The 57,671-nt window shown below is 28.3% G+C and carries 47 protein-coding genes and 3 tRNA genes (2 of these 50 cut by a window edge); 16 read left to right on the forward strand and 34 right to left on the reverse strand.

The window, feature by feature from the left end; genetic code table 11:
- A protein-coding gene (locus ACJJVK_RS10370) for a dihydrolipoamide acetyltransferase family protein (RefSeq protein WP_405565813.1) crosses the window boundary here: on the forward strand, positions 1–206 show its final stretch. It extends 1,162 nt beyond the left edge of the window; only the last 206 of its 1,368 coding nucleotides appear in the window; its start codon lies beyond the left edge, outside the window; the stop codon is at positions 204–206.
- Positions 207–286: 80 nt separating this feature from the next.
- Here the strand turns inward: ACJJVK_RS10370 and ACJJVK_RS10375 are convergent, their stop codons facing one another.
- The 4 genes from ACJJVK_RS10375 to ACJJVK_RS10390 form a co-directional block, all read right to left on the reverse strand.
- The gene (locus ACJJVK_RS10375) at positions 287–844 is read right to left on the reverse strand and encodes a carboxymuconolactone decarboxylase family protein (RefSeq protein WP_405565815.1); all 558 of its coding nucleotides are present in this window, start codon (positions 842–844) and stop codon (positions 287–289) included.
- Positions 845–917: 73 nt separating this feature from the next.
- The gene (locus tag ACJJVK_RS10380; RefSeq protein WP_405565816.1) at positions 918–1,481 is read right to left on the reverse strand and encodes a TetR/AcrR family transcriptional regulator; all 564 of its coding nucleotides are present in this window, start codon (positions 1,479–1,481) and stop codon (positions 918–920) included.
- Positions 1,482–1,631: 150 nt separating this feature from the next.
- On the reverse strand, positions 1,632–2,318 hold the full coding sequence (locus ACJJVK_RS10385) for a GNAT family N-acetyltransferase (RefSeq protein ID WP_405565818.1): 687 nt from the start codon (positions 2,316–2,318) through the stop codon (positions 1,632–1,634).
- A gap of 64 nt (positions 2,319–2,382) precedes the next feature.
- Positions 2,383–4,947, reverse strand: coding sequence for an ATP-dependent Clp protease ATP-binding subunit (locus ACJJVK_RS10390; RefSeq protein ID WP_405565819.1), 2,565 nt, complete (start codon positions 4,945–4,947; stop codon positions 2,383–2,385).
- A 271-nt stretch (positions 4,948–5,218) separates the two neighbouring features.
- On the opposite strand from ACJJVK_RS10390, the gene gyrA reads away from it, so the two are divergent.
- Positions 5,219–7,723, forward strand: coding sequence for a DNA gyrase subunit A (gene gyrA, locus ACJJVK_RS10395; protein ID WP_215993161.1), 2,505 nt, complete (start codon positions 5,219–5,221; stop codon positions 7,721–7,723).
- Between the two features lie 22 nt (positions 7,724–7,745).
- The gene (locus tag ACJJVK_RS10400) at positions 7,746–8,993 is read left to right on the forward strand and encodes a tetratricopeptide repeat protein (protein WP_405565820.1); all 1,248 of its coding nucleotides are present in this window, start codon (positions 7,746–7,748) and stop codon (positions 8,991–8,993) included.
- Between the two features lie 53 nt (positions 8,994–9,046).
- Here ACJJVK_RS10400 and ACJJVK_RS10405 read toward each other — a convergent pair whose 3' ends face one another.
- Entirely contained in the window at positions 9,047–9,814 is a 768-nt protein-coding gene (locus ACJJVK_RS10405; protein WP_405565821.1) for an NlpC/P60 family protein, read from the reverse strand.
- A gap of 14 nt (positions 9,815–9,828) precedes the next feature.
- Positions 9,829–11,004 (reverse strand): acetyl-CoA C-acyltransferase, encoded by a 1,176-nt coding sequence (locus tag ACJJVK_RS10410; protein ID WP_405565822.1) that lies wholly within the window; start codon positions 11,002–11,004, stop codon positions 9,829–9,831.
- Between the two features lie 135 nt (positions 11,005–11,139).
- On the opposite strand from ACJJVK_RS10410, the gene ACJJVK_RS10415 reads away from it, so the two are divergent.
- The 6 genes from ACJJVK_RS10415 (at position 11,140) to ACJJVK_RS10440 (ending at position 15,543) form a co-directional block, all read left to right on the forward strand.
- Entirely contained in the window at positions 11,140–13,203 is a 2,064-nt protein-coding gene (locus ACJJVK_RS10415; RefSeq protein ID WP_405565823.1) for an HD family phosphohydrolase, read from the forward strand.
- A 102-nt stretch (positions 13,204–13,305) separates the two neighbouring features.
- A tRNA-Ser gene (locus ACJJVK_RS10420) sits at positions 13,306–13,388 on the forward strand.
- Between the two features lie 12 nt (positions 13,389–13,400).
- Positions 13,401–13,475, forward strand: a tRNA-Pro gene (locus tag ACJJVK_RS10425).
- Positions 13,476–13,504: 29 nt separating this feature from the next.
- Positions 13,505–13,578: transfer RNA gene (locus ACJJVK_RS10430), tRNA-Arg, on the forward strand.
- A gap of 559 nt (positions 13,579–14,137) precedes the next feature.
- Positions 14,138–14,356, forward strand: a complete 219-nt coding sequence (locus tag ACJJVK_RS10435; RefSeq protein WP_215993156.1) for a hypothetical protein — start codon at positions 14,138–14,140, stop codon at positions 14,354–14,356.
- 701 nt (positions 14,357–15,057) lie between these two features.
- Positions 15,058–15,543 (forward strand): hypothetical protein, encoded by a 486-nt coding sequence (locus tag ACJJVK_RS10440; protein ID WP_405565825.1) that lies wholly within the window; start codon positions 15,058–15,060, stop codon positions 15,541–15,543.
- A gap of 471 nt (positions 15,544–16,014) precedes the next feature.
- Here ACJJVK_RS10440 and ACJJVK_RS10445 read toward each other — a convergent pair whose 3' ends face one another.
- Positions 16,015–16,890 (reverse strand): hypothetical protein, encoded by an 876-nt coding sequence (locus ACJJVK_RS10445; protein WP_215993154.1) that lies wholly within the window; start codon positions 16,888–16,890, stop codon positions 16,015–16,017.
- Positions 16,891–17,123: 233 nt separating this feature from the next.
- Here ACJJVK_RS10445 and ACJJVK_RS10450 point away from each other — a divergent pair, with 233 nt between their 5' ends.
- The 3 genes from ACJJVK_RS10450 to ACJJVK_RS10460 all read left to right on the forward strand — a co-directional run bounded on the left by ACJJVK_RS10450 (position 17,124) and on the right by ACJJVK_RS10460 (position 21,522).
- Positions 17,124–17,615: a DinB family protein gene (locus tag ACJJVK_RS10450; protein WP_215993153.1), complete on the forward strand. Its 492-nt coding sequence runs from the start codon at positions 17,124–17,126 to the stop codon at positions 17,613–17,615.
- 88 nt (positions 17,616–17,703) lie between these two features.
- A complete protein-coding gene (locus ACJJVK_RS10455) occupies positions 17,704–18,678 on the forward strand; it encodes a serine hydrolase (protein WP_405565828.1) in 975 nt (324 codons plus the stop codon).
- Positions 18,679–18,699: 21 nt separating this feature from the next.
- Entirely contained in the window at positions 18,700–21,522 is a 2,823-nt protein-coding gene (locus ACJJVK_RS10460) for an Npt1/Npt2 family nucleotide transporter (protein WP_405565829.1), read from the forward strand.
- A 3-nt stretch (positions 21,523–21,525) separates the two neighbouring features.
- Here ACJJVK_RS10460 and ACJJVK_RS10465 read toward each other — a convergent pair whose 3' ends face one another.
- The 16 genes from ACJJVK_RS10465 to rplS form a co-directional block, all read right to left on the reverse strand.
- Complete coding sequence (locus tag ACJJVK_RS10465; RefSeq protein ID WP_405565830.1) at positions 21,526–22,842, reverse strand: serine hydrolase; 1,317 nt, start codon at positions 22,840–22,842, stop codon at positions 21,526–21,528.
- A gap of 2 nt (positions 22,843–22,844) precedes the next feature.
- A complete protein-coding gene (locus ACJJVK_RS10470; RefSeq protein ID WP_405565832.1) occupies positions 22,845–25,751 on the reverse strand; it encodes a PEP/pyruvate-binding domain-containing protein in 2,907 nt (968 codons plus the stop codon).
- A 268-nt stretch (positions 25,752–26,019) separates the two neighbouring features.
- Positions 26,020–27,015: a DUF6695 family protein gene (locus tag ACJJVK_RS10475; protein ID WP_405565835.1), complete on the reverse strand. Its 996-nt coding sequence runs from the start codon at positions 27,013–27,015 to the stop codon at positions 26,020–26,022.
- 3 nt (positions 27,016–27,018) lie between these two features.
- A complete protein-coding gene (locus tag ACJJVK_RS10480) occupies positions 27,019–27,261 on the reverse strand; it encodes a DUF6095 family protein (protein ID WP_405565837.1) in 243 nt (80 codons plus the stop codon).
- A complete protein-coding gene (murQ, locus tag ACJJVK_RS10485; RefSeq protein ID WP_405565838.1) occupies positions 27,261–28,070 on the reverse strand; it encodes an N-acetylmuramic acid 6-phosphate etherase in 810 nt (269 codons plus the stop codon). Before murQ ends, ACJJVK_RS10480 begins: the two co-directional genes overlap by 1 nt.
- Positions 28,071–28,349: 279 nt before the next feature.
- The gene (locus ACJJVK_RS10490; protein WP_405565839.1) at positions 28,350–29,840 is read right to left on the reverse strand and encodes a serine hydrolase; all 1,491 of its coding nucleotides are present in this window, start codon (positions 29,838–29,840) and stop codon (positions 28,350–28,352) included.
- A gap of 95 nt (positions 29,841–29,935) precedes the next feature.
- A complete protein-coding gene (locus ACJJVK_RS10495) occupies positions 29,936–30,475 on the reverse strand; it encodes a helix-turn-helix domain-containing protein (RefSeq protein WP_405565841.1) in 540 nt (179 codons plus the stop codon).
- A 187-nt stretch (positions 30,476–30,662) separates the two neighbouring features.
- Positions 30,663–31,307, reverse strand: a complete 645-nt coding sequence (locus ACJJVK_RS10500) for a porin family protein (RefSeq protein WP_405565842.1) — start codon at positions 31,305–31,307, stop codon at positions 30,663–30,665.
- 170 nt (positions 31,308–31,477) lie between these two features.
- Positions 31,478–32,074, reverse strand: coding sequence for a hypothetical protein (locus ACJJVK_RS10505; protein WP_215993142.1), 597 nt, complete (start codon positions 32,072–32,074; stop codon positions 31,478–31,480).
- A gap of 145 nt (positions 32,075–32,219) precedes the next feature.
- Complete coding sequence (locus ACJJVK_RS10510; RefSeq protein WP_405565844.1) at positions 32,220–33,050, reverse strand: DUF4249 family protein; 831 nt, start codon at positions 33,048–33,050, stop codon at positions 32,220–32,222.
- Positions 33,051–33,055: 5 nt separating this feature from the next.
- The gene (locus ACJJVK_RS10515) at positions 33,056–35,425 is read right to left on the reverse strand and encodes a TonB-dependent receptor (protein ID WP_405565845.1); all 2,370 of its coding nucleotides are present in this window, start codon (positions 35,423–35,425) and stop codon (positions 33,056–33,058) included.
- Between the two features lie 117 nt (positions 35,426–35,542).
- Positions 35,543–36,997, reverse strand: a complete 1,455-nt coding sequence (locus ACJJVK_RS10520) for a TolC family protein (protein ID WP_405565846.1) — start codon at positions 36,995–36,997, stop codon at positions 35,543–35,545.
- A 2-nt stretch (positions 36,998–36,999) separates the two neighbouring features.
- The gene (locus ACJJVK_RS10525) at positions 37,000–38,367 is read right to left on the reverse strand and encodes an ABC transporter permease (protein WP_215993138.1); all 1,368 of its coding nucleotides are present in this window, start codon (positions 38,365–38,367) and stop codon (positions 37,000–37,002) included.
- A 6-nt stretch (positions 38,368–38,373) separates the two neighbouring features.
- Complete coding sequence (locus ACJJVK_RS10530; protein WP_215993137.1) at positions 38,374–39,621, reverse strand: efflux RND transporter periplasmic adaptor subunit; 1,248 nt, start codon at positions 39,619–39,621, stop codon at positions 38,374–38,376.
- Positions 39,622–39,715: 94 nt separating this feature from the next.
- Positions 39,716–41,935, reverse strand: a complete 2,220-nt coding sequence (locus tag ACJJVK_RS10535) for an NADP-dependent isocitrate dehydrogenase (protein ID WP_405565848.1) — start codon at positions 41,933–41,935, stop codon at positions 39,716–39,718.
- Positions 41,936–42,640: 705 nt separating this feature from the next.
- Positions 42,641–42,991, reverse strand: coding sequence for a 50S ribosomal protein L19 (gene rplS, locus ACJJVK_RS10540; RefSeq protein ID WP_215993135.1), 351 nt, complete (start codon positions 42,989–42,991; stop codon positions 42,641–42,643).
- 261 nt (positions 42,992–43,252) lie between these two features.
- Here rplS and ACJJVK_RS10545 point away from each other — a divergent pair, with 261 nt between their 5' ends.
- Positions 43,253–43,942: a phosphatase PAP2 family protein gene (locus tag ACJJVK_RS10545; RefSeq protein ID WP_405565850.1), complete on the forward strand. Its 690-nt coding sequence runs from the start codon at positions 43,253–43,255 to the stop codon at positions 43,940–43,942.
- Positions 43,942–45,438 (forward strand): ArnT family glycosyltransferase, encoded by a 1,497-nt coding sequence (locus tag ACJJVK_RS10550; RefSeq protein WP_405565851.1) that lies wholly within the window; start codon positions 43,942–43,944, stop codon positions 45,436–45,438. Before ACJJVK_RS10545 ends, ACJJVK_RS10550 begins: the two co-directional genes overlap by 1 nt.
- On the opposite strand, the gene ACJJVK_RS10555 is transcribed toward ACJJVK_RS10550, so the two are convergent.
- The 11 genes from ACJJVK_RS10555 to ACJJVK_RS10605 all read right to left on the reverse strand — a co-directional run bounded on the left by ACJJVK_RS10555 (position 45,413) and on the right by ACJJVK_RS10605 (position 55,348).
- On the reverse strand, positions 45,413–46,906 hold the full coding sequence (locus ACJJVK_RS10555; protein WP_405565852.1) for a glycosyltransferase family 39 protein: 1,494 nt from the start codon (positions 46,904–46,906) through the stop codon (positions 45,413–45,415). The genes ACJJVK_RS10550 and ACJJVK_RS10555 overlap by 26 nt on opposite strands.
- Positions 46,907–46,958: 52 nt before the next feature.
- Positions 46,959–47,633, reverse strand: coding sequence for a tRNA (guanosine(37)-N1)-methyltransferase TrmD (gene trmD / locus ACJJVK_RS10560; RefSeq protein ID WP_405565854.1), 675 nt, complete (start codon positions 47,631–47,633; stop codon positions 46,959–46,961).
- A 97-nt stretch (positions 47,634–47,730) separates the two neighbouring features.
- Positions 47,731–48,231 carry a hypothetical protein gene (locus ACJJVK_RS10565; protein ID WP_405565855.1) on the reverse strand — a complete coding sequence of 167 codons (501 nt, stop codon included), beginning with the start codon at positions 48,229–48,231 and terminating at the stop codon, positions 47,731–47,733.
- A gap of 19 nt (positions 48,232–48,250) precedes the next feature.
- On the reverse strand, positions 48,251–49,069 hold the full coding sequence (locus tag ACJJVK_RS10570; RefSeq protein ID WP_405565857.1) for an AraC family transcriptional regulator: 819 nt from the start codon (positions 49,067–49,069) through the stop codon (positions 48,251–48,253).
- A 19-nt stretch (positions 49,070–49,088) separates the two neighbouring features.
- On the reverse strand, positions 49,089–49,706 hold the full coding sequence (locus tag ACJJVK_RS10575) for a hypothetical protein (protein WP_405565859.1): 618 nt from the start codon (positions 49,704–49,706) through the stop codon (positions 49,089–49,091).
- Positions 49,707–49,817: 111 nt separating this feature from the next.
- A complete protein-coding gene (locus ACJJVK_RS10580) occupies positions 49,818–50,762 on the reverse strand; it encodes an SDR family oxidoreductase (protein ID WP_405565861.1) in 945 nt (314 codons plus the stop codon).
- Positions 50,763–50,955: 193 nt separating this feature from the next.
- Positions 50,956–51,603 carry a DUF2459 domain-containing protein gene (locus tag ACJJVK_RS10585; protein ID WP_405565863.1) on the reverse strand — a complete coding sequence of 216 codons (648 nt, stop codon included), beginning with the start codon at positions 51,601–51,603 and terminating at the stop codon, positions 50,956–50,958.
- 16 nt (positions 51,604–51,619) lie between these two features.
- Positions 51,620–53,068 (reverse strand): energy transducer TonB, encoded by a 1,449-nt coding sequence (locus tag ACJJVK_RS10590; RefSeq protein ID WP_405565864.1) that lies wholly within the window; start codon positions 53,066–53,068, stop codon positions 51,620–51,622.
- Positions 53,069–53,095: 27 nt separating this feature from the next.
- Positions 53,096–54,046 (reverse strand): succinylglutamate desuccinylase/aspartoacylase family protein, encoded by a 951-nt coding sequence (locus ACJJVK_RS10595; RefSeq protein ID WP_405565865.1) that lies wholly within the window; start codon positions 54,044–54,046, stop codon positions 53,096–53,098.
- Positions 54,036–54,911, reverse strand: a complete 876-nt coding sequence (gene rimK / locus ACJJVK_RS10600) for a 30S ribosomal protein S6--L-glutamate ligase (RefSeq protein WP_405565866.1) — start codon at positions 54,909–54,911, stop codon at positions 54,036–54,038. The genes ACJJVK_RS10595 and rimK overlap by 11 nt, the downstream gene beginning before the upstream one ends.
- Positions 54,908–55,348, reverse strand: a complete 441-nt coding sequence (locus ACJJVK_RS10605; protein WP_215993126.1) for a RimK/LysX family protein — start codon at positions 55,346–55,348, stop codon at positions 54,908–54,910. Before ACJJVK_RS10605 ends, rimK begins: the two co-directional genes overlap by 4 nt.
- Positions 55,349–55,524: 176 nt before the next feature.
- On the opposite strand from ACJJVK_RS10605, the gene ACJJVK_RS10610 reads away from it, so the two are divergent.
- Positions 55,525–56,001 (forward strand): hypothetical protein, encoded by a 477-nt coding sequence (locus ACJJVK_RS10610; RefSeq protein ID WP_405565868.1) that lies wholly within the window; start codon positions 55,525–55,527, stop codon positions 55,999–56,001.
- Positions 56,002–56,019: 18 nt separating this feature from the next.
- Positions 56,020–57,671, forward strand: partial view of an adenylate/guanylate cyclase domain-containing protein gene (locus ACJJVK_RS10615; protein WP_405565870.1) — the 5' portion only. 199 nt of this gene lie beyond the right edge of the window; 1,652 of the gene's 1,851 nt are visible here — the first part of the coding sequence; its start codon is at positions 56,020–56,022; the stop codon falls past the right edge of the window.

A 57,671-nucleotide genomic window follows, 5' to 3' on the forward strand; every position in this document is an offset into this window, starting at 1 on the left:
CACAAGTTGCAATTTTAGCTTTAGGAGCAATTAGAAAAGTACCAGCTGTTATAGAAACTTCAGAAGGAGATTACGTAGGTATTAGACAAAAAATGTTTGTATCACATTCTTACGATCATAGAGTTGTAAATGGTGCTTTAGGAGGAATGTTTATTAAAACACTAAAAGAAACTCTTGAAGCTTGGGATGTAAATAAAGAATTCTAAATATAGTTATTTAATAAAAAAAAGCGCTTAGTATACTAAGCGCTTTTTTTTTTATTCTTTTGATAAATAAGTTTTATCAATTAAACTGTTTTTGGTTCCCAAGCAAATTTTTGAAATGGAGCATCTACAGGCGTATTTGCAATATGGTTTGTGTAATTGCTAATTACTTTTTGAGATAAACCTAAAATAATTTCTAATACTTGTTTTTCACCATAACCAGTAGCATAAAAAGTGTTTAAATCTTCTTGATTAACGTGCCCACGATTACGAACAATTTTTAATGTGAAATTGCGTAATGCTTGTAATTTTTCTGTAGGTAATTCAGTCTTGTTTCTTAAAGCGTCACTAATTGCGCTATCAACTTTCATCATATTTGCAATTGCAGTATGTGCAGGTACACAATAATGGCATTCGTGTTCTACGTTAATTGTTTGCCAAACCACAGTTAATTCATCATTATTAAATGAAGTGTTTGTAAATAATTTATGAATCGTTTGGTATGCTTCTAATATTTCTGGAGATTCTGCTAATACACCATGTAAACCAGGAATCATTCCATTAGATTTTAAGGATTGTTCTAATAAATTTTGGCTTCCTTCTGGAGCTGTTTCTAAATTGTGAATTTTTAATGTTGTCATAATTTTTATTTTTACTTGTTTTAATTCGTGTTATATCTAAACAATCGTTTAGTTTTAGTTTAAAAAAAATGTTTTATAAATTTTGAAAAATCATTTCTATATAATCTTCTATTTCTTTGTCGCTGTTTACTCTAGATGCTGCAGATAAACCGTGTTTTGCTAAAAGTAAATAATTAGCTTGTTTTAATATAGTTTCTCTGTCTTTAATAGAATTTAAACTTAACTTTTCAATAAAAATATCTTTTAAATTATTCATAAAAGAATTCATTTGTTCGTTAATAATTTCATCTTCTTTGTTAGAAAATTCATTATAAGTATTGGTTACTAAACAGCCTTTTTGGTATCCTTTTAGTTTGCAAATGTTAACTGAATTGTAAAAAAAATGTTTAATACCGTCAATACCTGCTTTAGAATTCTTTAAATCTTCAAAAACTGAATTCAGTTTTTTATTGTAGCCTTTTAAACTTTCAAGAAAAAGACCACGTTTGTTGCCAAAACTAGAGTAAATAGAAAACTTATTAATGCCCATTTCTTTTTCGAGCATTTGCATAGATGTAGATTCGTATCCATTTTTCCAAAATAGATTCATCGCTTTTTCAAGGACTACGTCTTCATTATATGCTTTTTTTCTTGCCATTATTTCTAATTACGCTACAAAACTAAACAATTGGTTAGAAATAAAAAAATATTAAGCTTTGTTATAATAAAACTTAACAAAATTTTGTGTTTTTATACTTTGTATAAATTTATAACATTAGTTTATTTTGATGAGATACTTTAATAAAAATTACTTCTTAGTATACAACCACCAATTCATATCTCTAGTAAGTTTATAACCTAGTTTTTCATAAATTCCGATTGCAGGATTTCCTTTATTGGTATGTAAAATAGGTAGTTTATTTTCTTTTAAAATTTCTTTTGATGTATGATAGATAAGTTGTTTTGCAAAACCTCTTTTGGTATAGTCTGGATGTGTAACAACAGAACTTATTTCTATAAAATGGTCAGTTTGCATTCTTTGACCAGAAATAGCAACTAATTTATTATCTTTATAAATACCATAAAAATTGCCCATTTTAAATCCTTTTTTTTGATAGAATCCTGGCATTACTAACCAAATTAAATTATAAACTTCTTCTATATTTTTATCAGTTAATAAAACAATTTCTTCTGTAATATTAACATCAATCAAATTGTCTAAAACCATTTGACAACCATTAATTTTTTTAGATAAAGTAATTTTTTCTGAATCTATTATTGGAGTTTGATTTTCTGATACAAAAAAGAAGTTTTCAGTTTTGTCTGCATATTTTTTTGATGCATCAGCAGTTTTAGTTTCATCAAAAAAAGCACCAAAATTATTTATTTCAGGTTTGTAGAAATAAGCACCATCAAATTCTATTCGAAATTTTTTATGTGTTTCTTGTAAAGAATACCAAACCGGATTTTTTAATTTCTCTTCTAAAGTTACCATTGTTTACAAAATTAAAAAACTCGCAGTATCTGCGAGTTTTTTATGCTTTTAAATATAAATTATATTAAGACTCTGTTTTAGTTCTTGTTTCAGGTTTCTTTTCGCCTTTTACAATATTAATTGTAAGTTCATCTTTTACATCATCAAAATCCATAGAAATAGTATCGCCTTCAGAAAGTTTAGAATTTACTATTTCTTCAGCTAAAGCATCTTCGATATATTTTTGAATTGCTCTCTTTAAAGGTCTGGCTCCATATTTTTTATCAAAACCTTTATCAGCAATATAATCTTTAGCTTTATCACTTAAATTTAAAGTGTAACCTAAATCAGAAATTCTGTGTAATAGTTTATCTAATTCAATGTCGATAATAGAATGAATATCTTCTCTTTCTAAAGCATTAAATACAATTACATCATCTATTCTATTTAAGAATTCTGGTGCAAAAGATTTCTTTAATGCACCTTCAATAACAGATTTTGCATGTGCATCTGCTTGTTCTTTTTTAGAAGATGTTCCAAAACCAACACCACCACCAAAGTCTTTTAATTGACGAGCACCAATGTTAGATGTCATAATAATTATGGTATTTCTAAAATCGATTTTACGACCTAAACTATCAGTAATATGGCCATCATCTAAAATTTGCAACAGCATATTAAACACATCTGGATGCGCTTTTTCTATCTCATCTAATAAAATTACAGAATATGGTTTTCTACGTACTTTTTCTGTTAATTGACCACCTTCTTCATAACCCACATAACCTGGAGGTGCACCAATTAAACGTGAAATCGCAAATTTTTCCATGTATTCACTCATGTCAATTCTAATTAAAGAATCATCAGAATCAAATAATTCACGAGCTAAAACTTTTGCTAATTGAGTTTTACCAACACCAGTTTGTCCTAAGAAAATAAAAGAACCAATTGGTTTGTTTGGGTCTTTTAAGCCCACTCTATTACGTTGAATTGCTTTTACAACTTTAGTTACTGCTTCATCTTGCCCAATTACTTTACCTTTAATCATTCCTGGTAATTCATGTAGTCTATGGCTTTCTGCTTCTGCAACTCTGTTTACAGGAATTCCTGTCATCATAGAAACTACTTCTGCAACATTATCTTCTGTAACAATCTCTCTGTTTAATTTAGAGTCATCTTCCCATTGTTTCTGAGCAGAATTTAAAGCAGCCTCCATATTCTTTTCATCATCTCTTAACTTGGCAGCTTCCTCGTATTTTTGTCCATTAACGGCTTTAGTTTTACGATCTCTAATAATCTCTAATTGAGATTCTAGTTCCAAAACTTGTTTAGGAACAACAATATTGGTAATATGAATTCGAGAACCAGCTTCATCTAAAGCATCAATTGCTTTGTCTGGTAAGTATCTATCTGTCATATACCTATTTGTTAATTTTACACAAGCTTCAATTGCATCGTCTGTAAAATCAACATTATGATGTTCTTCGTATTTACCTTTTATATTCTGTAAAATTTGAATAGTTTCTTCAACAGTAGTTGGATCTACAATTACCTTTTGAAAACGACGTTCTAAAGCCCCATCTTTTTCGATATTTGTTCTAAACTCATCTAAAGTTGTAGCACCAATACATTGTATTTCTCCTCTAGCTAAAGCTGGTTTTAACATGTTAGATGCGTCTAAAGAACCAGTTGCACCACCTGCACCAACTATGGTATGAATTTCGTCAATAAAAAGAATAATATCATCATTCTTTTCTAATTCGTTCATTAAAGCTTTCATTCTTTCTTCGAACTGACCTCTGTATTTTGTACCTGCAACTAAGCTAGCCAAATCTAAAGAAACCAACCTTTTATCAAATAAAATTCTTGATACTTTTCGCTCAACAATTCTAATAGCTAAACCTTCTGCAATAGCAGATTTACCAACACCTGGCTCACCAATTAACATTGGGTTATTTTTCTTTCTACGACTTAAGATTTGAGAAACTCTTTCTATTTCTTTTTGACGCCCCACAACAGGATCTAATTTGCCTTTTTCAGCCAAATCTGTTAAGTCTCTACCAAAATTATCTAAAACAGGAGTTTTAGATTTTTTTGCTGTTTTGCTTTTTTGAGATTGCTCAAAAGGGTTTGGTTTTTCTGATGCATATTCATCATCAGAAGGAGTTTCTGCTATTGGGTTTGTAGGTAAATCTAAATCAGAATTATCTACATGTAACTGTTTATATAATGCTTTTGCTTCATCATAATTTACGTGATATTTTTGAATCAACTTTGTTGTTGGGTCATTTTCATTACGCAAAATACAAAGTAGTAAGTGAGCTGTATCAATAGCATCACTTTGATATAATTTAGCTTCTAAAAAAGTTGTTTTTAATGCCTTTTCTGCTTGCCTCGTTAAACGTAAACTGGGTTTATCTGTTACTTCTGTAAATGTTGGGTTTGATGGATTAAGTTGCTCCAATTTTTTACGCAATAGCATTAAATCAACATCAAATGTTGTTAATATTTCTATTGCTTTTCCTTCGCCTTTTCTTATCAAACCAAGTATTAAATGTTCTGTTCCAATAAATTCATGCCCTAATCTTAAAGCCTCTTCTTTACTGAAAGTGATTACATCTCTAACTTTTGGTGAAAAATTATCGTCCATATTTCTTTCTATCTAAAATTGATGTGTTGTAAATTTAGTCCTTTTTTTGTCAAAATAATTACAAAAAAGATGCCATTGTATAAAACTGACAGTTTGACCTGCAATACAAGATAGAAAACTATTGTAAATCAGGCAAATAAAATAACGTTAAAAATTATTAAAAAATGTTGATAACTCTGCTGTTTCTAAGTGTTAAAACCTTTGAAAAAACTACAAGAAATAGTATCTTGCCTTGTTTTAAAAATTAGATAATTATTAATAAGAATTATATATGGCAGAAGGCGAAAAGTTAATTCCAATTAACATTGAAGAGCAGATGAAAGCTGCATACATTGATTACTCAATGTCAGTAATAGTTTCAAGAGCATTACCAGATGTAAGAGATGGTTTAAAACCAGTGCACAGAAGGGTTTTGTATGGGATGCATGAATTAGGAATTAAAGCTACTGGAGCTTATAAAAAATCAGCAAGAATTGTTGGGGAAGTATTAGGTAAGTATCATCCACATGGAGATACTTCTGTATACGATTCTATGGTAAGAATGGCACAAGATTGGAGTGTGCGTTATATGATGGTAGATGGCCAAGGAAACTTTGGTTCTGTAGATGGTGATTCTCCTGCAGCAATGCGTTATACTGAGGTAAGAATGCAAAAAATATCAGAAGAAATGTTAGCTGATATTGAAAAAGATACTGTAGACCATTCTTTAAATTTTGATGATACTTTACAAGAACCAACTGTTTTACCAACTCGTATTCCTAATTTATTAGTAAATGGAGCTTCTGGTATTGCTGTTGGTATGGCTACAAACATGGCGCCTCATAACTTAACAGAAGTTATAAATGGTACTGTTGCTTATATAGAAAATAGAGATATTGAGATAGATGAATTAATGCAACACGTAACTGCTCCAGATTTTCCTACAGGAGGAATTATCTATGGTTATGATGGCGTAAGAGATGCTTTTCATACTGGTCGTGGGCGAATTGTAATGCGTGCCAAAGCTAATATCGAAGAAGTTAAAGGACGTGAGTGTATTGTTGTAACTGAAATTCCTTACCAAGTGAATAAAGCAGATATGATTAAGAAAACTGCTGACTTGGTAAATGATAAAAAAATTGAAGGTATTTCTAACATTAGAGATGAGTCTGATAGAAATGGAATGCGTATTGTTTACATTTTAAAACGTGATGCAATACCAAATATCGTTCTAAATAAACTGTTTAAATACACGCAATTACAGACTTCTTTTAGTGTAAATAATATTGCATTGGTTAATGGTAGACCAGAGCAATTAAATTTAAAACAATTAATTCATTATTTTGTTGAACACAGACATGAGGTTGTTGTTCGTAGAACAGAATATGAATTAAAGAAAGCAGAAGCTAGAGCACATATTTTAGAAGGATTAATTATAGCTTCTGATAATATTGATGAAGTAATTAAAATTATTAGAGCATCTTCTAATGCTGATGAAGCAAGAGCAAGTTTAATTGAACGTTTTGAGTTAACAGAAATTCAAGCAAAAGCAATTGTAGAAATGCGTTTGCGTCAATTAACAGGTTTAGAGCAAGATAAATTACGTGCTGAGTATGATGAGATTATGATAACTATTGCAGACTTAAAAGATATTTTATCTAATGAGCCAAGACGTTATCAAATAATTACTGATGAGTTATTACACATCAAAAGTAAATATGGTGATGAACGTAGATCTATTATAGAATATGCAGGTGGTGATATGCGTATAGAGGATATGATTCCTGATACTAAAGTTGTAGTTACCATTTCTAACGCTGGTTATTTAAAGCGTACAAACCTTGAAGAGTATAAAGTTCAGAATAGAGGAGGAAGAGGTCAAAAAGGTGCAACAACAAGAAATGAAGATTTCTTAGAGCATTTATTCGTTGGTACAAATCATCAATATATGATGTTCTTTACTCAAAAAGGTAAAGTTTTCTGGATGCGTGTTTATGAAATTCCTGAAGGTGGTAAAAACACCAAAGGTAGAGCAATGCAAAACTTGATTAATATTGAGCAAGATGATAGCGTTAAAGCATTTTTGGTAACTCAAGATTTAAAAGATGAAGATTATGTAAATAGTCATTACGTAATTATGGCTACCAAAAAAGGACAGGTTAAAAAGACATCTTTAGAGCAATACTCAAGACCAAGAACTAATGGTATTAATGCAATTACCATTAAAGAAGGTGATGAGTTGTTAGAAGCAAAATTAACTACAGGAGATAGCCAAGTAATGTTAGCTTTAAAATCGGGTAAATCTATTCGTTTTGAAGAAGCAAAAACAAGACCTATGGGTAGAACAGCTTCTGGTGTAAGAGGTATTACTTTACAACATGAAAATGATGAAGTAATTGGTATGGTTGCTGTAAATGATATGGATAGCAACATTCTTGTAGTTTCTGAAAAAGGATATGGAAAACGTTCTAGTTTAGAAGATTATAGACTTACAAATAGAGGAGGTAAAGGTGTTAAAACCTTAAATATATCTGAAAAAACAGGTAATTTAGTAGCCATTAAAAATGTAGACGATTCTAACGATTTAATGATTATTAATAAATCTGGAATTATTATTAGAATGGCTGTTGAAGACTTACGTGTTATGGGACGTGCAACACAAGGCGTGCGTTTAATTAATATTAAAGAAGACGATAGTATTGCAGCTGTTGCCAAAGTTGTAAATGAAGAAGATGCAGATGAAGAAATAGAAAATGGCACGGATATTGAAAATAGTACAAACGAAAATCAAGAGTAACAATAAATTTAAATACAGTAAAATGAAAAAACAAATATTAGCACTTTCATTAGGATTGATGTCAATTGGAATGTTCGCGCAAAAAAATGAACTAAAAGCTGCAGAGAAAGCCATTAAAAAGAATGACTTTAAGACAGCGAAAGCAGCTATTCTTCCTTTAGAAAGTATGGAAGGTTCTATGGATGCAAAGTACGAAGCTAAATATTATTATTTAAAAGGTGCTACGTATGGAAAAACTAATGTTGAAAAAGCAGCAGAGGCTTACAACAAATTATTTGAAGTAGAAAAAGCTAGTGGTAGTTCTAAATACACTAAAATTGCTACACCAAAATTAAATGAATTAATTCTGTTTGTTTCAGAAAAAGCAATTAAAGCCTATAGTACAGATAAAGATTATAAATCTGCAACTAAAGATTTTTACTTGACTTATAAATTAAGTCCTAATGATACCACTTTTTTATACAATGCAGCTGTAAGTGCTTCTTTAGAAAAAGATTATGATACTTCTTTAAAATATTATAATGAGTTGCAAAAAATAGGTTACACAGGTATTACTACGCAATATTTAGCCGTAAATAAAGCAAGTGGGGCTACAGAAAATTTAGGCACAAAAGAGAATAGAAACACAATGGTTAAGTTTGGTACATACACAAACCCAACTGATAAAGTTTCTGAATCTAAGCAGCCAGAAATTATTAAAAACATTGGTTATATTTTAATAAACCAAGGTAAAAATGATGAAGCAATTGTAGTTATTCAAGAGGCTAGAAAGTCTAATCCAAAAGATTTAAATCTTTTATTAAACGAAGCTCAACTTTACATTAAATTAAAACAAATGGATAAGTTTGGTGAATTAATGCAAGAAGCAATTGAGTTAGACCCTACAAACCCTTCACTTTTCTTTAATTTAGGTGTTGTAAATCAAAATGAAAAAAAGACTGAAGAAGCTATTAAATATTACAAAAAAGCAATTGAATTAAAGCCAGATTATGGAGATGCTTACATGAATTTAGCTGTAGCAATTCTTGCTGGAGAAGAAGCTATTGTTGAGGAAATGAACAAAAATTTATCTAACTTTAAAAAGTATGATGAGTTAGAAGGTAAGCAAAAAGAATTATACAGAGAGGCTTTACCTTATTTGGAAAAAGCAGATGAATTAGGTAGAACAGAAGATACTGTTAAGTCTATTTTAAATATTTATGATCTATTAGAAATGACTGAAAAAGCAGATGCTTTAAGAGTTGTTTATAAAGAAATGAGAGGTCAATAAAAAAGACTTTTTATAAAACAAAAAAAACCGAAACTGTTAAGTTTCGGTTTTTTTTATATTAATTTTTTGATGACTCTTAATTTATGAGTATGTGTTTGTAAATCGCTATTAAAAATTCCACTATGATCTAAAGTATCAATTCTAACTTTACCATAAGCATGAATAATATGGTAATCTTTTAAGATGATACCAACGTGAATAATTTCTCCTTCCTCATTATCAAAAAAGGCTAAATCACCAGGTTCACTTTCTTCTATAAAACTTAAAACTTCTCCTTGTTTTGCTTGTTCTTTCGCGTCTCTAAATAATTTATGGCCACATAATTTATACACCATTTGTGTAAAACCAGAGCAATCAATACCAAAAGGAGTTTTACCCCCCCATAAATAAGGTGTATTTAAAAATATAAAAGCGGTTTGTATAATTTCGTTTTTAGATTGTACTCCAGAAAAAATATTTCCTTCAAATTGAAACTTTTTTTCGTTTATAGAAAAACGCTGGTTTTCGTAAAAAGGTAACTGAGCACCTAATGGAATCGTTAATAAATTATTAGAAGTATCTGTAATATAATCAATAACTTCACCAGAATAAATATAGGTTTGCTCACTTATTTTATGAAATAATTCTTCGGATATTTCTTCGAATTGTTTATTGTCTATAAAACCTTCGTATTCATCAAAAGACAATTTAATTTTACTCCAATTCTTATCTTTTTCAAGAATGGTAAAACATTCACCAAACAAAACCTGACTAACCATTTCTGATTGGTCTGAAGATTCTGCTCGTAAAGGAACAATACTTAAATTACAAATTCCGTACAAATTATTGAATAAAATTAGATGCGTTCTATAATTAATGCACTTGCACCACCACCACCATTACAAATAGTAGCTGCACCTATTTTGGCATTATTTTGTTTTAAAATAGAGGTTAAAGCAATTACAATTCTTGCACCTGAAACTCCTAAAGGATGCCCTAAAGAAACAGCACCACCATTTATATTGGTGTTTTTATCACTAATACCTAATATTTTCATATTTGCTAAACCTACTACAGAAAAAGCTTCATTAAATTCAAAATAATCTACATCATCAATATTTAAATTTGCTTTTGCTAATGCTTTTGGTAAAGCTTTAGAAGGTGCAGTTGTAAACCATTTTGGTTCTTGAGCAGCATCTGCATAACTCACTATTTTTGCAAGTGGAGTTAGGTTTAACTCAGCAGCCTTTTTAGCAGACATTAAAACCAAAGCAGCTCCACCATCATTTATAGTAGAGGCATTTGCAGCTGTTACAGTTCCGTCTTTTGTAAAAGCGGGTCTTAAAGCCGGAATTTTTTCCATTTTTACATTCTTATACTCTTCATCCGAAGAAAAAATATTTGGCTCACCTCTTCTTTGTGGAATTGAAACTGGTACAATTTCATCATCAAATTTACCTTCACTCCAAGCTTTTGCAGATCTTTCGTAAGATTGAATTGCAAATGCATCTTGGTCTTCTCTAGTAAAATTATATTCAGTAGCACATTCATCAGCACAAACACCCATAGCAATTTTGCTATAAGCATCTACTAAACCGTCTTTTTGCATACCATCTTCCATAGTAATTGCTCCAAATTTAGAACCAGTTCTTGCATATTGATAATGAGGAATCATACTCATATTTTCCATACCACCAGCAATAACAATGTCAGCATCACCTAAAGCAATTGTTTGTGAAGCTAACATAATCGATTTCATGCCAGAAGCACAAACTTTATTCACGGTTGTACAAGGTACAGTATCTGGTATGCCAGCATGAATTGCAGCTTGTCTTGCAGGTGCTTGTCCTAAACCAGCAGAAACCACATTACCCATAAATACTTCTTCTATAAGGTTGGCATCTAAATTAATTTTTTCTAAAGCACCTTTTATGGCTTTTGCTCCTAAGATTGTTGCTGGTATTGTAGATAAACTCCCCATAAAACTACCAATAGGCGTTCTTGCTACAGATACAATTACTACATCATTCATAAAATAAATTTAAGGTAATTTTTAAAAAACAATATGCTAAAATAACCATTTTAAATCAAAAAGAAATCTTAATAGAATTGTAATTTTTTGGCTTCGTATATTTACTGTAAGTTTGTTTAATAAATAGTATTGTTTATGAGTGATTTAGTAAATAAAATTTATAGGAATAATACCATCATCTATAAGGTTATTTTGTTTTTAATAACCACAATTGCTATCGTTTATTTATTTCCTAAAGGAGGGCAATTTAAATATGATTTTAATAATGGGCAATTATGGAAATACGATAATTTATATGCAAATTTCGATTTTGCTATTCAAAAAACAGAAGAAGAAATTGCCATAGAAAAAAGGCAAATAAATACAGAAGCTAAATTATATTTTCTTTATGATACCCAAGTTTTAACCTCAGTAAATGAAAACTTTAAAAGTAAAATTAAGCTTATTAAAACAAATGATTCTTTATCTATAGATGATGTAAATAAACTTAAAAAATTAGGGGAAAATATAATTGATAAGGTATATCAGTTTGGTTTTTTAGAAGTAGTAACTGAAAATAGAGTAACAAATTATGATGAAATTATTGCATTAAAAAAAGACAATGAGGTGCAAGATATTGTCTTTAAAAATTTATTAAAATCTAAAGATGTTTTATCGATAATAAAAAGTGATTTAAGTGACGAACTTGGTTTGTATAAAAAAAATATCTTGATAGATATTTTAGCAAAGATTATAAAACCTAATGTTTCTTTTGATAAAATTTATACTGATAAAGTAATTGAGAAAGAAATAGGTAATATCTCTTATACCAAAGGTAAGGTAGAAGAAGGAGAACTAATTATCTCTAAAGGAGATTTTGTTGAAGGAAAAAAACTAGCGATCTTAAATTCTTTAAAAAGTGAATCAGAATCTAAAGTTTGGACAGATTCAAATTATAATTGGATTGTTTTCGGATATACAATATTAGTTTCTTTAGCCTTACTAATGTTGCTACTTTTTTTGTTTAAATATAGAATAGAAATATTTGAAAATAACAATAAAGTAACCTTTATCTTTTTTAACGTATTTGCTATTATATTTATTCAGACTTTAGTTATTAAGTACAATTCAGAATATTTATATGTTGTGCCTTTAAGTATCTTACCAATTATTATTAAAGCCTTTTTTGATGCACGTTTGGGACTTTTTACTCATGTTTTAACAGTCCTGCTATTAGGTTATATTGTACCTGATAGTTTTGAGTTTATTTATTTACATATTATTGCAGGTATCGTAACAATTCTTACAGTTTCAGAATTGTATAAAAGAGCAAACTTGTTTATTTCTGTAGCTCAGATTACCTTAATTTATATGTTAACTTATTTTGCTTTCTCTATTATAAAAGAAGGTAATGCATCACAAATAAACTTCACCTATTTTATGCTGTTTGCAGCAAATGGTTTGTTATCGTTTTTGTCTATTATCATTATTTACATTTATGAAAAACTATTTGGTTTAGTTTCTGATGTAACTTTGTTAGAATTATCGAACACAAATACCAAATTATTAAGAGAGCTAAATGAAAAAGCACCTGGAACGTTTCAGCATTCAATGCAAGTTGCCAATTTAGCAGAAGCAGCCGCTAATGAAATTGGCGCAAATTCTATGTTGGTCAGAACTGGTGCTTTATATCATGATATAGGTAAAATGTTAAACCCTAAGTATTTTATAGAAAATCAATCTACAGGAGTAAATCCACATAATGATTTGTCTCCAAGAGATAGTTCTACTATAATTACAAATCACGTTATAAAAGGAGTAGAAGTAGCTAAAAAATACAATTTACCAGATAGAATTATTGATTTTATTAGAACACATCATGGTACAAGTGCTACTTATTATTTTTATAAGAAAGAACAAGAATTAAATCCAGATATTAAGGTTGATATTAAAAAATTTCAATACCAAGGGCCAATTCCTTTTTCTAAAGAAACAGCTATTTTAATGATGTGCGATGCAGCAGAAGCTGCTTCTAAAAGTTTAAAAAAACCTACAGCTGTATCTATCAGTGATTTAATCGATAAGATTATTGATAAACAGATGGGAGATAATCAGTTTTTAAATTCAGATATTACATTTAGAGAAATTGAAGTAATTAAAAAAGTAATTAAGAAAAAGTTGATGAACATTTATCATTTAAGGATAGAATATCCTGAATAAAAAAAAGTATGATAAAAAACGAAAAAAGTTTTGGTAAATTGTAATTCTAATATTACATTTGCACTCGCAATTTATTTCAAGCAATCGATGTTTGAAATTTTTGGAGAGGTGGCAGAGTGGTAATGCAGCAGATTGCTAATCTGTCGACCTTTTTGGTCGCCAGGGTTCGAGTCCCTGTCTCTCCGCAAAATTGCACTCGGGGTGTAGCGTAGCCCGGTCATCGCGCCTCGTTTGGGACGAGGAGGTCGCAGGTTCGAATCCTGCCACCCCGACATTGTTTTCGTAGAAACATAAAAACTACGGGCTCTTAGCTCAGCTGGATAGAGCACCTCCCTTCTAAGGAGGCGGTCGAAGGTTCGAATCCTTCAGGGCTCACTTAAACCACACTATTTTTAGTGTGGTTTTTTGTTTTCATCAACTTTTATTTTTTTTAATTGATGGAAAACTCGGATCAAGTCTAAAAGTTGTGGGGTTTTAAAATTATACATAAATATTTGTTAGTCTAAAAAAGAAGAATTCTATATTTCTAACCTCTCTAAATTGAGTTCTAAAAGTTTTTACTTAAGCATTTAAAGATTCTGCTGAAGCGTTTGTACTTCAATTAACAAAATAATTTAGAAATTCTTATTATGAATAGTCATTGTTCTAGCAATACTATTAAAACTTTTAAACTGTGTTTGATTCACTTTATTATCTAATTTAGCAAGTCTAATTAAAGCAGAAGTTTTGTTCTTTGTTTGATTATAAATCCATAATAAATTTTACAGAGTTTGTAAGCCTGTGCAAATTTTATTTTAAAAGAGATTTTTTTTTGAAATATAAGTAATTTGCTTATTGGGTAATTTTTAATTTGTTTTTATATTTACAGTGTAGTTAAGAAATATATTCTTTTTACAAAAAACAAAAAAGTTATTAATTTCTAATTCCCCCAATTATGAAAAGAGATTATAAAAAACAGTTCTTTATTTTACTTATTTGCACATTAGGTATGTGTATTTCAGGTAAAAACTTAATAGCTATAGAAAGCATTAGAACCTTATTGGATGCTTTAAATGCAATGACCTTTTTTACATGTTTTTTTCCTTTTATGATTAATGCTTTGGTTTTAATTCGTAAAGGCTTAAGATACCTTATCAAATTAGCAGCTCATTAAATAATATTATTAAATTTCAGTAAAAACCCCCATATACAGTTGTTCTGAATTTTATTTGATTACGTTGTTATCCTTAAATATTATAGAAAACAGAAACTAAAGATTAATTTTAAATCTTTAGTTTCTGTTTTTTTAATTTTAAAATATAAGTAATATGCTTATTTTAAGTTTCCTTAATCTACTATAATTTTGAAATGCAGTAGATATTAACTTATAATCCTCCAAATATGAAGCAAAATAATATAAAACAAGTCGTTGTAATTCTAATTTGTTTAATAGGTTTATATTTTTCTGGTCAAAACTTAATAAAAATTTCAGGTATTAAATCTTTATTAGATGCTTTAAATGCCATGGTCTTTTTTACATGTCTTTTTCCTTTTTTAATCCTTACTTTATCTTTAATTAGTAAGAGTTTAAAATTTTTAATTAGATTTTCTACTGATTAATTTTTTAAGAATATAATAAGGAAAGAGTTAATAAAGCTTTAAATGTAAACATAAAATTAATTCAAATCAATACATAATTCAACTTTAAACTTCACAGAAATGTGAAGTTTTTTTTTGAGGAGAGTTTAAAATTAATTGAGCGAAAGAGTTTATTTATTCGTCTAAACTTTATTTACATTAATCGAATTTTTAATTATAAACTTAGTTAAATAGCTATTTTTGAGGTGTCAATAAGATTAATTAATACCCTTTTCTATGAAATCAATAAAAAAAATAACGGTTATTACACTTATTTTAGTTGGTGTTTTATCTTTTTCTAAGTTTGAAAACCAACCAAGAAAGTCTAGTCTAAATTTAACAGAAGTTAATGTAGAAGATTTACTATCAAAAGAAGAGTTAGGTTGGAGGCCATCATCTAAAGTTATGTTTTATGTAGATACTGAGATTGTTAAAAAATCTAGAGGATTTTCAGAAATTAAAGCAAATGTATATGTTTTAGATAGAATATCTGGAGCAACCAATTTGTTAACTAGTAATAATATTTTATTACCATATTATAAAGGATCAGTTATAAGACATCAAGTAAATAATGCAAATCTATTAGAATTAAAAAACGGAGATAAAATTATAGCAAATAATATAAACTCTACATATAGTTTAAATGATTTAATGAAATATAGAACTATCTATGAGAGTTATATTAGATCTACAAATAAACTATTAAATATAAATAGAGTATAAAAATAAGGTTAGTGGTTTAGGTTAAATTAAACAGCCCCAAAAGTTTTACTTTTGAGGCTGTTTTTTATTTAGTTCTATTTTTCAATATGGGTTTTAGTAATAATAATAGAATAAAACAATTACCTTACTAAAGATTCTTGTTAAGTAATTAATAAAAAGCACAAAAGAAATAAAGAATGATAGTACAATACTAAAATCAGTAAAAGAATTAATATCTTTAAGTTTAAAAATATATTCTTCTGTTTTTAAGATGATGGTAGAGGCTATTATAAAAGAATAATCTGCTGAACTGTACTATTATATTTGGTTTACTTTTTTTTTATTAATATTTTATTTGATCTTAAACTGAGTTATTTTCTATTTATTTTGAAACAAAGTTTTTACAAAAGTCATTAAACTAAAAACCTTTCGTTTATTTAATTAGAAAATTAAACAGACGAAAGGCAGAATTTAAGCACCCTTAAAATTAACTTAACTTCTTCTTTTTCTTTGATTATTTGTGCTAGATTTTTTACTTGTTGTATTTGTTTTTCTTTTCGATTCTACTTTTTTAGTAGATGTGTTAGAAGTTTTTTTACCTGAATCTACTTTTCTACTTACAGTGTTCGTATTTCTTTTAACATTCGTATTTCTGTCATTTCTATTGCTAGAATAAGTATTATTTCTATTTGTAGATTCTCTTTTGTTTATATTACTTTTTCTATAAGTATTGTTGCTGTTTCTTTTAATTGTATTAGATTTTCTAACAGTTACAGCAGGTTTTCTTCTTTTAAGAATAGTACTTCTTTTACCGATTTTAGCATTTGGTTTTGCTCTGTAGTAATAAAAGTTTCTATCTTCTCTTATCTGAGTATAATTTCTTCTAAAATCGTTATGATTAAAAAAAGTATGATTATAATTAAATACATCACCAAAACTAACATTAAATCGAATACCATTATTATAGTAATAATCCCTAACACTACCATTAAATATTGGATTTCCCCATCTATCATAATCAACTCTAAGATTACCAACATCTGTTAATCGATCTCTGTAGTACCTTATAGAAATATTACCAATTCTAGTTACATTTCCTCTAAAATCATAACTCAAGGTTACGTTATTAATTCTTCTAATTCTTCCTCTAAAATCTCTATCAATTCTAGCTTGTCTGCTATTATAGTTTGTATCAAAATCAAAATCACCATTGGTAAAAATATAGAATTCAATTCCGTTTTCAAAGAAATTTACAGCGTTATTGTAAGAGTAATTTACCCTAAAATTTAAATTCTCTTCACCATTTTTGGCTTCAATAGTTGAAACCATCATGAACATTCCTAATAATATAAGTACACCTTTTTTCATAATATGTGGTTTAAAGGGTTTTGCCTACTCTTGTTGCTTTTCGGCTTTCGCATTTGTTGATGTATTTTCAAAAGGCGTGCCAAAAATTATTTTTAGATTTTATGTATGATGTTTTTAGGTTGTTATGTATTTGATATTAAGGTTTTTATGATTATGTAAAAAAGTTTTTATATAAATCGAATACTGCAAGTAATTTTTTTTATAATTTACGACTTAAAATAAAAATATACTTAATGATAGCAGCTATTGAGGAAAATTTACAAAGAGGGATTAAATTATTATCGACTATTTCAGATGATGAATATTCTAATAATACAATTCCGCCTTATTTTTCTAGTATTGGTTGCCACATGCGTCATATTTTAGATGTATTTACTTGTGTTTTTAATGGGTTTTCTGATAGAATTATAGATCTTACTTTACGAGAAAGAAACGAAAGTATAGAGTTGTATACTACAAGTGGAATAGCTTATTTTAATTCTATTTTAAAGAAAATTAAGAATATTTCTGAAAAAGATTTAATTACAGAAGTTACGGTTATTGATGATTTAGGTAAAGGAAAAGTTTCTTCAAGATCTACTTTAGGAGCTGTTTTAATGCAAACCCAGAGTCATGCAATTCATCATTTTGCAAGCGTTGGTTATATTATTAATCAACTAGAAATCGAATTACCAGATTCAGATTTTGGCTATAACCCTTCTACACCTAAAAAGGTAGAAAACTAAGATGTTTTAGAAAACATTAACACTTTTAATTTATTTGTTGGCATTTGTTTTGTACTTTATATAGATACATAAATTTTAAATTTAAAATATGATTTACTCAAAATATAAAGATACCTTATTAACTATATTTATTATGCTGTTTAGTTTGCCATTCTTGGCTCAAAATAGTACTGATATTTTAGATAAGACCTATATTTATACAAATAATTCTTATAACAAAACAAAAGTTGATTTACCTATAGAATTAAATAGAGCAATTAAGCCTATAAAAGAAATAGAAGATGCAAAACTACAAGTTGCATTAGAAAAAGAAATTTACAAAAATAAAACTTGGAGTCGTTTAATTAGATCTAATCAAATGTCTGTGGCTATTGTAGATTTAAATGATAGTACCTCATTTAAATATGCTGGGATTAATGATAATTTTATGATGTATGCAGCCAGTTTGCCTAAAATTGCCATTCTTCTAGCGGTAATGGATGCCATTGATAAAGGAGAATTAGAATATACAACAGAGCTGAAAAATGATTTACGTTTAATGATTAGTAAATCGAACAACAGAGCTTCAACAAGAAATATAGATAGAGTTGGTTATAAAAAAATTGAAGAAGTTTTAAGAGCGCCAAAACATAAATTATATGATGAAGAAGTTGGTGGAGGTTTATGGGTTGGTAAACGTTATGCCTCTGCAGGTAAAAGGTATCCAGATCCTATAAAAGGGTTAAGTCATGCAGCAACAACAAGACAAGTATGTAGCTTTTATTATCAGTTAGCTTTGGGTAATTTAATTAGTACAGAACGTTCTAAAGAAATGTTAGAAATTATGAAAACACCAGAGTTGCACCATAAATTTGTAAATACTTTAGATAGAATTGCACCAAAGGCAGATGTTTATAGAAAATCGGGTTCTTGGCGAAATTATCATTCAGATTCTGCTTTAGTTTGGGGGCCAAACAGAAAATATATTATTGTGGCTTTAATTCATGATACTTATGGTGAACAAACAATAAGAGATTTGGTTATACCATTAGAAAAAGTATTAAAAAATTCACGTTCTTTATAGTCTTAAAAGAACTATAGAAAATTGAAAAAAATAATATATAAAACATTCGGATTAAGAGATGGAGAAATTTTCATCTCTTTTTTAATGCAGTTGTATATTTTTTTAATCATTACTGTACTGCTTATTGTAAAACCCACAGTAAATGCAATGTTTGTTTCTAAGTTAGGAGCAGAAAATTTACCTTATGGTTATTTACTAGTAGCTATTACTGCAGTTTTTACTACCTATTTTTATAGCAAAGCTATAAGAAAACACTCGTTGGTTAAAATTACAGTGTTGTCGCTAATTGTATTTAGTGCTGTCTTTATTGTTTTAGGCGTGCTTTTTAATTTAGAGATTATCAATCAGTTTATTCTCTATTTTTATTACGTATTTGTATCGCTTTTTGCAGTAGTTGCTACATCACAATTTTGGATTTTTGCTAATATGGTTTTTAATGCCAGAGAAGCAAAAAGAATCTTTGGTTTTATAGGAGCAGGAGCCATTGCAGGTGGTATTTTTGGAGGCTATTTAACCAGTATTATTGCTGCTAGTTTTGGTAAAGAATACACTATTTTTTTAGCATCAATTTTATTATTGCTTTGTATTCCTATTCTTAATAAGGTGTATTATTTAAGAATTAAATACTTAAATACCTTTAAAAGAAAACAAGTAATTGAAAATCAAGATCGTTTAGAAAGTTCTTCTTTAAAATTAATATCAAAATCTAAGCACCTAAGTTATTTAGCAATTATTACAGGTATAAGTGTTGTAGTAGCTAAATTGATAGATTTTCAGTTTAGCGATTTTGCTAACAAAGCCATTTCTAATTCAGATGATTTAGCCGCTTTTTTTGGTTTTTGGTTTTCTACTTTTAATGTGGTTGCGCTTACAATACAATTATTATTAACCAATAAAATTTTAAATAAAATAGGCGTTTCCTCATCACTTTTAGTACTTCCTTTAACTATTGGTCTAGGTAGTTTACTGTTTTTAACGTTTCCAGAATTGTGGGTATTGATTATTATAAAAGGTATAGATGGTAGTTTTAAACAAAGTTTAAATAAAGCAGCTGTAGAGCTATCTATAATGCCAATTCCTTTGCATATTAAAAATCAGGCAAAATCTTATATTGATGTTGCTGTAGATAGTATTGCTACCGGATTTTCTGGGTTTTTATTGATTTTTTTCATTAAAGAATTAAATTTAAGTTCGTCATACATTACAGTAATTGTATTACTCTTTGTTTTTATTTGGATACTACTCATCTACAAATTACGAGAAGCTTATTTCGATTCTTTTAAAAAAAATATTCAGAAGAATTTATCTTTTATTGATGATAAAAAAGAAAAATCAAAAAAAGAAAATAACCTTTTAGACATAAAAAATGTTTTTGAAAACGGTAATGAAGAAGAAATTTTAGCAATGTTCGATCGTTTAAAAGACTATAAATTTAAGATTTTCCAAAAACCAGTTATTCAACTTTTAAAACACCCATCATCTAAAATAAAAGTAGCAGCTATCGATTTTTTAGATGCTTTTGATGATAATAATATTTTAGATGATGTTGTTGCTTTTATTTATGATAAAGATGAGACTTTAGTATACGTTGCCTTAGATTATGTTTTAGAACATTCAAACCAAAGAGATACTACTTTTTTTAATAGGTATTTAGATCACCAAGAAGAGTATATAGCAAATGGTGCTTTATTAGCCTTGGCAAAACAGAGTAAAAATAATTATAATTTAGGCAAATATTATCACCTAAAAAATAGGTTAGAGCTTAAGATTGATAAGTATATAGTAAATAGAGATGCTGTAAGAAAAGAAATCGTAGCTGGTCTTTTATTAAGTATTGCCTATTCTGGTTTGGAAAATCATTATGGCTTTATTGCAGAACATTTAAAAAATCAGAAACCTTATATTATAAAATTTGCAACAATAGCTGCAGGTATAACTTCTCAAGAGATTTTTATAAAAGATTTACTGAATTTATTGGATAAAAGAAGACATCGAAAAAGGGCAATTAGAGCTTTAAAGAGTTATGGGCCTAAAATTATTAATGTTCTCTTATCATTAGAAAAAGAAGACGATTTAAATTCTAACATAAGAAAACAGGTTCCAAAAATTGTTGGAGCTTTTCAAAATGAAAAATCTGTTCATATTTTAGAGAAAATTTTAAAAAGCGTAAACTCAACCAGTAGGCTAGAAGCTACTAAAGCTTTACGAAAAATTCATAAAAAGGATTTAGATTTAGTTCCATCAAAACGTATCATCAGAAAACAAATTACAAAAGAAAGTGGTTATTACAAGCATATTTTAGAGTCTATTATATCCATTCAATACCTTATTAATAAAGATTTAGTTGATGAAATTAATAACGAAAACCAAACCATTTATGAAGGCAGAAAAATATTAAGTGATGCTTTAGAGCAAGAACTTAAAAAATCGTTTTCAATTATTTTTAATTTACTGAGTTTGTTATATTCAGAAGAAGATATTCAAATTACATTTAATGCTATAAAAAGCAATCATAAAGAAGCAAAAATTAACTCTTTAGAATTGTTAGAAAATCTTTTAGACAGTTCTATAAAAGCATTAGTAGTGCCTATTTTAGAGCACGAAGTTTTAGATGATGATCATTATAATACAGCTACAATACCATTTATAATTCTTACAGAATTAGAATTGCTAAAAAAGCTAATGAAAGTAAGTGGAAGTGGAGTAAGACAATCAGCAGTGAATTATATTAGAATTTCTAAAAACAAGACCTTAATACCTGCTTTATTACCAATAAAAAAGTATCGCAACAAAATTGTAAAACAACTTGCTTACGATACTTTAAAAATGCTAAGAAATTTATAATTTTTAATGGTCTGAAGATTCTTCTTTATCTTCTATGTACTTTTCTTCTTTAATTTCTGGTTTGTTAATATTGGCAGTTTCATTTATAACATCATCTATTTTACTAGCCAAGTACATATGTGCGCCTGCAGAGTTTTTATTTAAAACATTGGTCATTAAACAGACAATATATTTTACTCCATTTTCGTGTTCTACAATTATTACAGAGTTCATATAATTAAAAACATTACCTGCATAACTGGCACAATCTGGATCTTTTTCTCTATCGCATTTGTAGTAACTACCAGATTTAAAATAAACAGCAGCATCATCTAATCTTGGCGATTTTGCATAACGAATTCTACGATCTGTTAAATACAATAATCGCTTCATTTCTAAACTAGATGCTTTGTCAATAACTTTACCTTGCTCTAGTTTTACTAAAAATTTCATTAGTCCTTTTGGTGTACCAATACTTCCTCCTTTTCTACCTACATATTTTCCTGGAGGTCTTGTAAATAGGCCTCCTAATCTCCATTCATCTTCTCCAATTCCTAAATCTCTTAAAGGTCGATTTACAACTGTATTTGCTAAGTTAGTTAAAGAATCTCTAGGGGTTTCTTCAAAATATTTTTCGGCTTTTTCTTCATCTAAAAAGAAATAATCTTGTTTAAAAGCAGCCATTAACATTGCTTCTCTGTACATAATACTGGCAGCACCATTGTTACTTACAGAAACCATATGATCTAACCATTCAAATAAAGAAAATTCATCGCTTGCAATAACTTGTCTTTTGGTTAATTTATCATTTTCGATATCATAAATTGGTATGGTGTGATGATCGCCTAAACCCCAATACCTACTTTTAACTTTAATGTTTTTTAGGTAAGCAACTCTTTCTTCATAAGAATCTGGACACAACTTTTCAAGCTGATCAAAAACAGCTAATAAAACAGCAATTTTACCAACACTTCCTGGTTGATATCCTACATTTTCTCTATGTTCTGCATATCTTAAATTATCAGGATTACTCATATCCATAATGGCTAAAGAGTAAGCTCCTTGAGGTGTAATTCGTTTTATTTTTCGGTCAAAATCGCTATCAATAGTAAATAATTCATCAACACTATCTGTGGTTTTGTTGGTTAGATTTAATTTAATATCTGCCCATTTTTTATAAGCTCCTTTTGGTATTCTTGTGTAATTTACACTGTCTTTTTGAAACTGTCTTATTTGATACAATCTTTTAATACCTGTATACTCATAACCATCAATAGGATAGAAGCTTATGAAACCAAATGAGAATACAATACAAATAAGAATTATGATATATTTTTTCATAGTTATATTTTTTCGTTGATGTTAATTTCTTTTGAATTTGATATTTTTGGTGTAATTGAATTTAAATAGTCAGAACTTTTAGCTTGTTTGTTTTCTACAAAAGGTCTTATTTGAAACAACCATAACTTGTTATCTTTAAAACCAAATTCTACATCATAAGCCTGATTTTTATCTTCCGATTTTTCTCCTATTTTCTTTCTTACTTTTGAGGCTATTTTTCTGATTTCATCAATATTATCATCATTTAAAATTTCTTTGTCAAAAGAGGTATAGTATTTTTTTGTGCCACCATAATTTGGCAAACGAATGTAATCTGCTTGTCTTGCAGGTGCTAAAAGGTAATTTTCTGTTTTGGTGATTAATCTTGTTTCTGCAGATTGGCCATCTACAGCACCACCTGCACCTCTAGAAAAAGCCACAGTTAAATCATTATCTGTACCAGCGTTAATTCCTTTGGTAATCATAACCCCAGAATAATCTACGTCTACACTTGGTATAATTAAAATGGATGGATAGACGTTTTCTGGATTCAATAAGTATTTTTGTCTCCATTTAAAACTTCTTTCTGTATAAGCAGATGCCCAAACACGTTTAATACCTTGTAAAATTTTAGCTTCTTCTTTAATATTAAATAAAGTTAAATTTAAACCAGCTCCTGTAAATTCTTTCAAATCTTCCATATTGGTATCACTTCTTAAAAATACAGGTACATTACCCATATCATTTTTAAAAGCAGACTGAAAATTAGATTTTAAATCTTTTACAAAACTTTTATCTAAGTCAATATTTAAAATTGATTTATGCAGTTTTTCTAAAGAAGTTAATAGGTATTGTTCAACTATTTCATCAGAAGAACCGTTTTTCTTTTTTGTAGCTGCCTCTTTAAAAGTAGCATTTAAATATTCCCAATAGGTTTTGTTTTCATTGGGCATTTGCAAATTCATATGAGATTTAAAAACGCCAAAAGGTATAATTAAACCTTCTACAACTTGATCTGGAAAAAGTTGTTTTAGCTCACCTAAATTTGCAGCTTTTGGCCCACATAGTTTTCCAGAATCAGTAGCGTCAACATCTCTCATATTTATCACTTTAGAAACATCTAAACGTATATCATCAACAGGTACTTCAATCATATTTTTGCTACGTTCCACTTTTTCGAAAAGTTTTTCTTCTTCATTGCTCATTTCATCTTCCTCTTTAAGAATCACATTTCCTTTATGAGAAACTGCATAAAAAACTTTTTTACCATTATATTTTTTTAATGCGGATAAATTTTCGTTAGATAAAGCAGCATTGGGAATTCCTAAATTTCTTGCTAATAATTGAACGTGAGAAACTAGATTTCCTTCAGAAACTGTCATAATTCCTGCAACTGGTTTTAAATCTGAAGGTGGATTTTGAAAAATGTAAATCTTGTTGGTATTCACTTCTATTGCATCAGGATTACCATCAACTACAACCAATTCACCAAAAGCATAACCAGGATTTAATCCACGAATTGCACTTTGATTGTCTATAGACATTACCTTGTTATTAATGTTAGAAACTTGGGCAACAAACGTACCTAATTTGCTCACAGTTTCTCCTAAACTAAGGGCGATGCTATTTCTAACTCTATCATCTATAAACCCATAAGCCAAAGGCTCAAACTCGTTGTATTTTAAAACATCTTCATTGTAATTTGCTTTTATTAAAGAGGCACTCCATTCAACAATACTTCTAGATGTATTTAGCACATTGTTCAATTCTTCTATAGTGATGTTTTCTTGATTTGTACCACTTTTTAAATTGTTTTCTACTTGATCATATTCCCAAAATTCTAATAACCCAGCACCTAAAGAAGCACAAGTTAGCACCTCAATTTTATGAATAGTTTCTTCTAAATTTACGGTTTTCCAATTCTGAGTTTCTATCAACAAAATATTTTCTAATTGATTACTAATGTCTAGTAATTTTAAACGGTCTTTGGCAGATTTAAACTCTAAAATAGTACCTCTAATATTGGCTAAAATACTCGCTGAATTCTCAACAATTTTTTTAGATGAATTGTTATCATTAAAATAAGTAGAGAAGTTTTTAATTTCTTCTACAACCATTGCATTTCCATTTAAACTAGCAAGTTCTTTATCAATTTTATTAAAATCTAATGGAGCGTAAAATTGCTCCATAGTAACTATTAAATTTTTTAAATCTTTTTTTTCTTTAAGCGATAATTTACTGTCGTTTTTTTGAATAAAATGCTCAACTAAATTAATGTCTGTTTTCTGCGGATTTCCGTGGATTTTAATTCTGATGTCCATAAAACTCGGAATTTCCTCAGCCAAAATTTTAGATTCACTTCTCATTAATTGCCCAATATTGGTATCTCCATTATGAGGAATATCTTTTAAGGCTTGACGAATTAAATAGTAATTGGTTTTTAAGAAATTATCATCTTTTAAAACAGTTTCAAAAAAATATTTTCCCCAAGTTTCTTCGTCTTCAGATTGTATTGCTCCTCTGTAATATTGCCCTTTTCTTAAAATCCAACCATTATTTATGCTCGCTAAATATTTACCAATTTGATATTGTTTTAATCTGCTGTAATTATGGTTGGCATCTAAAAACTCGTTGGTTTTTGTTGCTGCTAAGATTTCACCAAAATATAAGTGATTTGTTTTTCTTAAATCTAAAGCAGATTGTTTAAAACTTGCGTGTTGAATACCTTCAATATCATCAGGACAAGGATCTTTTGCATCTCTAATGCTACCATCTTTGCAAAACCATTTTATTCTGTAATAAGGTCCTCTTATATCATTTTTATAAGTTTCTACAAGTTCTTTAATTTGTAAAGTTGACTTCTCTTGTGCAAACGAATTCGAACCGAATACAAGGTAAATTATAAGTACTTTAAGTATGTTTTTTGCCATTTCTTTTAGTTGATTTACTCAAAGTTAGTTCTAATTATTGAATAAAGTAAGAAATGAAATCTATAGCGTTCAGATAATTTTTATATGAGTTAAAACTTTTTGTTTAATCCCTATTTTGCGCTATAAAGAAGGGTTTTTAATCACTTTGAGGAGTTCGAAACAATTTAAATTTAGAGTATATAATTTAAGTTTTAAAAACTCTAGATGTTTTTAATAGTAGAAATCTAAAGTTTAAAGCATTTTAAAAAGTAATGGAAATACAAAGAAATTACTTTTTAATTGTAAAAATAAATCTTTCCTCATTTTGAGCAACAAACATTTCTTGGCAGTTTGTAGGATGTAGAAACTTATACTTTTCATCCGTAGAAAAAGAATTATTATTGATTGTAAACTCACCCTCAAAATCTTTTATTCCAGTAGAATTATATCTTGCAATTTTATAGTTGTTTTCATCAATTTGTTTTTCGATATTAAACCAAGCACCACTTCCAATTCCACCTAACCAAGTACCAGTTTCTAATTCAAAAAAGGCTTTGTTCGGTTTTTCAGTTCCTATTAAATTGGGTTCAATATCAAATTTATTTAAAAAAGAATCTTTGTATTCTTTTAAAATAGACCTGTTTTTGTACAGTTTAATTTCTTGTTGATAAATATCGTAAATTGTTTGGTTTGATGTAGCTTTTATAACATTTCCAATTGGGCTTGGCGTTACCAAATTAGAAGTTCTTAACTGTAATTTAATTTTTTTATTAGTTAAAGATGCAATTAAAGTATCCGTTACAAAACGAGAGCAGTTACTGCCATTTTTTACAAAAACTCCATAAGGAATTTCTTTTCTTTCAATGAATGAGTTTATAAATTGATATGCTAAATTATAATCAATATCTGTATTTAAAGAGGCAATTAAACGTCCATCTCCATGTGTTTTTTCTGGGTGCTTTTCTAACCAAAGTAAAATTTCTTTTAAGTTGATTAATTCTTCATTTTTAAACTCAGCTTTTATTGGTATTTCTAATTCAGGATCAGTTTCTTTACATCTAACTCTACCATTTCCATAACTCGTAATATATCTACCAAAATCATAATAATTTATTTTAGTTTTTCCTTTTTCTATCAATACTAAAGCTGCATGACCAGCTTGTACAGCGTGTTTGCTTCCAATACCAAGTTTAGGCCAAATTTTACTAGAAGGTTCCCAATAAGCAGGCCTTACAACAGTATCTGGATAAGAAAGAATTATAATTATGCCATTAGATTTTGACATGTTTTATTTGTTAAATAATGCACTTTGAATTGTTTTAAACGTCTTAAAAGCAAAGTAAATTGCAAAAAAGGTTAAAACAATTCCTAGCAATAAAATTAGGTAAGACAGATATGCATTTGGTGTGTTTTCAAACTTTTTTAACGCTTTAAATCCCATTGTTAAAGAAATAGGAGCAGCAATAAATAGAAATATTAAAATTCCTAAATACTTTAAACCTTTGCCTAATAAATTTACATCTGTACCCATTATTTATAGTTTTTTATTGCATTTCTAACATTACCAAATTCAGCTAATAATTTACCTGCCTTTTCTTGGTCGATGTTTAATTCTTTGGATAACATTTTTTGTCCTCTTTCTACTAGTTTATTGTTAGAGAGTTGCATATCAACCATTTTATTACCTTTAATTTTTCCTAACTGAATCATTGTAGCTGTAGAAAGCATATTTAAAACCAATTTTTGTGCAGTTCCAGCTTTCATTCTAGAGCTTCCAGTTACAAATTCTGGTCCAACAATTACTTCTATAGGAAACTGTGCTGTTAAAGATAAAGGACTTTTTTTGTTACAAGAAATTGCACCAGTTATAATGTTATTTTCATTACATTTTTCTAAGGCTGCAATTACATAAGGCGTAGTTCCAGATGCTGCTATACCAACTACAACATCTTTATTAGAAATATTATGTGCTTGCAAATCTAACCAACCTTGGTTTGTAGAATCTTCTGCAAATTCAACCGCTTTTCTAATGGCAATATCTCCACCAGCAATTAAACCTACTACCAATTCGTGAGGAACACCAAAAGTTGGTGGACATTCAGAAGCATCTACAATACCTAATCTGCCAGAAGTTCCTGCACCTATGTAAAAAAGTCTTCCACCTTTTTTTAACTTCTTAACAATTTGTGTTGTTAAAGCTTCAATTTGTGGTAGGGCTTTTTCTACTGTCAAAGGCACAGTTTTATCTTCATTATTAATGTTGCTTAATAATTCTGAAATAGACATTTTTTCTAAATGATTGTATTTAGAATCTTGTTCTGTAGTTTTTGTAAAATTCATCAATCAAAAATACAGATTTCTATATAAAATTGAGTATTATTTTTTGGGCGTTTTAACAGGCTTTACACTATATCTTTTTTTATGAAAAATAAAAAAAGGATGTCGTTTCAATCCCTAACGCAAAGCGAAGTTTATAAAAGGAAATTAATTGCTGTAATGTGATTGTATATGAAAAATTAGCAGATTTATGTGTGATACTTTTCGGATTAAAACAAAGATAGCAGTTAAGAACCAAACTTAAAGTTTAGCTCTTAACTGCTATTTTTTATATAATAGTTTTTATCTTTTCATTTCTACTTCCATTATTCCTTGTCCGTTTTTTCCTAAATATTTTAATAAGACTTCTTGAAAAGCACCAGTTCCATTGTCGCTATTAGTGAATATTATAAGACCTTGTTTTGTCTTTGGTATAATAAAAGCGATTGTATGTACTCCTATATCATCTCCTCCGTGAACCATTGCGAAATCTTTATTTGAATTAATGTTTTCGTCAATCCACCAACCTAAACCAAAATGCTTAAAATCATTTATTCTAACCTGTTCAGATAAAATTTCTTTAAATAAATTTATAGATAGACCAGCTCCATTTACTAGATAATTTACGAATATTGTATAGTCTTCAATAGTTGTTAATAAATCGTCTGCTCCAGATGCTGTATTGTGTTTTTTTGTAGGATATATTTTCCCTCCTTTTTCTGTATGCCATTTTGCAAACCTAGATTCATACTGTTCATTCCAAACAAAATTAGTATTGTGCATTTTAAGTGGCTTAAAGATTAATTCGTCTGCCAATTGCTGAATACTTTTATTAAATTTATTTTCCAACACTTTTTTCAAATACTCAAAACCTTCTCCTGAATATTGATATTTTGTTCCTGGCTCAAAATCGAAACTTAATTTACCATTTTCATTATTTCCTCTCCAATTAGAAAACCCTGTTTGATGGCTTAAAATTATTCTTAGTGTTAGTTTTTTTGCTCTTGGGTCATTAATTATGTCTTGATCGATATAATATTTATATAAAGCTTCATCTAAACTTAATTTACCTGAATCAATTAGTTTTAAGGATACTAAAGCAGTAATTGGTTTAGTTAATGAAGCAACATTCCAAATCGTGTTTTTAGGTGCTGTTTTTCCTTTTTCTAATTCGCCAAAAACACTAACTTGTTTAATTTTTCCATCTTCAATGTATCCAATTCCTAATGCAGGAATGCTCTTTTGCTCCAGCCATCTTTCTGTTTCTTCTTTGTCACTAAATAATAATTTGTTGTCAGTTGGTTTGTCAACATCTTTGTGGTTATAGCTTAAACCTTTGCTTAATTTCCATTTTTCATTTTCAAGAATCCATAAATGAGTAAAGTTTGCTACACTTGTTAAGTATTCTTCTTTGTTTTTTTCGATAGCATAGAAACTATGTGTTCCAGTTTGAATTGCTCCATATAAAACGCCATTATTATTTAAAGGAAAAATGTCTAATGATTTTTCATCTATAACTCTTTTTGGTTTATAGTCTAACTTACAAAGTCCATTTTCTATACTTTGAATAAATTCAGACTTTGATTTTGCAATTCCTCCTTGGTCGTGATAAAACTCGAAATTATCACTTACTAGTTTTTTAAATTGTATGATGTCACAATTATTAAAACCAATATTAAAAAGAAGGCTATCTTTTTCTTTTATTGTTTTGTATAGTTCAGATGATTTTTCAACTTGAGCGTTTGCTAAAATTGTAAGAAATAATAGATGAATTAGTATGAAATATTTTTTCATTTTTTAGAATTTTATATTTGATACAAAATTCATTTTATTTCGCTAAATAAAGCTAAAAAGTTACCCGCCAAATTCCCGACAATAAATTGTCGTGTTTATAAAATACTGAAATTCAATCGTATATGTAATTTGTTGTTTTTTTCTATTTCAGCCGTGTTTCTAATAATAATATAGAGGTTAATTATTATTAAAGTTAGCATAACAAGCGGAATAATTTCTTTACTAAATGAAAACCACTTTGATAAAAAAGCGACTAATAGTGTGACAATGAGGAATGATAATGTCCATAATATTTGAATAGAAACGATTTGTTTTGTAACAGTATTGATTTCCTTTTTCCATCGCATAAAAATTAGTGGCATAATTATACTACCAAAAGGAACTATCAGCAATATTATAGAAGATAAATTGATGTATTTAATAAGTTGTTTGTTAATTTTCTCGGATTCTTTATTTTCTTTTAATAAATCTTCTTTGCTTATTCCTAATGCTTTAGATAAACTTTCTAATGTATACCCTTTTGGTTTTACACCAGACTCAATTCTTTGTATAGTTCTTACAGAAATACCTGATTTTGTAGCCAACTCTTCTTGGGTTAAGTTTAGTTTTTCTCTATGTTCTAAAAGTGTTGACATTTCTCAAATTTTGTTTAAAAGCAATAAGTGTGTTCAAATTACTACCAAAGTTGTTGTATAAGATTAGTTACGTGTTTTAAGCAACTAATTTACTAGATTATTCACGAACGGTGAAATTCTGAAGGAATTTCCCAAGTGAGCTAAAACTAGCAATAAAGTTTATACGATGTTACAAACCGTTTTTCTATCAGAGTTTGTAGGATAGTCCAAAATATAAAATAGAACTATTCAAATGTTGTCTTTCTGTAAATCCATAAGAATATCGAATATCAATCTGATATAATTCAGATAATCTATATCCAAAACCAATTGCTCCAGCAAATTCAAAATTTTCAGAGTTAGAGTTTTTCAAAATTAGTTGAGAATTAATTGGTCCATCTTTATAAGAAATATTTCTACTAAAAGCATATCCAAATTGAGGTCCAATTTCAAAAAAATATTTATTCAGATCAAGGTTTAATAGAATTGGAATTAACACATTATATTCATCTATTACCGCTTTTGTTTCTTGATATACTAATATGTCTTGACTAGTATAAATATTACGTAAATCTTTAAATTCAATAATTGCTTTACTACCAGTTTTAGAAATTAACAATTCAGGTTTTATTGAGATTAATTCATTGATTCCAATATTAGTGTATGCCCCAATATAGAAACCTATTTTTCCATTATAATCAGCAGGGATATGAGTAAATAAATTTAAATCAATATTATCAATGTAATTCGAGTAGTTAATTCCACCTTTTATTCCAAAATCGATTTTTTTATTTTGAGAAAATAATAATAATGGAAAAATAGTTAATATTCCAATAAGTAAGGTTTTTTTCAAATCGATTTTTTTTTTTAGTTGTTTGTAACTTGTTGTGTAAGGAAAGTTGCGTGGTTTAAGCATTAAAGTTACTAAATATAACTAGAACCAATAACATCCGAGAGGATTTTTGTAAGTAGGCTTTTGCTATCAATTTTTTTACACAGTGTTAGCAAACGTTTTTATTCATATTACTGACAATTTTCATTATAATATTTTACAATTTCAATCAATTTTGACGTTAGTTTGCTTTTCTCTTTAAATTTTGGACTTCTTTCTACATATTTTTCGAAAGTCCTTGATTTTATATATTCAGCTAATTTAGGACAATCGCTGAAATATTTCCTCATTTTCTTATCTGATGAATTTCCCAATCCTCTATAAATGAGTTTTAAGTCTTCATTTCCATTCTGAAAATAATAGGTTGGACTTTTCTGTCCGTTAAAACTTTCTTCTGGATAGTAATAGAGGCTTAAAGGAGAGCCTTCATAAGTTAAATTAGTGATTAATATATCTCCTTTTTCATTCTTTTTCATAAAATAGGTTCCTCTTTTTTCCAGTACTACTTTATTTATTTCATTCAAAGAGTACTTTATTTTTTCTTTACTTTCTTTATTTTTTTTGTAAACCACTATATTTTCTGAAGCAAAACCAAAAGTACTGAACAAACCAAGTCTTATGTATCCAGTTTTAACTTCTCCGTTTTTAAGAAATATTTTTCCATTATCTTTTTGTGAAAATATTAAAGTAGAGAGGAATATTGAAAATAAAAGTATTGTTTTCTTCATTTTTTGTTAATGTTTGCCAACTATGCTATAAGCATATGTTCCAAAAATATAAAACATATTTAAGTAAAACATCATTATTAATAAATTAAGATATTTCTGGACTAAAACATACCTACAAGGTTTTTGAAACCTTGCAGGAAAAATTTTACTCGTTTTCTACTAAATCTATGGTATAAGTATCTGTTTCAGAAATATGAAAATAGCCTAAAGGGTAATTATTATCATTGGTAGTATTTATAATATTACCTAATAAAGAAGCAGGTACAGATTCAAAAGGACCTCCAGAATTTTGCCCACTTTGACTCATTAAAACTTCGAAATAAGTGTAATAATCTTTTGTAATTCCGTGCATTTTAATGGTTACAGTGGTTGGAACTTCAATTTCGTCTTCTTGGTAAAAGGAAGAAAAATTATACAAAGAACCATTAAAAAAACGATCATCTAAAGCTAAAAATATGTTATTTGTATAATCTAATAAATAATAATTTTCTACAGTTTCATCATCTTGAAATTCTATTTTCAACTGAATTTCATCACCAGTAAATAAAGTTTCATCACCTTGAGCAACAGAAACAAAAGGTGTCGATTTTACTTTGGTAGCTTCTGCTTTGTAAGTTTCGTTTTCATAAATTACAGTTAACTCATATGCTGTGTCATCTGCAGGAATAAAAGCGATGGAAGATGTGTAAGTACCATCTTCATTAGCATCAGTAAAATTAATAATTGTATTATTTGATAAATTGGTTACAAAGACGGTTGCATTTGTAACTGACGGAATTTCTTCATCAAAATAATTTGCAGATAGACTAAGTTTTACGTTAGTTTTTGCAGTAACAGGGTTTTCATCAAACAAAACCTCAAAGGTTGCATCTATCACTAATTTTGGAGCTATTGATGGTACATCAACCTCAATAACTTTTTCACAATTTGCAAAAAAGAAGCATATTAATATTGGTAGTATATATATTTTTTTCATCGTTCTTAAAATTTAAAATTATAGGTAACAGAAGGCACCATTCCAAAAATGGAAGTTTGTACAGCTTCATTTCTTAAGGTTTCTCTATTCTGACTAAAGTTAATGGAAGCTGCATTTTGACGCCCATAAACATTGTAGATTCCAAAAACCCATTCACCTTGCCATTTTCTATTTTTATTTTTTTCTGGTGTTAATGTTGCAGAAAGATCTAATCTATGATATGCAGGAAGCCTGTCTGCATTTCTTCTATTATCATCATAAATAGGTACGTTTAAACCTTGAAATTCATATTGACCTACAGGATAATTTGTTGGTTGCCCAGTTTGGAAAACAAAATTAGTGTTGAATTTCCATTTTTCATTTAATTCGTAACTTCCATTTATAGAGAAATCGTGGGTTTTATCATAAGGTGTGCTGTACCATTTTCCATTATTAATACCTGGTTCAATTGCAGTTCTACCTAATGTTTGTTGCTCAGATCTAGACAAAGTGTATGCAAACCAACCTTTAAATTTGCCTTCATTTTTTTTGATTAATAATTCTAAACCATAAGCTCTTGCTCTTCCGTTTAAAATAACAGTTTCAATTTCGTTGTTTGCAATTAAGTTTGCACCATTTATATAATCGATTCTGTTGTCTATATCTTTATAAAAAGCTTCTGTTTCTATAGAATAATCTCCATCTTTTAAAGATTTAAAATAACCAACTGCATATTGATCTAATAATTGAGGTTTAATATATTTTCCACTTGGCGTCCAAACATCTAATGGAGTAGGAGAGGATGTATTAGACAATAAATGTAAATATTGCACCATTCTATTATAACTAGCTTTTATAGAAGTGCTTTTATTTAAAATGTAAGACATAGAAACACGAGGTTCAAGATTGTTGAAAGTTGCTATTGCATCACTTCTTGAGTAAGATTCTGTACCAATAGCTTCTGCTGACTCATATTTTTTGAATTGTTCATCATAAATAACAGGTTCATCATTTTGATAAATGTTTAATTCATCCTGGCCTAATCTTGTAAAATTGCTAAAACGCACTCCATATTGTAATCTTAATTTGTCGCTTAATTTATGTTCTGCATCTAAATAAATGGCAAATTCATTGGCATATTTGTCAATTAATTTTTCTTGCTGTATTCCAGAATCTTCTCTGTTTGGTTTTATTTCACCAGGATTAAACTTGGTATAAATGTTATTAATACCATAACTTAATTTTGTTTTATCATTTAAATAGTGGTTAAAATCGTATTTTAAATTATAATTCGTAATTCCAGAATCCCAATCAAAGCCAACAAAATCTAAGGTTAATCCGTAGAAATAATCAGAATAAATTAAAGAAAGGTTAGAAAATAATTTATCAGAAAAAAGATGATTCCAACGTAAATTGGCAACTTGATTACCATAAGTATTTACAAAACTATCACTAATACCAAAAACATCTTTACCAAAATAGCCTGAAAAGAAAACGTTATTTTTATCGTTAATTCTATAGTTTAATTTGGTGTTTAAATCATAAAAATAAGCTTTGTTATCATTGTCGAAAAGTGGTAAAAATAAGTGTGCATAAGAAGATCTACCACCTACTAAAAAAGAAATTTTCTCTTTTTTGATAGGGCCTTCAATCAATAATCGACTAGAAACTAACCCAATTCCTCCAGTAATATTAAAATCTTTACTGTTTCCTTCTTTTTGATAAATATCTAAAACTGATGATAATCGACCTCCGTATTTTGCAGGAATACCCCCTTTATATAATTTTACATCTTTAATTACATCAGGATTAAAAACTGAGAAAAAACCAAACACGTGAGATGAATTAAAAACAACAGCCTCATCTAGCAGTATTAAATTTTGATCTGCAGCACCACCTCTTACATTAAAGCCAGAAGCGCCTTCTCCAGCACTAGTAACTCCAGGCAATAGAATTAGAGATTTTATGATATCTGCTTCACCTAAAACTACAGGAATCTGTTTAATAGTTGCTGCTGTAAGTTTATTGACACTCATTTGTGGAGATCTTACATTCAGTTTTTCTATATTACTTTCAATAATAATTTCATCTAAATTTTCAGATTCCTCTAGTAAATTAAAATTTTTAGTCAGTTTTTTATTTAGGTTGATGTTTTCTACAATGGTTGTAAAACCTAAATAACTCACTTGAATTTTATAAGTGCCTTCTGGAATGGTTATGGAGTAAAAACCATATTCGTTTGTGGTTGTACCTGAGTTGAGCTCTGGTATGTAAATAGAAACACCAATTAAGGTTTCGTTACTTGTATTGTCGTAAACAGTACCACTTACTGTGTATTTTTCTTGGCTAAATATTACAGATGTTAATAAGAAAAATAGAATAAAAATCTTTTTCAAATTATATTTTTTTGTTTGATTAATAATAGTATTTGTTAAACAAAAGTACAACTATATAATCATAGACAAAAGATAAAAGATAAAAGATAAAAGATAAAATAACGTTAACAATTACTATTAATCATAGATAATATCTTTAACTTTTATTTTTTCATTTTTAATAAAATCATATAAAGTTAATCGTCTTAAAGTGTAATAATCCGTCCAAAATTTTTCTAAAGAATTAAGGTAGCTTAGTACAGAAGTGTCTTTTTCTTGTAAAGCTAAATTTAAATCTGTTATTGTTATTTTACCTAGAATGAATCTTTTTTTAGTAATATCATATCTTTTAATAGCAATTTCTTGTGCTTTTTTAGCGGTTTCTAAAAAGTTACGTTGGTTTTGCCAGTTTAAAGTATGTAAATAAATTTCTTGTTCAAACTCTTGTTCATCTTGTTCAATATTTGTGTTTACTAAATCTTTATTTGCTTCAACTAATTTTCGTTTAGACTTAGAAACACCCCAATCTAAAATAGGAATGCCAATAGATAAGGAAACATTTTGTTGTTGGTTATAATCTTGAAATAAATTATTAAAAACATCACCTTGTTGTGATATTCCAAAGTTGGCATTTAGTCTTAATTGTAGTCTATTACTTCCTTTAACTTCTGCTACATCTTGTTCTGCTTGTAGCCTTTTTCTTCTAAATTCAATTACTGCTTTTCTATTAGCTTTAGCTTCTTCTAAAGCTTTTTCTACTGTTACTGTAAAAGTTGATAATTCTTTTGGAGTGTTTAAAAGAATATTTTCGGTTTCTAAATCTAAATAACGAGATAAATTTTGTGAGGTTCTTTTAATGTTTATTTGGTTTGTTGTGACATCATTTTTAGAATTTAATACTGATAATTCTATTTGAAGTAAATCGTTTTCAGCAATTTTACCCATTCTAAATCTACCTTTAGAAATCTGAAATAAAGTATCTTGATTAGATAAATTAGATTGTGCAATTTTGGCTTGTACTTGTGCTTTTAACAATGCAAAATACCTTCTAGTTGTGTTTAAAGAAATATCTTCCATACCTTCTATAAAATCTCTTTTTGCTTCTTCATACATTAAAGGTTCAATTTTTTTATCCCATTTAAATTCATTGTAGAATAAAGAATTTTGACTGTAATTTATAGAAAATGGTATAACAGAAAATCGGGTTGCATCATTTGTAAAAAGATCTACTCTTTCTATTTGAGAACTGAAGGATAATGTACCACCTGTAAATGCTAAATTTTGATTTAAAGATAAAACACCTTCTAATCTAGATTGATTGGTTTGTACAAAAATATCTTCACCTTGATCGTTTGTTAATCGATTGATGGAATTTGAATACGAAGGTAAAGTTGCATCCAAACGCAATTGAGGTAAAAAACCTGCTTGGTAATTTCGAAATTGCCAATAACTTGCTTGGTTTTGATTAATTAAGGCTTTGTATTCTGGAGATTTTTTTTGAGCAATTGCAATAGCTTCTTCTAAAGTTATTTGTTGTTGACTTTGTACTGAAATTGATAGTAAAAAGCAAAAAGTAATAAGAATTTTTTTCATAGTTATTCGTGTCTAATAGCTTCAATAGGGCTTTTGTTAGCTGCGGATTTTGCGGGTGCAATTCCAAAAATTAATCCTATTAAGGTTGCAACAAAAAATGATAATAAAATGGAACTGAGTGATAAAATTGTTTCTATTCCTGTACTTAATTCTAAAATATAGGAGGCTAAAATACCTAATACAATTCCTATAATTCCACCTCCAATACTAACTAATACAGATTCTGTTAAAAATTGTAAAATAACATCTTCTTGTGTGGCTCCAATTGCTCTAATAATTCCAATTTCTTTTGTTCTTTCTAAAACAGATGCCAACATAATATTCATAATTCCAATACCACCAATTAGTAGTGAAATACCAGCAATTATACTTAAAACAATATTAAAAATTTGTTTGGTTTTTTGTTGCTGTTTTAAAAGTTGAATGGGTATAGAAATTTCAAAATCTAACATATCATTATGTCTTCTTTTTAGCATTCTACTTAAAACATCTGCAGTAGCATTTAATTCTGATGAATTATTTACTTGTACAATTAACTTATCAATTTGATGATAATTACCTCTAGGAATTTTCTTTTTTGGTCCTTCTTGGCCGCCAAAAATCATTATATTACCTTCTGGCAAAGGTTTGTCACTTATTATTTTACGATCTTTATAACGAACTAAAAAGGTTTTAATAGGTATATAAACATCTTGGTTTAAATCTCTGATTCCGAGATTTTCTTGTGCATTTTCAGAAATAAATTTTTCTTCAATTACTCCAATAACTTGTAACCATACATCTTTTACTTTTATTTGTTTGCCAATAGCACTTTCTCCTGTAAATAGTTTTTTTTCTATTTTTTTACCAATAATACAAACAGGTAATGAGTTTTCACTTTGTGCTTTAGAAAAGTTTTTCCCACTTTCTATAGTAATATTAGATGTTTCAAAAAAGTCTGAAGAAACTCCAATTAATTTTACTGGGCTTTGTCTCCCTTTTTTTATTACGTAGGTTTCTAAAACTATTTCTGGACTTACTTTTTTAACAGAAGGTATGTTTTTTTTAATGCTGATAACATCTAACATATCTAAACCTTTAGAAAAACGTTTTGGTGTTATTCCACCAGCATCAACTTCTTCTTCTTCATTTTCGTTTTCTTTTTCATCTGGAATAGGTGTAATCACAATATTATTTACACCTACTAATTCTAATTGTGCTAAAATTTCTTTTTCTGCTCCATTACCAATAGCTAACATTGTAATTACGGCTGCAACACCAAAAATGATACCTAATGAGGTTAATAAAGTTCTAACTTTATTTGCTAAAATTACACGTACAGCTTCACTAAAATTTGATTTTAGTTTTTCTAAATAGATTTTATCAATCATAAAAAACTAGTTTAATTTTGCTATTTGCTCATTTTCATAACCTTCTGGTTTGTTTAAATAAACAACATCGTCTACTAATAGACCTTCTGTAATAATAACAGAATCATTATTAGAATCACCAATAATTACTTGTTTTTTAGCAACTGAGAACCCTGTTTTTTTATAAACGTAGGTAATAGAATCTTTAGAAAAAATAGCTTCTAATGGAATACTTAACACATCTTTTCGTTCAAAAGTTAATATTTTGTTAGACGTTGTCATTCCTGGTCTAATATTATCATTTGATCCTTTTAATTTTATTAAAACCTGAAAAACTTTAATGTCAGAACCTCTTTTAGTTTCACCAACATTTGCAACAGCAGTAACAATTCCATCCATTTCTATGTCAGGAAAAGCATCAAAGCCAACTTTTACTGGTAAGTCTTTTTTTATTTTTCTAATATCTACTTCATTTGCATATGTTTTAGATTCCATTTTGGTTAAATCTGGTAAACTTGCAATTGTAGGATCCCAAGGACTTATTGTTGAGCCTACTTTTTTCTTTGTACCATCCCAATTTTTATCATAGGTAATCATTCCATTACCATCAGAATAAATGGTAAAAGATTTTAATAAACTTAATAAATCATTTAATTTTTTTCTGATTTTAGATACTTGTGTGCCAACTTCTACCATTTTAGCATTGGCTTGCCTTTTTTTAATTTTATAGTTTTCTATTTTTTCTTTTAAATCCCTTTCGGCTTTTTCTAAATTAATTTCTAATTTTTTTATTGTTGCAGGTGGCTCATAAATAGATTGTTTTAACTCTAACGTAGTTTCTTCCATACTAAAACGTAAATCTTTAATTGAGTTTCGTTCTTGTTTTAAAGTAAGAGTTGTATCTAATTGTTGTTGAGTATATTTAGATTCTGCAGTTTCTAAATTTAATTGTGCATCTAAAATTTGTTCATTTACACTGCTAGGATCTAATCTACCTACATAATCTCCTTTTTTCACTATGCTTCCTTCTGCTACTAAATCTTGTATTTTAAGATTATTTAATCTGAATTTTCTAAGATTATCTGGACCATTAATTTTTTTAAGACTGGTAGATTGTGCTTCTCCAGAAGTAATAACTTCACTTATAAAATTGCCTTTTTTTACTTTAGAAGTAAGGTAAACATCTCCATCTGAAGAAGGGGAAAAATAAGAGTAAATTAGGTAAATTGAAATTAAGGCTATAACTGATATTATGGCAATACGCTTCTTATTCATTAGTTTTGGTTTGGTGAGAAAACCAAAGCTAATTAAAAAAGGAGTGCTGTTTAGCACTCCTTATGTTAATTTTTTATAAAAAAATGTTTTATTTTTAACTTAATATACTATTTAATACAGAATTAGGTCTCATTGAATTTACCACCAACTCTTCATTTGGTAGGTAATAACCTTCAATATTTACTGGTTTACCTTGTATTTCATTTAGCTCATTTACAATTGTAGCTTCATTATCAGATAAAGCTTTTGCTATTGTAGTAAATTCTGCCTTTAGTTCAGCATTTTTATCTTGACTTGCTAAACCTTCTGCCCAGTATTTTGCTAAATAAAAATGACTACCTCTGTTATCTAATTCACCAACTTTTCTTGATGGAGATTTGTCATTATCTAAGAACTTATCAGTAGCATCATCTAAAGTTTCAGCTAATACTAAAGCTTTTTCATTATCATTTGTATTACCTAAATGTTCTAAAGAAACTGCTAAAGCTAAAAACTCTCCTAAAGAGTCCCAGCGTAAGTGGTTTTCTTCTAAAAATTGTTGTACGTGTTTTGGAGCAGAACCACCTGCACCAGTTTCAAACAATCCACCACCATTCATTAAAGGAACAATAGATAACATTTTTGCTGATGTACCAACTTCTAAAATTGGAAATAAATCTGTTAAATAATCACGTAAAACGTTACCAGAAACAGAAATTGTATCTTCTCCTTTTACAATTCTTTCTAAAGTAAATTCTGTTGCTTTTATAGGAGATAAAATTCTAAGATCTAAACCATCAGTATCATGATTTGGTAAATATGCATTTACTTTTTTAATGATTTCTGCATCATGTGCTCTGTTTTCATCTAACCAAAAAACGGCAGGAGTTTCAGAAGCTCTTGCTCTAGTAACTGCTAATTTTACCCAATCTTGAATTGGTAAATCTTTAGTTTGGCACATTCTCCAAATATCACCTTCTTCAACAGTGTGTTCTATTAGAGTGTTTCCAGCTGCATCAGTTACAATAACTTTACCTTCAGAAGCAATTTGAAAAGTTTTATCATGAGAACCATATTCTTCTGCTTTTTTAGCCATTAAACCAACATTAGGTACAGTACCCATTGTTGTAGGATCGAAAGCACCATTCTTTTTACAGAAATCTATAGTAGCAGAATATATACCTGCATAAGAACTATCAGGAATTACCGCTTTTGTATCTTGTAGTTCACCATCTTTATTCCACATTCTACCAGAAGTTCTAATCATTGCTGGCATAGAAGCATCAATAATTACATCAGAAGGAACATGTAAATTAGTAATTCCTTTATCAGAATTCACCATTGCTAAATCTGCATTTTCTTCTAAAATAGTAGCTATATCAGCTAATATTTCTGCTTTTTTATCTGCAGAAACTTCATCTAAATTACTTAATAAGTTACCAAAACCATTGTTTACATCTACACCAATTTCTTCGAAAGTAGCACTGTGTTTGTCAAATAATTCTTTAAAGTAAGATTTTACAGCAAGACCAAAAATGATTGGGTCAGAAACCTTCATCATTGTAGCTTTCATATGTAAAGAAAGTAATATACCTTGTTCTTTAGCATCTGCAACTTGTTCGTCTAAAAAAGCTACTAAAGCTTTTTTACTCATTACAGTTGCGTCTATAATTTCACCATCAATAAGTGCTAAATTCTCTTTTAAGATTGTTTTAGTACCATCTGTGGCAATATGTTGAATATTAATATTTGTTGCAGTACTTATTGTTACTGATTTCTCGTTATTAGCAAAATCACCAGCAGACATTGTAGCTACGTGAGTTTTAGAATCTGCACCCCAAGCACCCATTGAATGTGGGTTTTTACGAGCATAGTTTTTAATAGCTTTTGGAGCTCTTCTATCTGAGTTTCCTTCACGTAGAACTGGATTTACAGCAGAACCTTTAACTTTATTATAAAGCGCTAATACTTTTTTGTCTTCTTCAGTTACTACTTCTTCAGGATAATCTGGTATGGCATAACCTAATTTTTGTAATTCTGTAATTGCTGCATTTAGTTGTGGCACAGAAGCACTAATGTTTGGTAATTTAATGATGTTTGCTTCTGGTTTTGTAGCTAAATTTCCTAAAAAGGCTAAAGCATCTTCTACTTTTTGATCGTCTTTTAAATATTCTGAAAAGTTTGCCAGTATTCTAGCAGCTAAAGAGATGTCTTTAACTTCAATTTCTATGTTAGAAGATTTTGTAAAAGCCTTTACAATAGGTAAGAAAGATCTTGTTGCTAAAGCAGGAGCTTCATCAGTCTTAGTGTATACAATTTTAGCTATTTTGCTCATTTTTAGATAAATTTTATTGGTTATTTTTTTCTTACGAAATTGATTTCGTGAAAAAAAGCGGAGCAAATTTATGAATTAATAATGAAATTTTTATTGATTAGTTGTTATTAATTACTGCTGTTTAGTGAGTATTTAATAATAAATTATAAGTATTATTGTGAATTTAGCTTTCTAATAAAAATAAAAGCCATATCACACAATTTCTTGTACTGATATGGCTTCTTAAAAATAGTTTTTGAACTGATTTGTGTTACTACAAAATCAAATAAAAGTTAACTTTTATACTTCTTTTTTTTAAAGAAATTACGTTCGCTATTTTAGTTTTAAATTGCTTTATGTTCTATCTTATTAATAACAAACTTTTACTTTAAAAAATCTTTAAAATTATTCAGAATTTAATAAAAATTAATCTTTATTTCTTTCTGTTTTTAAAAGCTATTTAAAATCTAGTTATGTATTATAGAAATGTTTTGGCAACAATTGAAAATTAAAACAATTTATATAAAGAACTTTAATTAGTAATTTACTAACAATAGGTTATTTTGTTTGTTAATTACATAATAAAATTAATGTAAAATTATGAGTATCCAAATTTTTAAACAGAAAACTAATTAACAACTTATAAACCAGACTTATAAACAATTGTTAACAAAAAAAGCCTTGTGAATATTCACAAGGCTTTTAAATCTTATTATGTAAGAAGTATTATCTTCTTTTTTCAGTAATTCTAGCTTTTTTACCAGTAAGACCTCTAAAGTAGTAAATACGGGCTCTACGTACTTTACCTCTTTTGTTAACTTCAATTTTTTGAATAGAAGGTAAGTTTACAGGAAAAATTCTTTCTACACCTACAGTACCAGACATTTTTCTGATTGTAAATGTTTCAGAAGTACCAGCACCTCTTCTTTGAATAACAACTCCTCTAAAAAACTGAGTACGAGTTTTATTTCCTTCCTTAATTTCGTAATAAACTGTAATAGTATCACCTGCAGCAAATTCTGCAAATTCTTTTTTGGTTACAAATTCGTCTTGAACAAATTTTACTAAAGATTCCATCTTTTATATTTTATAGGTTTCGTAAAGCAACATTCACGATTCTCGTCAGAGGTTAGTTTAGCGAGTGCAAATTTATACAATTTTATTAAAATGCAACATTAAATAAAGATTTATTTTGTATTAATTTTCGTTGGTTTAATTTAAAGAAATAGTTGTGTGTTAAAAGATTACGTGCAATATATTTATCAAATTTTAAACTTGCCATAATATTACAGTTACAATGCAGTGCTAGTTTTGAGTAATTGATAAAATTACTATGCAATGCAACAAACTGTTACAATTACTCAAAAATCAACGAATAGAATTTTTATTTTATTATTTAAAGTACAAAATAGGTTAGTTGCTAACTTATCCGTTGTAAAAAGAGAGATTCTTTTTATTTATACTTTATTTTTTGCTACTTCAATCATCTTTATTTCAATCTTTAATAAATATGCTTTGCATTTAAAGATTAATAGATTGCATTCTTCTTTTTTTGATGTGTTTTTTAAATACTTTACTTTTTTAGGTGATGGTGCAATTTTCGGAGTTTTAGCTGTTGTGTTTTTGTTTATAAAAAGAAAAATGTTTTATGTTTTTGTGGTTAGTGGAGTTTTAACTTTATTAATAACGCATTTGTTTAAGAAGATTTTATTTAAAGGTATTTTAAGACCAGCAGCAGCTTTGAATGATGAGAGTTTACATTTGGTAGATGGTGTAAAAATGGCAATGTTAAACTCTTTTCCTTCTGGGCATACAACAACTGCGTTTGCCATATTTACAATCTTGTGTTTGTATTTTGCAAAATGTAAATCGCAATATTTGTGGGTTTCATTAGCTATTGTTGCAGGTTTATCTAGAGTGTATTTATCTCAGCATTTTTTAATTGATATATTTTTCGGCTCTTTTATAGGCATCATAATTGGTATTACAAGTATGTCTATATTTTGCAAAGCAAATAGAGTGAGTTAATGCAAAAATCGTATAGAAATTATGCATTGCTTTTTATAGCAATTAGTACACTCTTTAGAATATTTTGGGCTAGTCAACTTGAATTTGGTAATGACGAAGTTTATTATTGGTTGTATGCAAAATACCCAGACATTAGTCATTTTGATCACCCAGGAATGGTTGGTTTATTTATTCAATTATTTTCTTTTAACCTTTTTTTTGATACTGAATTAGTTATCAGATTAGCCGCAATTTTACCCATAAGTATAGCAATATATATCGTTTATTTAATAGGAGTATATATTAAAGACGAATTTGTTGGTTTTTTAAGTGTTTTATTATTCAACATCAGTATTTATGGTTTAATAATTTCTGGAACTTTTATTTTGCCAGATGCACCAATGGTTTTGTTTTGGTTGTTGAGCTTTTATTTTTTGATTCAAGTAATTCCAGAGTTACCAGAAAAAGCAAGTACATTAAAACTTTTTCTTGGATTTTTAAGTATTGGCTTAGCTATTTATTCTAAATACCAAGCAATATATTTATTAGTAGGAGTGTTTTTTTATGTCTTGTTTTTTAATAAAAAATGGTTAAAAAAAGGAAGGTTTTATTTGGCTTTTGTTTTTCCTTTGCTTTCAGTTTTACTAATATTTTATTGGAACTATCAAAATGATTATATCAGTTATAAATTCCATAATAATCGAGTTTCATTTTTCAATTTGTCTTTTAATAAAGACGCTTTTTTAAGAGAGATTTTAGGGCAATTGGTTTATAATAATCCTTATGTATTTGTTTCTATTATTCTAATGATTATTGCCATTGTTAAAAAGAAACTTCTGTTTAATGCTAAAATAACCAGTTTCTTTTTATTGTTTTCATTGCCATTAATTGCCACTACAATTTACCTATCTATTTCTAGAGATACTTTAGCTCATTGGTCTGGAGTGTCTTATTTAACCTTAATGCCTTTATTGGCAGTTTATATTTCGAATCGAAAAAACATTCAAAGAAAATTAATTAGAGGATTTTGTTTTTTGTTGCTATTATTAAGTTTGGTAACCTTAGAAATTAATAATGGTTGGTTTTTACCAGCATCAAAATCAGAAAAAAAAGAAACTTTAGGAAAGAATGATGCTTTAATGGATTTGTATGGTTGGCAACAAGCTTCAGAAAAAGTAAGTAAAGTTTTGGTTGATCATCAATTAACGCATTTGCCAATTGTATCCGAAAAATGGTTTCCTGCAGCACACATCGATTATTATATAGCCAGACCAAATAATATGTTGGTTTATGGAGTGGGTGAGTTGCCAGCTATTCATAAATATTATTGGATTAATAAAGAACATCCTAAATTAAATGACCAAAAAGTGCTGTACATTACAGACAGTAGAAATTATAAGAATCCTGAAGAAATTTTTACACAATTTGATGAATTTCAGCTTATAAAAACCATTGAGATTACCAGAAATAAAAAAGTTGTAAAAAATGTTTTTATTTATGTGATGTTAAAGCATTAGACTTATAATTTTCGCAATAAAACACCCAATATTTACGAATTTCTTTACCATTTCTTTTGATGATAATTGGGGTTAGTTCTGTTACTTTGTCAAAATAATGATCAATTTTTGGATGATTTTCGCCTTTTTTATCTTTGTTTTTAAAACGTTTGTCAGAATCTATAAAAATGGCATTTTTTCCATTTAAGGTCGATAAATCATCACCCAAATAATCGAAATGTAAAGCAGGCAAACCAATGATGTTTTGAGCATACACTTTATCATCCATATAAAAATTTAAACAAGCCGAAGTTTTATAATTATCATCAGAAAAAACAAAAGAATTGGTGTATTCTTCTTGTAATTTTTCGGTTTCTATGGCGAGTTCTTTCCAACCCACCCAAGTATCATCGCTTTTAATTGGTATTAAATAAAACAAAATTTGCAGGGCAATTAAAACATGAAAAACAACAGAAAAAATAACTTGAATTTTTAGCAATTTTTTGTTGATGAACATTCCTGCCAAAATAATTCCGGTAATGTAAGAAGGCATCATCCAGTTTAGTTTTACCCAATAAATAGGTGTTAAGCTAAAGAAACCAACAAAAGTTGGGATAAAAAATGCCAATAAAAATAAGGTTTTAGTTGGTGGTAATTTAAATTTTAAAAGAGCTCTTTTTATAAATTTAAAGGTAAATGTGATAAATACCAAAAACAAAACAGGTAACAATAAAAATAGTTGATGACCAATTGCCCCAAAGAAAAAGCTAGGATTCAATTTAAATTCTGAAATAGAACTTGTTCTTTCTGAAGATTGGAAAGCAAACGAAGCAAATTCGTTTTGATAGTTCCAATACCAAACAGGAAAAGTAATTGCCACAGAAAGGATTAAGCAAAACCAAAACCAAGGAGAAAGCAATAATTTTCTGTGTTTGTTCGAAAAAATTACGAATAAAATTAATCCGATTTGTAAAACTAAAGCTGTGTATTTGCTGTTAAAAGCGAGTCCCATTGCAATTCCGCCAAAAATCCAATACCATTTTTTTTCTTCGAAAATTGCTTTGTATAAGCAGATAATACTCAGTGTCCAAAATAATAATAAAGGTACATCTGGTGTAGAATTAAAAGATAAAATAGAAATAAATAGGGTAGAAGCTAGTAAAACAATGGCATTTTCTACTTTTTGTTTGGATAAAAAATAAGAAGCTAATTTATAAAAACTGAATAATGTTAAAGAAGTAATTACAAAATCTGTAAGTTTTACTACAAACACAGTTTGCCCAAAAATGTCTGTAAAGATTCTTAAACAATAACCTATCATTCCTGGATGATCGAAATAAGATAAAGACAAATTCTGTCCATATAAATAATAGTAAGCATCTTGTGGCATTAATCCCATAAATGGGAGTAATATCAACCTAAAAAGCTGAAAACCTAAAACCCAAGAAATGGCTTTGTTATTTTTTATGAAGCTTGTTATTGTATTCAAAAGGGCTCGTTTTTTATAAAACCTTTCAGGTTTTTAAAACCTAAAAGGTCTATTAATCTATTAAATCTGGTCTAATCTCTTCAGTTCTTTTGTAAGCTTGTTCGCTTCTCCAATCATCAATTTTAGGAAAATTACCCGATAATAAAACTTCAGGTACTTTCATACCTTCATAATCTGCAGGTCTTGTGTACACAGGAGGTGATAATAAATTGTCTTGAAAAGAATCTGTAAGTGCAGATTGTTCATCACCAATAACCCCAGGAATTAAACGCACAACAGCATCAACCAAAACTGCAGCAGCCAATTCACCACCTGTTAAAACATAATCGCCAATAGAAATTTCTTTGGTAATGTATTTGTCTCTAATTCTTTGATCTACACCTTTATAATGCCCTGTAAGAATTAAAATATTTTCTTTTAACGATAGTGTGTTTGCTGTACTTTGATTTAGTGTTTTTGCATCTGGAGTCATATAAATAATTTCATCATACGTTCTCTCTGCTTGTAAATCTTTGATACAATTGGCAATAGGTTCTATCATTAAAACCATACCTGCACCACCACCAAATTGGGTGTCGTCTATTTGTTTATAATTGCCTAAACCGTATTTACGTAAATCGTGAATTACAATTTTTGCCAAACCTTTTTCTTGTGCCCTTTTTACAATAGAATGATTAAAAGGACTTTCTAATAAATTAGGTGCAACTGAAATAATATCTATTCGCATATTGCAAATGTAGGATATTTAAATAGTTTTAAAAATATGCTTTTTTAAAGTTTAAGAAAGATTTGGTTATCGAAAAATAGCATCAACCAAAATATTTTTATTTTTTTATGGATATTAATTGTTGATGATAATTTACAATTCTAGCATTGGCATTATTATCAACCAATAAAATTACAACGAGCATTGCAATGCTTGTGGTACTTATGGCACGCCAAATTGGTTTATCAAAAAAAATGATGCACAAGGCTGCAATGATAATCATTATCGGAATTACTTTAAAAACAATGAGTTTATACTCGCCCATAGATTTTTCTGCTCTAACAATTTCCGATTTTACAAAGGCAGAAGCATCAGTATTGTAGTCTTCTGTAAAAGTTTTAATTCTTGTGGTGTTTGCATACAGTAATCCAACACCCACTGTTAAGATTAAAATGCCTGCAACTAAAGTTGGATAAACAAACGCTTTAGCAATTTCTGTTTTGCCTAATTGCCAAAAACCTATGGTTGCCAAAAGAAAAAGAATTCCGAAAAAGATGAAAAATTTAGACGAAAAAACTTCATATTTAGCCCATTCTGTAGCTAGTTTTAAAATGTCCATTATGTAAAATTTATTTTGTTTAATAATTGTTGTTGGCCAAAGTACTTGGATTGTAACCAAAGGCTTTTTTAAAAGCAAAAGAAAAATGAGAAAGGTTTTCAAAACCAACTGATAAATACACATCAGAAGTTTTTAGTTTTTCTGCATTTAGTTTATAATGAGCTAAATTCAGTCTTTTTTCTGTTAACCATTTGCCAGGTGTATTTTTAAAAATCTTTTTGAAATCAGATTTAAAAGTGGTGAGACTTCTGCCTGTTAGTGCAGCAAATTTTTCTAACGGAAGATTGTACATATAATGCTCTTCCATGTAATTTTTTAAGTCGATTTTACCTATTTCGCTAAAAGTACCTAAAATCGCACTTGCTCTTTTGTCTGCAGCATCTATAATAGTTAAGGCTTCTAGAATTTTAATGTCTACAAGAGGTGCAGGCAATTCGTCTTGCATTTCAAAATAAGGCAATAAAGAACTAAAATAACTTTTTAATAACGTGTTCGATTTTACTGGTCTTTCTTTTAATGCATTTTCGCTCCAAGTTTCTAAAACAGTTCTATTTGCATAAAATTCGCGCAAGTTTTTTTCAGGAATTGCCATGGATAAACATTTAAAAGGTTGCCCATCAATTGGTTTTTTAATACTTCTAGACAATTGATTTTTAGGAACCAAAATAGTATCACCTTCCACAAAATTCACAGTATTTTTTCCGTAAGTAATTTCTAATTCACCAGAATAAATAAAGGCTATAATATGTTGATGATATACGTTTTCCCAGGTGTATTCTTTATCAATTTTACAGGTCATAAAAACCTTGCCTTTTTCAGTTGTTTCTATTTGTTCCATAATCTCTATAACAAAGATATTAATCTAAACTCACTTTTTTTGAACTTAAGTTACTAATAATTTTTGCAGGACCTTTTGGAAACCAGGTTTTTACTAAAAAATTAGGAACAGAGCCAACTGAAATAAAATTGGCATTAATGGTGATTTTTGTGTTTTGCTCATCAATTTTCTCGAATTCATAAATAAATGTATAGGTAGATAAACGTTCTACATCAGATTCTTTATAATCGTTATTTATGGCATTTGCTGTAAAAAATATTTTATTGTCTTTTTTAGTTTTCTTAAATTTTACAACAACATCGCTATTTGGCATTGGCCAAGGAGCATCAAAAAAATAATATGTAATCCATTCATTATCAGAAATCTTTTCTACCTCTTCGCTCTTAGGTGTATTTTCTAAAAAGTTTTTATGGTTTGATGATTTTGAGAAATAATCAGCCAATTCAGATATTGAAGTATTTACGGTTTGCGTTGCAATATAAAACATATGTGTGCCACCATTTTCTTTTTCAATATCATACTTTACAGTTGTTTTTTCATCTTTAGTTGTTTTTATTGTCCAATTTCTATCTTGAGAAAAAAGATTTAAATTGATGAAAAGTATCCCTAAAACTGCTAATTTTTTAAATGAATTCATATAATTTGTGTTGTAAATTTATAATTTTTTAAAGAAGATAACAGATGTTCAATTTTCTGATATACAGCTGTATACTTCATTAAGTTTTTTTTTTTACAGGTTTTGTGCTATTTATAGCTCGAATTTTTGTTGAGTTGCTTTTTCTGAAACTGTCCATAATTTAGATGCAATTTTGCTATCGTAAACAAAAGATTCTACTTCGCATTCACCTACAGGACCTGTCCAATTATTTCTTCCTGTTGGTCCATAATAGGCTTTTTGTTTTAAGTCTTTTTCTGTAGCACACATTAATTCTGGATAAGCTCCTTTTTCTGCAGATTGTACAATGGGTAAATTAGAAAGAATAGACCACGTAATTCTAGTAATTAAAGGTGCATCTTTTTTAATTAAAGATGTTTTTGATGCTCCTGGATGACAAACATATACCTTAACATCTTTGTTTGCTTTTTTAATTCTGTTTTGCAGTTCGTATGCAAACATAATTTGAGCTAATTTACTGTGGCAATAAGTGTTGTTTGAATGATAGTTTTTATCAAAATTCATATCATTAAACTGAATGGTTTTTAATCCCATTTTATAACCTTCACTACCAACCACTACAATTTTACCTTTTGAAGTTTCAACTTTATTAAAAAGAAGAGAGATCAATAAAAAATGCCCATAATGATTGATGCCTAATTGGCTTTCAAATCCGTCTGAAGTAAATTCTTGTTTTGCCAATTGAGCAACTGCAGCATTGCAAAGTAAAGCATCAATTTTTGGCAGTGTTTTTAAGATTTCTTTAGCCGCATTTCTTACAGAAGAAAGTGATGCTAAATCCATTTTTATAAAGGATACGTTTGCATTTGCACCAAATTCAGATTTAAGTTCGTTGATTGCTGCAATTGATTTTTGCTCATTTCTATTCAACATTACAACTTCAGCACCTTTGCTCAATAATATTTTTGAAGCTTCGAAACCAGCACCTGCATTAGCGCCAGTTATAACAAATGTTTTATCTTTTAAATTTTCGATTCTATCAGGTGTCCAACCTTTTTTACCAAATTGATTACTCATTTTTATTTTATTTAGATTTTATACTTTTTTATTTTGGTACAAAGATCTAAAGGAATTTAAATAAAAAATTTGTTTAAAAGTCTTTTTGTGTTTGTTAAAAAGTTGAGGGTATGTATTTTTTTATTTTTATGATGATTAATGGGCTTACAAATGATTTGCTAGGTTATTTACTAGAAAAGCTGTCAATAGAATTTTACTTGTATTTATTGATTAGTCCAAAATCAAAAGGTGTCCAGAGAGCAGACTTTAATCCACTTTTTTTGAAACCAGTATTTACCCAAGTATTACATGTTTTAAAAGCAGAATAACTTCCTTTAGATTTATAAAAATCGTCTGTTGAAGAATAACCTTTATTTTCAAGAATTATTTTCTTTCTGTTTTTATCAGTCTTAAAGGTGTTAAATAAGTAGTTATTCAGTTTTTTTAATTCAGATTCATTAACTTTTATTGCAACCCAATCAGAATATTTATGTTTGTAACGAGTTATGTGTATTAATGTAGAGCTTTTTAAAAAGACTGCACTAAAAGCATTTTTAAAAGTAAGATCATCCCAAGTTGGTGTGTTTATGTAGAAGTTTTCATCTCCCCAACCAAAAGATAAATATTTTTCATTTTTTTTATATTTTAATCCAGATAATACGAAGCTGTCAACATTTTCAATTGGAAGTATAAGGTCTAAATGAACTCCATTTGTACTTAAATAAATAAGTTTTTCAGAACTTTCATTAGTTACAATTTTATCAACTGTAATAGATGAAAGAATTAAAGAGACCAAAATATAGGTTATATGAATTAGCAAAAAATATAAAAACCATTTTATTATTCTTTTTCCTATTCTCATATACTTTGTACGCTAATTATTCAACAATCAAAGTAAAAGGTATACTATATTTTATATTTACAGGTTCACCTCCTTGAGTTCCAGGTTCAATTTTTGGCATTTCTTTCATTACTTTTATTACTTCCTCTTTAATTCTAGGATGAGGTGCTTTTACTAGAATATTTACAATTTTTCCTTTTGTATTGATTTTAAATGCTATAAATACTCTTTTTCTTCCTTTGCTTAATCCTATTTTTTTGGGTAAATCAATGTCAAATTTCTTTGCAAAATGCATCTGTACACCTCTACTGAAGCATTTTTTGGCACCTTCATAATTAACCGAATTTTCACAACCAGGAAACAAAGGGATTTTTTCTGAACCAATTAAGCTATTTGTTTCTACAAATACTTTATCATCTTTATATTTTAGTATTTGCAGAAAGTATCTTTTTAATGGTTCTTTACTTTTAAAATTTAATTTTTCTACTGGGTATTCATTAAAGATTTCGATAATCTTTTTGTCTAAAAAGTCTGATCTAGAAGTAGTATTAACATTAATAACTTTATTCTTTTTATCTAATTCAAAATATAAATTAACTTGATTTTTAATACTGCTTAAACTAGCAATGTTTATATCAATATTTTTTAATTTATCAATAAAATAAAGTGCTAATTCATTTGTTGAAGAACGTTTAAAAAGTGAATCGTATTTAACTTCTTTGTTTATTAGTTTTGGTGTTTTTCCTTTTTTAAATGTAATTGTAAAACTATGTAAAGGTTCAATCTTTTTATCAGCTTTATAACTAACTGTTTTTACTTTAGGAAAAGAACTTATAATTTTATCAGCCTCTGAAAGAAATTCGAAAGGTACTCTTGTCTTTTTAGTCATTTTTAATTCACCAGATTTAGTTACTGAGAATTGTATGTAAAGATCAGTTTCTTCTTCTGTACTATTATCTAAAATCCTAAAATCTGCTTTTTCGTAAAAAAGTTTTCTTACCTCTAAATTTAGACAAGATTTTATATCTGGATAAAATTTTAAATCTTCACATTGCTCACAAACAGGAGGAGTTTCTACAACTAATTTAGTACTACAATTAAAAATGTTTTTACTACCTTTTTTACTAACAATTTGTAAAGAATATTTATTTCTGGTATCTAAAGAATCTGATTTAAATTTATCTAAAGGAAATTCTTTAAATGCACTTATTACTGCTTTATTAAAATCAGATGAACCAAAAGAAGATACACTTATATTGTATGGTTTTCTTTCATTATTTATAAAAAATGATAATGTGATATTATTTTTTTTTGTTTGAAAACGAGCGTTTCTTAATAGTTTTTTCTTGATTTCATTTTTAAAATACAAAGAAAGTTCATTTTCAGGATTTGGATTTGAGTATTTTTCATAATCAAATTCGCTATTGGTTTGGGAAAAGCCAATAAAAAATGAAAAGATTGTAAAAATTAATAAATAGTTTTTCATAGCTAATTTATTTAGGGTTTTTAATAATTATTCTTCAATACTAACGTGAAATAAAGCATCCCCTTTGTTTACAATTGGGGTTTTATTAATGCAAAATACATAACCATTATGAGGTGCATAAACCCTTTTTTTAAACTCTCCAAAAGGATCTTGTATTACACCTAAAATGTCTTTCTTTTTTACATAGCTTCCGTTTTTAACCATAACTTTAAGCATGCCAGAATGCATAGCACGTAACCATTTCGATTTTTTAACATAAACAGGCGTTTCTCTGACAGTTATTTCTCCTTCAATTAAACCTAAGTGAATCAGTACGTTTTTAGTTCCGTTTACACCTTCGTTAATTACTGTAGGGTCTAATTCTTTGGTTTTTCCGCCTTCGAATAATAAAACAGTTTTGCCCATTTTATGTAAAGTTTCTCTTAAAGATTTTACAATATTATTTGAATACATTATTACTGGCGGATTAAATATTTTAGCCAATTCTAAACCTTTGTCATCATCTTTGTTACAACGAATTTGAGGAACATTATCACGTTGATCTCCACCTGTATGAAAATCGATAACATAATCTACTAAAGGTGCAACTTCTTGAATAAATTGATGGGCAAATTGGCTGGCTAAAGAACCTTTGCTAGAACCAGGGAAAACTCGATTTAAATCTCTACCATCAGGGAATTCTCTTGTCTGAATTAGATATCCAAAAATATTAAAAACGGGCAAGCAGATAATAGTTCCCTTTGTTGGTTTATTTAACTTTTGGTTAATGATTTCTCTTACAATTCCAACTCCATTTATTTCATCTCCATGAATACCTGCCATTAATAAAACAACAGGGCCAGGGTTTTTAGAACGTTCAATAATCAATGGAACTTTAACAGTTGTTCTAGTATGCAATTTAGCAACTTCTAGATCTAAAACTGTACGTTTTCCTTCAGGAATAGTTTCTCCTAAAAGTACAAAAGGGTTATTCTGCATGTATTTCTAAATATCTGATAATTTCTTTCGCAATGTTTTTTCCTGTGGCAACTTCAATTCCTTCTAAACCAGGAGAAGAGTTTACTTCTAAAACTAAAGGTCCTTTAGAAGATTGTAACATATCTACACCAGCAATTCCTAAACCTAAAGCTTTGGTTGCTTTTAGTGCTGTTTTTTCTTCTTCGTCTGTTAATTCAATTACTGTTGCATTACCACCTCTATGTAAATTAGAACGAAATTCGCCTTCTTTACCTTGACGTTTCATGGCACCAATTACTTTACCATCAACCACAAAAGCTCTAATATCTGCACCACCAGCTTCTTTAATAAATTGCTGAGCAATAACTCTTGCACCCAAACCATTAAAAGCCTCTAAAACTGAAGTTGCCGCATTTTTGGTTTCTGCTAAAACAACACCTAAACCTTGTGTGCCTTCTAATAATTTTAAAACTAAAGGTGCTCCACCAACAGAATCTACAACATGCTCTACATCTTTTGTATAGTTTGTAAAAACGGTTTTTGGTAAACCAACTCCAGCTCTCGCTAAAATTTGTAAACTACTTAATTTATCTCTAGATCTGGTTAATGCTTGTGAGGTTACAGAAGTAAAAACCTTCATCATTTCGAATTGACGAATTACAGCAGTACCATAAAAAGTAACAGAAGCTCCAATTCTTGGTATAATTGCATCAATGTCAGTAATATATTCTCCTTTATAATAGATTTTTGGAGATTTTTTTTCAATAACAATGTCACATTTTAAATGGTCAACTACAAAAACCTCATGGTCTCTTTTTTCTGCAGCTTCAACTAATCTTCTTGTTGAGTATAATTTAGGATTTCTAGATAGTATAACTATTCTCATTTGGTGCTTTGTTTTAATTTGAAAGATAGGTTTTTTTTAATAGGATCAATTACAAATTTTTTATTCAAAAATTTTCTTCCCAATAATATAGGGAATTTCATGTCTCTTCGTTCGCTTAATGTTAAGTAAATAGGAAAAGTTGTAGCAAAAATGGTGATTTCTGTCTGAATCATAAACCTTTTTTCTACTATTCCATTAGAGCTTTTTACCATTCTAGAAGAATAATTCTTTGTGGTAAATTCTTTATTGTTGTATAAATCATGATCCGGGTCTAATAATTTAAATCGAATAAAATTGTCATTATCACTCGTAATTTCTTCAATATTTGAACAATGTATTGAAGAAGTATATGCGCCAGAATCAATTTTTATATCAATATCTACTAAGGATAATTTAGGGAAATCAGCTATATCAGATCTACCAATGGTAATTTTCATATATTAATATTAAAGAATGTAAAACTAAGAATTGTAATTTAAAATTTAGAGGTATTAAAAAAATAAATAAGTTTAAATTGAGTTATATTTAATGTGTATTGTAAATAAATTTGATGTTAATTAAATTACATGAAATAATATCTATATTTGGCTCTTAGTAATTTTAAAATATTAAAATGAAAAAAATAGTTCAACTTTTTATGGCAGTTATGCTTATTAGTATTTCTGCATGTAGTACTTCTGATGATGAAACAAGTAATTTAATAGTTACAGGCTCTTTAGATGTAGCTGCTTTGTTAACTTTACAAGATAATGATGCAACAAGTTTGGTTTCTTTAAATGGAGAGGCTGCTGCATCATACACTAGTGAAGTTTTGGTTGGAGAAGAGATTTTTTATACAATTGATACATCTTCTGATGCTGTTGAAGTAGTTATTATTGATTTTTTCTATGTTTCTGGTGATCGTGAGTTTTGGGATAGTGGAGTAGAATCTTCTGTTGATGTAGAGTCTTCTGTAGCTACTTTAAAGGTAATTAATGGTTCTGTAGATGATGAAGCAAAATTTGGTTTTACTTTTGCTTTAAAAACAAATGGAATTATTGATTTGAATACTACTTATATTGTAGATCCAAAAATTAGAGTAAGATCATAATTAAATATTTTATCTTTTTTGAAGTATAAATTTTTTAAAATAAAGTCTAAAAATATCAAAGCCTATTTAATAATAGGTTTTTTTTTATTGTTTGTAAATGTTGTTTTTTCTCAAAATCAAAAAGTAAGTGATAGTTTAAAGATTGTTTTACAAGAAAATGATTTTAATAGCGCTATAAAATTAGAAATAATAGGAAATATAGCTGCTAACGAAACAAATACAGATCAAATTCTTATTTATAGTAAACAGCTAATTGATTTAGCATTAGAAACAAATTCTATTAAATACGTTTATGATGGGTATTTACAAATAGGTAATGCATATAGACTAAAAAGTGATTTAACTACTGCTTTAGAGAATTATTTTAAGGCTTTAAAAATTGCAGAAAATAATAATTTAATTTCTGATCAAGGTACTGTTAGAATTGCTATTGCAGATGTTTACTCTATAGCTGGAGATAACAAAAATGCTGTTCAATATTACAAGCAAAGTATACAGTTACTTAAAAGTAGTTTAATATCTAAAGAGGTTAGTTTTTTAGATTCTATAAACTTAGCTTCTGCTCAATTAAATTTAGGTGATGAATATTACAATCAACAAAAATTAGACTCTGCACTAATCTACTTTAGTGAATCTATGAAGCTATTTAAAGCAACAAATTATGAACTTGGTGAAGCTTATAATTTAGGTAACGTTGGTTTAGTATATGCTAAAAAAGGTAAAAATAAGCAAGCAGAAACAAACCTTAATAAAGCAATAGAGGTATTAGTTTCTAATGAAGATTACTATCCTATTTGTGTGTATTTACACTCAATTTCTGATATTTATATTGAAATGGATGAAACCCAAGTAGCACTACCTTATGCTAAAAGTAGTATTTATTGGGCAAAGAAATATGGTTTAAAAGGGCAAATTAGTAGTGGTTATTTAAAATTATCAACTATTTATGAAAAAGAAAAAGATTTTAAAAAATCTTATGAATATTATAAGAATCACATCATTTATAGAGATAGTGTAAATAATGTAGATATTGCACAGAAAATAGCTAACGAAAAAGCTGAATTTGAAATTGAAAGAAAACAAACAGAATTAGATTTATCTAAAGAACAAAATAAAACGAAAAATATTATTGTTTTTGCCAGTATTATCGCATTAATTTTACTTGGTTTTTTAGCAAATACTTTATATAGAAGAAACAAATATGTAGTAAAAACAGGTAAAATTATTGAGGCAGAAAAAGAACGCTCAGATAAATTGTTAAAGAATATTTTACCTAAAGAAACTGCAGAAGAGTTAAAAGAAAAAGGAAGTGTAAAAGCTAAAAGTTTTGATTCTGTGTCAGTGTTATTTACAGATTTTAAGGGTTTTACAAAATTTTCGGAAGAGTTAAGTCCTGAGGAATTAGTAAAAAGTATCGATTTTTATTTTTCTAAGTTTGATGAAATTATAGAGAAACATAACCTAGAAAAAATAAAAACAATTGGTGATGCTTATATGTGTGCAGGTGGTTTGCCTTTTCCATCTAAAAATCATGCATCTAATATTGTATTGGCTGCTTTAGAAATTGTAGATTTTGTTAAAAAACATGCAAAAGAAACTTTAAAATTAGATATAAGAGTTGGTGTTAACACAGGAGCAGTTGTAGCTGGTGTTGTAGGTAGTAAAAAGTT

This window comes from Polaribacter sp. Asnod6-C07 (assembly GCF_045063625.1).
In the GTDB taxonomy this organism is placed as follows: Bacteria; Bacteroidota; Bacteroidia; order Flavobacteriales; family Flavobacteriaceae; genus Polaribacter; species Polaribacter vadi_A.

Excerpts from the sequence above, each read along its gene's own strand:
- ACJJVK_RS10375 (WP_405565815.1), bottom strand. The coding sequence starts at position 844 with ATGACAACATTAAAAATTCACAATTTAGAAACAGCTCCAGAAGGAAGC.
- ACJJVK_RS10380 (WP_405565816.1), bottom strand. The coding sequence starts at position 1,481 with ATGGCAAGAAAAAAAGCATATAATGAAGACGTAGTCCTTGAAAAAGCG.
- ACJJVK_RS10385 (WP_405565818.1), bottom strand. The coding sequence starts at position 2,318 with ATGGTAACTTTAGAAGAGAAATTAAAAAATCCGGTTTGGTATTCTTTA.
- ACJJVK_RS10390 (WP_405565819.1), bottom strand. The coding sequence starts at position 4,947 with ATGGACGATAATTTTTCACCAAAAGTTAGAGATGTAATCACTTTCAGT.
- gyrA (WP_215993161.1), top strand. The coding sequence starts at position 5,219 with ATGGCAGAAGGCGAAAAGTTAATTCCAATTAACATTGAAGAGCAGATG.
- ACJJVK_RS10400 (WP_405565820.1), top strand. The coding sequence starts at position 7,746 with ATGAAAAAACAAATATTAGCACTTTCATTAGGATTGATGTCAATTGGA.
- ACJJVK_RS10410 (WP_405565822.1), bottom strand. The coding sequence starts at position 11,004 with ATGAATGATGTAGTAATTGTATCTGTAGCAAGAACGCCTATTGGTAGT.
- ACJJVK_RS10415 (WP_405565823.1), top strand. The coding sequence starts at position 11,140 with ATGAGTGATTTAGTAAATAAAATTTATAGGAATAATACCATCATCTAT.
- ACJJVK_RS10435 (WP_215993156.1), top strand. The coding sequence starts at position 14,138 with ATGAAAAGAGATTATAAAAAACAGTTCTTTATTTTACTTATTTGCACA.
- ACJJVK_RS10440 (WP_405565825.1), top strand. The coding sequence starts at position 15,058 with ATGAAATCAATAAAAAAAATAACGGTTATTACACTTATTTTAGTTGGT.
- ACJJVK_RS10445 (WP_215993154.1), bottom strand. The coding sequence starts at position 16,890 with ATGAAAAAAGGTGTACTTATATTATTAGGAATGTTCATGATGGTTTCA.
- ACJJVK_RS10450 (WP_215993153.1), top strand. The coding sequence starts at position 17,124 with ATGATAGCAGCTATTGAGGAAAATTTACAAAGAGGGATTAAATTATTA.
- ACJJVK_RS10455 (WP_405565828.1), top strand. The coding sequence starts at position 17,704 with ATGATTTACTCAAAATATAAAGATACCTTATTAACTATATTTATTATG.
- ACJJVK_RS10465 (WP_405565830.1), bottom strand. The coding sequence starts at position 22,842 with ATGAAAAAATATATCATAATTCTTATTTGTATTGTATTCTCATTTGGT.
- ACJJVK_RS10470 (WP_405565832.1), bottom strand. The coding sequence starts at position 25,751 with ATGGCAAAAAACATACTTAAAGTACTTATAATTTACCTTGTATTCGGT.
- ACJJVK_RS10475 (WP_405565835.1), bottom strand. The coding sequence starts at position 27,015 with ATGTCAAAATCTAATGGCATAATTATAATTCTTTCTTATCCAGATACT.
- ACJJVK_RS10480 (WP_405565837.1), bottom strand. The coding sequence starts at position 27,261 with ATGGGTACAGATGTAAATTTATTAGGCAAAGGTTTAAAGTATTTAGGA.
- murQ (WP_405565838.1), bottom strand. The coding sequence starts at position 28,070 with ATGAATTTTACAAAAACTACAGAACAAGATTCTAAATACAATCATTTA.
- ACJJVK_RS10490 (WP_405565839.1), bottom strand. The coding sequence starts at position 29,840 with ATGAAAAAATATTTCATACTAATTCATCTATTATTTCTTACAATTTTA.
- ACJJVK_RS10495 (WP_405565841.1), bottom strand. The coding sequence starts at position 30,475 with ATGTCAACACTTTTAGAACATAGAGAAAAACTAAACTTAACCCAAGAA.
- ACJJVK_RS10505 (WP_215993142.1), bottom strand. The coding sequence starts at position 32,074 with ATGAAGAAAACAATACTTTTATTTTCAATATTCCTCTCTACTTTAATA.
- ACJJVK_RS10510 (WP_405565844.1), bottom strand. The coding sequence starts at position 33,050 with ATGAAAAAAATATATATACTACCAATATTAATATGCTTCTTTTTTGCA.
- ACJJVK_RS10520 (WP_405565846.1), bottom strand. The coding sequence starts at position 36,997 with ATGAAAAAAATTCTTATTACTTTTTGCTTTTTACTATCAATTTCAGTA.
- ACJJVK_RS10525 (WP_215993138.1), bottom strand. The coding sequence starts at position 38,367 with ATGATTGATAAAATCTATTTAGAAAAACTAAAATCAAATTTTAGTGAA.
- ACJJVK_RS10530 (WP_215993137.1), bottom strand. The coding sequence starts at position 39,621 with ATGAATAAGAAGCGTATTGCCATAATATCAGTTATAGCCTTAATTTCA.
- ACJJVK_RS10535 (WP_405565848.1), bottom strand. The coding sequence starts at position 41,935 with ATGAGCAAAATAGCTAAAATTGTATACACTAAGACTGATGAAGCTCCT.
- rplS (WP_215993135.1), bottom strand. The coding sequence starts at position 42,991 with ATGGAATCTTTAGTAAAATTTGTTCAAGACGAATTTGTAACCAAAAAA.
- ACJJVK_RS10545 (WP_405565850.1), top strand. The coding sequence starts at position 43,253 with ATGCAACAAACTGTTACAATTACTCAAAAATCAACGAATAGAATTTTT.
- ACJJVK_RS10550 (WP_405565851.1), top strand. The coding sequence starts at position 43,942 with ATGCAAAAATCGTATAGAAATTATGCATTGCTTTTTATAGCAATTAGT.
- trmD (WP_405565854.1), bottom strand. The coding sequence starts at position 47,633 with ATGCGAATAGATATTATTTCAGTTGCACCTAATTTATTAGAAAGTCCT.
- ACJJVK_RS10565 (WP_405565855.1), bottom strand. The coding sequence starts at position 48,231 with ATGGACATTTTAAAACTAGCTACAGAATGGGCTAAATATGAAGTTTTT.
- ACJJVK_RS10570 (WP_405565857.1), bottom strand. The coding sequence starts at position 49,069 with ATGGAACAAATAGAAACAACTGAAAAAGGCAAGGTTTTTATGACCTGT.
- ACJJVK_RS10575 (WP_405565859.1), bottom strand. The coding sequence starts at position 49,706 with ATGAATTCATTTAAAAAATTAGCAGTTTTAGGGATACTTTTCATCAAT.
- ACJJVK_RS10580 (WP_405565861.1), bottom strand. The coding sequence starts at position 50,762 with ATGAGTAATCAATTTGGTAAAAAAGGTTGGACACCTGATAGAATCGAA.
- ACJJVK_RS10585 (WP_405565863.1), bottom strand. The coding sequence starts at position 51,603 with ATGAGAATAGGAAAAAGAATAATAAAATGGTTTTTATATTTTTTGCTA.
- ACJJVK_RS10590 (WP_405565864.1), bottom strand. The coding sequence starts at position 53,068 with ATGAAAAACTATTTATTAATTTTTACAATCTTTTCATTTTTTATTGGC.
- ACJJVK_RS10595 (WP_405565865.1), bottom strand. The coding sequence starts at position 54,046 with ATGCAGAATAACCCTTTTGTACTTTTAGGAGAAACTATTCCTGAAGGA.
- rimK (WP_405565866.1), bottom strand. The coding sequence starts at position 54,911 with ATGAGAATAGTTATACTATCTAGAAATCCTAAATTATACTCAACAAGA.
- ACJJVK_RS10605 (WP_215993126.1), bottom strand. The coding sequence starts at position 55,348 with ATGAAAATTACCATTGGTAGATCTGATATAGCTGATTTCCCTAAATTA.
- ACJJVK_RS10610 (WP_405565868.1), top strand. The coding sequence starts at position 55,525 with ATGAAAAAAATAGTTCAACTTTTTATGGCAGTTATGCTTATTAGTATT.